This is a genomic window from Shewanella sp. SM21 (assembly GCF_025654335.1).
In the GTDB taxonomy this organism is placed as follows: domain Bacteria; phylum Pseudomonadota; class Gammaproteobacteria; order Enterobacterales; family Shewanellaceae; genus Shewanella; species Shewanella oncorhynchi.
Window position 1 is genome coordinate 288,202 of sequence record NZ_JAKKRL010000002.1, and the last position, 57,671, is coordinate 345,872.

The window sequence follows — 57,671 nt, forward strand, 5'->3', positions numbered from 1 at the left end:
CCAAAGAACATATTTAAGAACAAGGTCTCGATAATGTCATCCCTGTGATGGCCTAGGGCGATTTTAGTGGCGCCGATACGCTGAGCAAAGCCATAAAGCGTGCCGCGGCGAAGGCGAGAGCATAGGGAGCAGGTGGTTTTACCTTCAGGGATTTTGTCTTTCACTATCGAGTAAGTATCTTTCTCGAGGATGTGATATGGCACATTGAGCTTATCGAGATAGGCGGGCAATACATGTTCAGGGAAGCCAGGTTGCTTCTGATCTAAATTAACCGCAATGATTTCAAACTGAATGGGCGCGCGTTGCTGCAGATTCATCAAAATATCGAGCATGGCGTAGCTGTCTTTACCGCCACTGAGGCAGCACATGATCTTATCGCCATCTTCAATCATATTGTAATCGGCAATCGCGCTGCCCACTTCACGACGAAGCCGCTTCTGTAATTTATTCAGACGGGTAGTTTGTTTTTTTGATAATTCTTCCGGCATAGGATTTGCCGTAACTTCAGATATAGCTTCAAGCATAAAAAAGCGCCCAGTAACACAGTTTCAGGGCGCGTATTATTCCAGCTATCTTTGGCGGGGTAAAGAGCCGCGTATTGCTTAGGCTTCTTCTAACGGTGATTTATAACCGTCGGGCTTTATAGCCAATAAATCGCAGTTGATGCTATCGATAACATGTTCAGCGGTATTGCCTATCAATGCTGCTGAAAATCCGGTACGGCCGACAGTCCCTAGGATCACCAATTCAGCATCAAGTTTTTCAGCAAGCTCAGGGATCACATCCTCTGGTAAACCTTCTTTTACATGGCAATGACTTGGATTAATATCATAAGCGCTCGCAAGATAACTCACGCGCTGCTCATGCTGCATGCGAATGGTTTCGTTGTATGACTGGGCATCAAAGTCAGGAAGCTCGATGGCTAAGTTAACTGGCGTGCCGGGATAACCATTAACTAAATGTACTTCAGCAGAGAACTTTTTCGCCAAATCTTTTGCATGTTCAATAATTTTACCGTTAAGCATTTGATGATCGGTATCTTCGGTTGCCACATTCACAGCACAGAGGATTTTGCCCGCGGCTGGCCAGTCATGGGCTTTCACCATCAACACTGGCACAGGGGCTTTACGCATTAAATGCCAATCAGTTGGAGTGAAAATCACCGCTTTGAGTTTGTCATGGGCATGGGTGCCTTTAACAATCAAATCGTATTGCCCTGAAATGGCATGATTAATAATGCTTTCAAAGGGGCGGTTATGCCAAATGACTTGAGTATCGATATTGAGTTGCAGATGAGTATAAGCGGCGAGTAAGTCTTGGATCCAGGCGAGCCGTTGATCTATGACACCTTGACGCATGGCTTCGCGTTCTTGATTCGACAGAATCGAAGTCATTTCGTAAGAGAAGTCGAAGATAGAAAGAAACACAGTGACTTGAGCGTTGCATTTACTGGCCAAGGCGACCGCTCGTGCAAGGGCAACTTGATTCTCAGTGGTAGGGTCAACCACAACCAGTATTTTTTGATAATCCTTCATGGGAGGTTCCTTTAGTCATAGGCTCAATATCATCATGAGCCTTTGGCAGTGAGCTGTATTGTTCTAGATCAAACTCATTTGAAATTGATTAAAACTCGCTTAAAAATCATGCCTTAATCTGCATGACATGTCTAGCAAGCACAGCTTTCACCATTAAACTGTTATGCTATTGGCGACAATTATTTAGGCTTGACCTCTCACGGTTAATGCTCTTGCGATTGACTATCTCGCGATGCGAGAATTACCCGCTAACAGATTTAGCTCTTGCGAGTCGAGGATAGTGATGTACTTACCCTTAACCTCAATCAAGCCTGACTTTTGGAAGCGTCCAAGTAAGCGGCTGATGGTTTCAACGGTTAAACCGAGATAATTGCCAATGTCACCGCGGGTCATGGTTAAACGAAATTCTTTAGGTGAGAAACCACGACTGCCGAAACGATTTGCTAAATTGCTGATAAACGCTGCTAGACGTTCTTCGGCATTTTTCTTACTGAGCAGCAGGATCATTTCTTGATCGCTCATGATCTCATTACTCATTAGACGCATGATCTGCTGACGTAACTTAGGCATAGTGCCCGAAAGTTCATCGAGGATATTAAAGGGGATTTCACAAACCATAGAGGTTTCGAGGGCCTGTGCAAAACTCTGATGTAACTGAGCGTGAATACCATCAAAACCAATCACATCACCCGCAAGATGGAAGCCAGTTATCTGCTCATCACCTTGCTCGGTAATAGTGTAACTTTTGATGGTGCCAGAGCGGATCGCAAACAGGGATTTCAACGCATCTCCTGACTTAAAAATTTGCTCGCCTTTCTGGATTGGCTTTTTACGCTCAATAATATCATCGAGCTGATCTAGCTCACTTGCATTGAGGGTAAAAGGAATACAAAGGGTACCCATACTGCAATCGTGACAATGGATTGTGCATCCGCTAGCGGCAGGACGACGATTCTTATTTTGTTCAATTGTCATGTTGATTCTCAAGTTAATCCACTGCTGCCATGTTAAACCAATTCACGCACTTGGGCTAGTTTAGCTGCGCGAGTGCGATATATAAAGTTTGACCACCAAAGGCAATTAACAGTAAGCCGCTCAATAGTCTAACGGTTTTCTTTTGTACCCATGCAGCAAGGCGTTTTGCCGCCACGCCAGCACTTAATAGGGCGGGTAAAGTACCCAAGCCAAAGGCTAACATAATCAAGGCGCCTTGGCTGGCAGAGCCAGATGCAACCGACCAAGTTAAGGTGCTATAGACGAGGCCGCAGGGGAGCCAGCCCCAAATGAATCCCGCCATGACTGCTTGGCTCGGATTCTTGATTGGAACAAGGCGCTGCGCTAGCGGTTTTAAATATTGCCATAGCCATTGACCTACACGCTCAATTTGCACTATTCCAACCCAAATTTTAGCGATGTAAAGTCCTGTTGCGATCATCATCAGTCCGGCAATCATGCGCAGGACAATCAGATAAATATCCAGCTCAAATAAGCGACCAAGACCTGCCGACGATGCGCCCACTAAGCCGCCCGCTAAGGTATAACTTAAAATACGGCCTAAATTGTAACTCAGTAAATATTTAAGCTGATGGGCCAGCTGGTTACCTATTTTAGGATGAGGGATTTGGGCGGAAAAAGCGCCCACTAAACCGCCACACATACCAAAACAATGTGCTGCTCCCATCAAGCCGACGAGAAAGGCACCGGTGACATTGTACTCAATCACAAAAGCATGCCTTTTTGCTGATTTTTTATTGCTTGCTGCGCTACGACGTCATCTTTTTCTGCTGTTGACTGAATGGCGGGGGTAGCTAGATGGCCTGGTTTATCAGTATTTTCATCAAACAATATAGAAACACTTTGACGGTCAAGATCATCAAATTGCTCAGATTTCACTGCCCAAAAAAATACCATTACCGCGATGGCGACGAAGATCATGGCAATGGGGATAAGCACATAAATAATTTCCATAATGACCTCTTACTATCTGGTTAAACGTTTTATTGTGATCACACTTTTACCCGTAATAATCTCAGGCTATTACCGACCACAATCAAAGAACTCGCCGACATGCCAATCGCGGCAATATAAGGTGCCACATGACCAGTGACGGCTAAAGGCAAGATAAGGGCGTTGTAACCCAGCGCCCAAGCTAAATTTTGTTTAATAATTTGCGTGGTCAGTTTAGCGACCGCGACAGCTTGGGTGAAACGGGATAGATGATCGCCCAGTAAAATCAAATCGGCACTGTTTTTGGCAATCGCACTGCCACTGCCCATGGCGACCGACAAATCAGCCCCCGCAAGTACAGGCGCATCATTGATGCCATCGCCAAACATCGCCACGCGAGTATGCTGTTGTAATTTCGTTACTAGGGCAAGTTTACCCGCGGGCGTTAATCCGCTGTGCACATCTTCAATTCCCAGCTCTTTGGCCAGTTGATGCACATGTCCGGAGCTATCGCCGCTAGCGATACTGATGCGACAACCTTGTTGCTTTAATATTTCAATCGTGGCCTTACTGTCTTGACGAATATTGTCTTGGATCTCAAAGCTGGCAAGCACTTCAAGCTGCTCATTGGCTGAGCGTGCTAACCAAATCTTTTGGGTTGGGTCCTGAGTATCGATACGTGCACCAGTAAATACAGCATTACCAATTAAATAGTCAGTCCCCTCGATACGGCCTCGAACACCAAAGCCGACTTCATGGTGAACTTGCTCCGCGACCAAGGTATTATCGGCAAATAGGGCAAATGCAGCCGCAATCGGATGGCGAGAGCCCGTTTCCAGCGCCGCTGCAATGGCTAAGGCCTGCGTCTTTGTTAAATCGGCCATGCACTGCGTTTGCCCGATAGAGAGCGTACCACAGGTAAGGGTGCCAGTTTTATCAAAGACCACATGTTTAATCTGCGGCAGTTTTTCAAATACGCCGGCTTTGCGGGTAATGATCCCAAGACGGGTAAAAATGGCGGTTGCACAGGTGACGGCGGTCGGTGTCGCTAGCGCTAAGGCACAAGGACAAGTGGCGACCAGAACCGATAACGTTACCCAAAAGGCATCCTCTGGGGAAATCTGTTGCCAAACCAAATAAGTCATCGTCGCGATTGTTAGAATCGTACCCGAGAAATAGCGGGATAATTTATCGGCTAATAGGGCTATCGCAGGTTTTGTATTGGATGCCAGCTCCTGCAGTCGAATAATTTCCGCCACGAGTTGGTCTTGCCCTAACGCGGTAACTTTAACTTTTATCGGTTGATCGACGTTGATAGTGCCAGCGTACACTTGCTGATCTTGCTGCTTTTCAATGGGCATTTGCTCACCAGTGAGCATAGCTTCATTGATGTTTGTGTGGCCTTCAATCACCACACCATCGGCCGCAACCATTTCCCCTGGTTTCACAAGGATCACATCATTGAGGCGTAACTTTTTGGCCGGAATTTCTTCTTGACCATTTTCGGTGACTAAGTGTGCAGTGAGCGGCACCAATTTATGTAAATTACTGGAGCTGACCGAGGCCTTTTGTCTTGCCTTTTGCTCGAAGTAACGCCCAAGTAACAAAAAGAAAGTAAACATGGATACGGATTCAAAATACACTTCGCCTGTGCCATTCACTGTGGCAAAACAGCTTGCGGTATAGGCACCACCAATGGCAATCGAAACAGACACATCCATATTGAGTTTGCCGCTGAGCAGGGTACGAATGGCGCTAAAATAGAAGGGTTGCGCCGAATAAAGCACCACAGGCGTTGCAAAAATCATGCTAACCCAGCGGAAATAGTCCCGATACTGCACGTCTAAATCGGTGAAGTAGCCAGTATAAAGGGCGAGGGCGAACATCATGACTTGCATAGTCGCAAAGCCAGCTAAGCCTAAACGCAGTAAAAATTTGCGACTATTGAGTTTATTGTTGAGCTCTTGTTCGTCAACTTGGTAGGGCGCGGCTTGATAGCCGATACGACTAATTTGTCCGAGAATATCGCTAAGTTTTACCTTGCGTTTATCCCAACTGATCATAGCGCGTTGGGTGGTTGAGTTGACTAGCACTTGGCTCACGCCCGCGAGTTGTTTGACTTTGTGTTCAATTAACCAAGCACAGGCGGCACAGGTGATACCATCGATGGAGAGTGACACTGATTCGACATTGTCCTCAGAATGCACAAAGTCTTGCTGCACTTCGGGCAAGTCATAGGCGCTAAATTGCGTTAATGCTTCGGGGACCAGGGCATTCTGTTTACTGCCAGGCTCAGTGCGGAACTTGTAATAACTGAGTAATCCCGCATCGACAATCGCTTGAGAAACCGCCTGGCAGCCAGGGCAACACATCAGTTCATCACGGTCATTAATGCGAGTCACAAACTGCTGGCCCGTCAGAACGGGCTCTTGGCAGTGAAAACAACTTGGATACGTCATAGCGCTACTTATTTAACCACAATCAATTTAGCCAAAGTTGGACGTGATCTTTTAATTCAACGCGTTGGTGAATTCGCCATTTACCGTCGTAGCTTTCGAGGCGAACTTCCCAAGGGCCGGTTAGGGTAGAAGGGATGGTAATGCGATACACATTACTGGCATCGGCCGTCGCAGTGAGTTTCATATCTCTGTCGGCAATGGTTGGATGATAGAACTCAACTTTCAAGGCGGCTTGATATGCAGGTCCCCCTTGCTGCGTCAGTAAAATCTCATTATTGGCTTGATCGAGTGAAAAATTCATGCCTATTTGTTTGGCATACTTCACTTTACTTAAGTCCATATTAATGGCTTTGCCATCTTTGTAGTAATCCTCGGCGACTAAAGAGTCCGAGTTCGTAAGGGCAATTTTTAGTGTGGTAAAACTTGCGACGACGGCACATAAAGGAAGAATAATTAGAAACCAAGGCCAGAACTGCTTATACCAGGCTTGTTGTTCGCTCATGTCAGATACCCATTCAAAAAATTTGCGCCATTTTACCGTTAAAAGACGGTTTTAGCACTTTAAAAAAAAGGCCTCGAAGTCTTCGAGGCCTTAGTGTTACTTATACCTAATTACTTGTTTGACAAGCTATAAACATAAGCTGTAATGACGTGAACTTTCTCTTCACCGAGAACGTCTTTCCATGCTGGCATCACACCTGCGCGACCATGTTTAATGGTCTCTTCGATCATGCCACGGCTACCGCCATATAACCAAACATCGTCAGTTAAGTTAGGAGCACCCATAAACTTGTTGCCTTTAGCGTCCATACCATGACACGCAAAACAACCTTTCATGAATGAGCCTTGACCTTGGGCTGCGAGTTTCTCGTCATGCTCACGACCAGACAATTTAACAACGTATTCAGCTAAACCAGCAATCTCGCTATCTTCGATTGGCAAACCACCTTTGGGTGGCATCATGCCATGACGACCTGCCATGATAGTGGTCTTAATCGTGGCTAATTCACCACCATATAACCAGTCACCATCGGTAAGATTAGGGAAGCCTTTGCTACCACGTGCATCAGAACCATGGCACTGAGCACAGTTTTGCAGGAACAAACGGCCACCCACTTTCAACGCTTCTTGGTTTTTCACTAATTCTTCTAGTGGTGTTGCCAAGTAAGCTGCGAAGATTGGGCCATATTTTTCATCAGCGTGTTTTACTTCTTGATCATACTGAACATAAAGACCTTCTTTTGCTGCTAGCTCAATCGCTGCAGCAGAATCGGCTTTAATGCCATGCTCTGTACCGATACTCTGGTTAGAACTCGTCCAGCCTAATAAGCCTTTGTAGTTACCTAAACCAGGAAATAGTGCCAAATAGATCAAGCCAAACACGATAGTGATATAGAACATATAACTCCACCATTTTGGCAGTGGGTTATTGAGTTCTTCAATACCGTCGAAACTGTGACCCATGGATTCGCCTTCTTTTATGTCAGTGGTGTTCTTAGAACACACACGCAGTAATAGAAAACAACCCGCGATCACGACTAACGAGAGTACAGTAATCCAAACACTCCAGAAGCTACTCATCACTTATTCTCTCCTGAGTCCTTCGATACCTTGTTGACTTCCTCATCGGAAAACACAAGGTTAGCTGCTTCATCAAATGATTTTTGACGACGCGAGCTATATGCCCAAGCAAATATACCGACGAAGGTCAGCATCACAATGATGGTTAAAATGCCTTGTAATGTGCCGTAATCCATATATTGCCTCCTTATTTGAGTGCGTGACCCAAAGACTGAAGATATGCAATCAAGGCGTCCATTTCTGTCTTACCTGCAACAGCTTGCTGTGCGCCTGCGATTTCTTCATCGGTATAAAGATCATTACCTTTGTAACCGCCTTTATGCAGGTTACGTAGGATAGTCATCTTGTCACCCGTTAGTTTGCCGTCTAACTTGTTTTCGGCTAACCATGGGAACCCTGGCATATTCGATTGAGGAACTACAGCACGAGGATCGATTAAGTGAACTTCATGCCATTTATCGCTATAACGACCGCCAACACGTGCAAGATCAGGACCCGTACGCTTAGAACCCCATTGGAATGGATGATCCCAAACTGATTCGCCCGCGACAGAGTAGTGACCATAACGCTCAGTTTCTGCACGTAAAGGACGGATCATCTGGCTGTGACAGTTATAACAACCTTCACGAACATAAATGTCACGACCTTCAATTTGCAGGGCAGTGTATGGCTTTAAACCTTCAACTGGCTCAGTCGTATCTTTTTGAAAAATCAACGGTGTGATTTCAACGAGACTACCGAAGCTGATAGCGATAACGGTAAAAATCGCTAACAAACCGATGTTTTTTTCAACTATCTCATGATTAAATTTCATCGAGTTTGCTCCTTTAAGCCGCTGTTGGTTCAGCCAATGCTGGCAATGAATCTTTAGAGGCTTTCACAGTACGGATCACGTTATATGCCATGATCAGCATACCGGTCAGGAAGAAACAACCGCCAAGGAAACGTACGAAGTAGAAAGGATAAGAAGCTTCCAGACTTTCAACAAAGCTATAAGTTAAAGTACCGTCAGCATTCACTGCGCGCCACATCAGACCTTGCATTACACCTGAAATCCACATAGAGACGATGTAAAGCACAGTACCAATAGTCGCTAACCAGAAATGGACGTTAATTAACTTGATACTGTACATACGGCCGTGACCGAACAATACAGGTATCAAGTGATACAGAGAACCGATTGACACCATTGCAACCCAGCCTAGCGCGCCGGAGTGAACGTGACCGATAGTCCAGTCTGTATAGTGTGATAATGCGTTAACTGTCTTAATTGCCATCATAGGGCCTTCAAAGGTAGACATACCGTAGAAAGACAGAGAAACAACTAAGAAACGTAACACAGGGTCAGTACGCAGTTTATGCCAAGCACCAGACAAGGTCATGATACCGTTAATCATACCGCCCCAAGAAGGTGCGAATAGGATCAGTGACATCACCATACCTAAAGACTGAGTCCAGTCAGGTAAAGCTGTGTAATGTAAGTGGTGAGGACCAGCCCAGATATACAGTGCGATCAGTGCCCAGAAGTGGACAATAGAAAGACGGTAAGAGTACACAGGACGACCTGCTTGCTTAGGTACGAAGTAATACATCATCCCCAAGAAGCCTGCGGTTAATAAGAAACCTACAGCGTTATGACCATACCACCACTGCACCATAGCATCGACAGCGCCGCTATACAGAGAGTATGACTTGAACAGACTGACTGGTACTGCCATAGAGTTAACTATGTGAAGTACGGCAACGGTAATAATAAAGGCACCAAAGAACCAGTTCGCCACATAAATATGCGAAGTTGTTCGTTTGATAATAGTACCGAAGAACACGATAGCGTAGGACACCCAAACGATAGTAATTGCGATATCGATAGGCCATTCTAATTCAGCGTATTCTTTTCCTTGGGTGAAACCCATTGGTAAAGAGATAGCTGCTGACAGAATGATGGCTTGCCATCCCCAAAACGTAAATGCGGCTAACTTAGGTGCAAATAGTCGGGTTTGACAGGTGCGTTGTACGACATAATAGGATGTTGCAAAAAGGGCTGATGTACCGAACGCGAAGATCACCGCATTGGTGTGTAATGGTCGCAAGCGACTATACGTTAACCAAGGAGTGTCAAAGTTCAGCTGAGGCCAGATTAACTGAGCCGCAATTAATACGCCGACTGACATACCAACAATACCCCACAAAACTGTGGTTAAGGCAAATTGGCGGACAATGGCGTAATTGTAATCAGCGCCTGTTGGCTGGGAATGGTTCATCATAATGCTTCCACTGCTTATTACTTTTACTTTTAGTAAAGACAAGCTTTACCTGTTATAAATGACATAAAACTCAGCCTCCCTATTAAGGTTGCTGAGTGATGTCAATGCGTTACCCTGCATATTTTTGCTCAAATATGAGGTTTCGCAATGATACTTGAGCCATATCAAAAAAGATACCAAAGAAGGGGTGTGGAAAGTTGATCTAGATCAACCTACGCCATAGAATGTTAACATATTGCATCATAAGGTTAATCTTTGTGCTAACTCGTCTGAGTCCCTATTTATTTATCGCATTATTTAGCTTCAATCTCACAGCTTGTAAGGAAGATGCAAAGCAAGTCACACTTAAAAGCAGTCTTGATCCTTCACTTTGCCAATTTTCTAAGGGGGATTGTGTTAAAAAAGTTGGGGATGTTGAGCTCACTTTTCGCTTGTCACCAGGGAGTGCACCAAGCGAAAAGCCATTGACATTACAGTTGTTATCTTCCATGCCAATTTCTAATGTGCAAATCCGCTTAGAAGGAAGAGACATGTTTATGGGCGTTATTCCTGTAAATGTGAAGCAAACTGACGAAATGACTTATATCGGTCAGTTAGTCTACGGTTCTTGTAGTAGTGGCTACATGGTTTGGCGTGGCTTTGTGAGTTTTAGCGTTAATGGTGAAACTAAAACGGCTGTTTTTGATTTTCTCGCAGATGACAATGGTTAGATATATCTTTGAAAGTGCCTGATATGGATTTCTAAACATCAAGACAATCAACTATACAGATTAGTGATCCTTCCAGTTTTCTTTTACTTTGACAAAAATATCTACATTTTCAATAAAGAGCTGTAATAAGTGAGGATCAAAGTGTGTTGCCGCCCCTTTACGCATTTCAGCTAAAACCTCTTCTAAAGGCCAAGCTGTTTTATAGCAGCGGGCATGGGAAAGGGCATCAAACACATCTGCGATTGCCACAATCCGCGAGAAAATGTGAATTTCGTCTTGTTTTAGATTTGCAGGATAACCAGAACCATCATATTTTTCATGATGTTGCAGTGCAATAATTGATGCGGCCTTTAGTATTGGTCGCTCAGAATTTGCAAGAATTTGATGGCCAATCATAGGGTGCTGACGCATAACTTTCCATTCTTCGTCATCTAATTTGCCGGGTTTAAGTAGGACAGCATCGGGGATCGCAATTTTACCTATGTCATGCATTGGTGAGGCACGGCGTAGTAAATCGGCTTCGTATTCACTTAAACCGGCTAGTAATGCTAATTGAGAACAATACTCCGCCATACGTTTCACATGATTGGCAGCTTCTTTCGAGCGGCTTTCAACAACATCACCTAAACGTAAAATAAGCTCTGATTGTGTATCTTCCACCTCCTGATTGAGCAGCAAATTTTCAAAAGCTATGCCCACGTTGATGGCAAAAATATCAATGAGTTTCTTATCAAGATCATCAATTCTATCAATACCATCCATATAAAGTAGATTGATTAAACCGCCTTTGGTGGGAAAGTAACCGATAAAGCAATTGTCTTCATAAAGGCACCGCTGTTGGGTGAGCGCACTGCGCAGTAGACGATCAATATGTTCAGGTAGTTGCGTAATGTGGGATTTATTAGCAAATTGGCCAGTACCAGCAAGGATTTCTATATTGACAGGTTCAACATGACCACTAATCGCATCAATTGCATTACAAGTCAGCAGTAGCGTTTCTGAATCGAGATTAAGTAGAGTGGCCACTTGAGTCAGTAGCCCATCGGCGAATTTATGCAGGGTGCGCAGTTCAAATAATCCTGAGGTAGCTTCTAGTACTCTTTCTAAGCCCTTACGATGATTTATTTGGGTGCGCCTTGCTTGCTCGATTTCCATGATATCGCGATAAGAGCGAAGGGCTGAGTAGACGCTGGTCATCAGTTTACGGGAATCCAGTTCAGCTTTTGCTTTGTAATCATTGATATCGTAATTGACGATAACGTCTTCTTCAGGTGCTTGCCCTGGCTGGCCTGTACGTAAGATCAATCGAGTGGTTTTATTCAATAATTCTTCACGGATCCACTTTACTAGTTCTAACCCTGCATGGTCACTTTCCATGACAACATCAATAAAGGCAATGGCGATGTCATGTTCTTGATTGAGTAATTCTTTTGCTTGTTCGGCACTATAAGCATTGATAAAGGTGAGGGCACGGCCATCAAGTTTAAAGCGGGAGAGGGCAAGCTTAGTGACGGTATGAACATCAGGTTCATCATCGACCACTAATACCTTCCAAGGAATACCAGACTCTGTTGTCTCGGTAGACTTTTTACCGGAAAAAAGAGGGTTTTTCTTTGCAAGATCAATCAGCATCCGATACCTCATTCAAGTAAAAATAATGATCACATAATCAGTGTAGTAGACACATTTCAAAGCGGTGCAAAATCTTGCATAAAATAACGAGGTGAGTGGCAATCCTTAAATTACATTGTTGATAACAATTCTCATTTGTGTATTCTATTACTATCAAACAATGATAGGGAGGGAAAGGGCATGACGAATCGAATTAACTTATCAATTTCAGCGCATAAATTGGCACAGCTGATACATGATGGACACATCTGCGCATCTGACTTCACGTGCTTAGATAGCCAATCGAAACAGCAAGTGTGGCAGCTATGCTTGATCTGTTGCAAAAAGCGTATTACTTGTCAGCAATGTTCATTTTCAAGTTGCGCTAAAAATCTGATATATCTTGATGCCGATAAATAACATTATCGGCATTTGCGTTTAAGTATTATCATACAAGAAACTCTTATAATTCAGATGTAATATGCAACTTCCTCCAGTAATCCCGTTATTTGACTCATTTGAATTCATACAAGTTGGCAATAGTATTGTTAACCAATATATAACCCAAATTAGCATGAAAAAGGTGGTTGATGCGGGCTTAGTCATCGAGCATGCCAGTGATTGGCTATTTGAGCAAAAGCATAATGAAAACAACTATAAAGCTTATCGCAGTGAACTCACTACGTTTCTGCATTGGTGTTTTGATGTGGTTTCAATGTCTCCCATTCAAGTTACGCGCAAAGACATGAGTCGTTACGTTGATTATTGCCAAGCACCGCCGATAGCACTGATCGGTTATTTTAATGTGCCACAGTTTAAGTACGATAAACTGCATGATGAACGGGTTCCAAACTCGCAATGGCGACCATTTGTCGGCAAAAAACAACTCGGGCAAATCCAGCCTTATGTGTTAAGCGATAATGCGTTAAAAACAAAAATGGCCATTTTGTCTTCGTTTTATTCGTACCTGACAAGTGAAGAATATTGTGAGCGGAATCCTGCACAAATCTGGCTTAATCACAGTCGATTTGCAGCAAACAGGCAATATCAGCGTCAAAGTCATGAAGATGAAAATAGTCTCGCATTCACTGAATTACAGTGGTCATATATTATGGCGACCGTTACTGGACTAGCAGAAGAATTTCCTGAGTTACATCAAAGAAGTTTATTCCTCATTACATTGATTTATTGCTGTTATTTACGCATTTCAGATGTGTCTGCACGTGCAGGTTATTCGCCGGTGATGAACCAGTTTAAGCGTAATCAGCAAACGGGCATCTGGAGTTTTCATATTCCGTTGAGTAAAGGTGGTAAAAGACGCAGTGTTGCGATTTCAAAAGCCTTGCTCGATGCGTTAGTCAAATATCGTCAGTTTTTAGGATTAACGGATTATCCTGGACCAAACGAAAATCATCCTTTGTTTGTACGGCACAAAGCTGCTGGACGCGGTCGAGATGTTGGTATCCTCAATGCCAATCTTGGTATTCGTCATGTCCGCGATGAAATTCAAAAAATAATTAATCTGGCTGCAGAACGTATAGAAATCGATGGCTTTACACAAGATGCGGCGCAGATGCGCAAACTTACTGCCCACAATATTCGTCACACTGGCATTACGCACGATATCAACATTAACCGCAGACCGTTATCCCATGTACAAGCCGATGCTGGTCACGAAAGTATCGACACTACATCGCAATATTTGCACACAAGCCAAATTGAACGTCATGAAAGTGCATTTAACAAACCAATCGATCATTTGAAAGGTATAGAGTGATTCCATACAAAACTGCGCACAATGTATATTATGTTAAATTGGTTCTAGTACGATTAACTAAGTTTGTTGCTAGTGGCTTGTCATTCCAAATGAGTTTTGTGTCATTTCGTGAGTCTGACTTTTGTTATTATATATCAAGGCTATAATTCACTCCGCCAACAGCTTTGCTCCATTATGGTGCAAAGCTGTTCATCCAGAGCGCATTAAACTTTGTGTTTGCTGCTTTTTGACAAAGCGCATCTCACACGCAGCTATGCGAACACTTTTGAAGTATAGATGACGTGTTAGAAATGAATTTTATGAAACAATGCCCCAATCAAATTATGTCGCTCCATTAGAATGATTACTTACAATAATTCATAGGTTTACCAAGCTTAATTGAAATTGGTTCGTAGCTATATTTCCACTGCTTAATCTTACCTATTAATTTGTTGTAATGTTGATGACGTGATTTATCAACATCGGAGTCGTTCGAACACATCACCAGTTCCACTTGACTGTATCTTAAACAATTTAATCGTCGCTACGTGAATGCTTTGGTATATTGGACTCGCAAACTAGCCAGAAACACCTAGCAACGCGCTTATGCTTGTCCCAAAAGTCACAATAAAATACTAAGATGTTGCCGATTTTGAGCCGCTATGGACATAAATATGTCATTTTCAGGAGTTTTTATAGATATCGAGTGAAGCGCCCTAACCTTCTTTGGGACAAAAATCATTATGTGTACTAGCTCATATATGAACTGACAGCGTTGATTAAATTGCTAGACTTAATCGGACAATCTCAACTCGACCCCACCCAGCTCATTTCTGGACATTTTCAAGTTAGACTTTTAGCTCGAATTAGTGAATTTAGAATTAAAATTTCTATGGATAACGCCTACTTAAGCGGTTTAACCTCCATAACTTCTGAGTAGCTTAATGTTGAACAGTTACGGTTAGTTATTAATACGAATGACTTTTAAATGGGATTGATATCCATAACACTGCCCCTGATAGCGTGTTCTGGTCTAATCCCATCGGACACTTAACTTTGAGACAGTATGGTCAATAAATTAAGAGGTCAATATGAGTCTGAACAAATCACATAAGAGTTATCCGCAGGCATTTAAGGATGAAGCCGTCTTGATGGTGCTGGAGCAAGGTTATAGCGTTGCCGATGCGAAAAAGCCTCTTGGAGTTAGCACTAGTCTGCTTTACAACTGGAAGGAAAAACACGAAGCCTTGCAGCAAGGCCTTACCTTAGAATAGTCTGAACGTAATGAGTTGAAGAAATTTCGTATATAAAAAAATTATTACGCATGGAGAAAGAAATGATAAAAATACCCAAGGGGCACACCGAGGCCAGCGCCTTCTTTGCGAGAGAAATAATGAAGTAAAATTTAGTTTCATCAAACAGCAATCTAACCGGTTTCCCATAACACTGTTATCCATCGTTTCACACTGATTCTACTGACCAGCATACTTGCGAGAGCGGTACGAGAATTACCTTCGCTGAAATGGAGTAAGCCTAAATAGCGCCTACGTTTGCGTGCACTTTTCTCCGATTTACTAAGGCTACGATTTACTAAGGCTACGATGTTCGGATTATTCATATTTTTTATAATTAAAAAGCGAATATCAATTAGGCCACATAATTAATGTAAATTGTATTGCTGGCGTTGGCTTTATACCTGGGCTGAAAAACAAAAAATGATTATCGCGCTTAGCGTAATTTTATTGAACATTCATTATATAGGTCATCCTCTGGAGCTGGTTTTGATTAGTATTGGTTCTTGTACAGAACTTGATGATTGTGCTTTTTGGGCTTCTTCGATGCGTAAGTCAATAGTGGCAACTAACTTGGAAAACGCCGCCATCGAAGAAGCTCACGAGTTAGTCACCGTGGCGGACGATGGCGTGACGATGGCGTGACGAGGCGGGTGTGTCACTCCCAAATCGAGGTGTTCTATGTGGAACTTGCGAACGTTCTTTAGCTGCAGCGCTTGGCTCAGCCAAATCCGCAAGGATCGGGCAATCCGGGCGGCCATCGCCATGGCAATTTTCGGCTAGCTGCTCGAGCGTTTGCACCATAGCTTGTAGTTCAACGATCTTCGCCTTCAGTCCGTCGGCATGGGAGAGCGCCAACGCCTTAACGTCGGCGCTCGCGCGATCTCGATTGCACCACAAGAGCAGGAGCTCCGAGATTTGTTCGACAGAAAAGCCAAGGTCGCGTGCGCGACGGATGAAGCGAAAGCTTTGCGCGTCTGCCGAGCTGTAATTTCGGTAGCCAGCATCAGAACGATTAGCTTTGGGTATCAAGCCAATCTGTTCGTAGTAGCGAATCATCTTCGCCGAGATGCCGGACAACTTGGCTGCTTGACCAATATTCATCATTCTCTCCTTCTAGTAAATTAATCAAATACGCCCAAAAACTGAGGTTTACCTACGCACAGATATTTCTCTGGGCGTAAAGAACACGTCGGCATACAGGTATTAAGATTGCATTCATGTTGTCTATATTCCATCTGAAGATTGCTCAGAGCTAATGTGGTGGTCAAATGGATATCATGGTCGTAGTCCCGCAACACCTCAGGTGTGACGACTCTTGCAATGGCAAAGAGATGTTCTCGGGCGTCGCTATAATCGTCCTTGAGGTGATCCAAGGGCATATTTGGTGAAAACATGTTGTGTTACTCCTTCAACAATATTCGTCTACCAAGCGTGACTTTTGTGCTACCACCCCAAAAGCCAATGACTTGGTGTGGGTTTAAACCATCATCGGAGCCCTGAAGCGCTTGAGTCGGAGCGCGTTGCCGAGCACAAATATACTGGAAAGTGCCATTGCGGCCGCTGCGAAAATTGGCGAAAGCAAGGTGCCATTCAACGGGTAGAGCGCACCCGCCGCAACCGGGATCAACACGGCGTTGTAGGCGAAGGCCCAGAAAAGGTTCTGCTTAATGTTACGGATCGTGGCCTGACTAAGCGCGATCGCATTCGTCACGCCACGCAAGTCGCCCGACATTAGCACCACGTCAGCAGCTTCTATCGCTACATCGGTTCCCGTGCAGATAGCGAGCCCAACATCAGCTTCGGCGAGTGCTGGTGCGTCGTTGATACCGTCTCCCACGAAGGCGACTCGCGCGCCATTGTTCCGGAACTTCTTCAGCGCCTCGACTTTACCATCGGGGAGAACCTCGGCTAAGACTTCATCGATGCCAAGCTGCTCGGCAATCGCCGCAGCGGTCGCCGCATTGTCGCCAGTGATCATCGCGACTTTCAGTCCGAGCGCGTGCAGCGCCTTGATTGCTTCGGGCGTTGTTTCTTTGATTGGATCTGCGACTGCAATCACCGCTGCCAAGCGGCCGTCGATCGCGGCATAAAGTGGGCTCTTGCCTTGCTCGCCAAGACGCAGGGCGGTGGACTGCAAGCTCGACACATCCAGACCGAGCTGCGTCATAAACCGATCCGCACCGACGGCGACGGTACGACCTGCGACCTTGGCCGACACGCCGAAGCCCGGTGTTGCGTCGAAGCTCTCGATAGGTGCAAGGGTGAGGTTCAACTGCTTTGCGGCTGTGACGATCGATTCGGCAATCGGGTGCTCGGAGCGGGTCTCGACGGCCGCAACAAGAGCAAGAACTTCGTTGTATTCAAATCCCTCGGCAGGCACGAGATCGGTCAGCTCGGGGCGTCCTTTGGTCAGCGTGCCGGTTTTGTCGAGCGCGATAACGCTCACATCGCGCAACGCCTGCAAGGCTTCGCCCTTACGAAAGAGTACGCCGAGCTCGGCCGCACGGCCGGTGCCAACCATGATTGAGGTCGGCGTTGCCAGTCCCATAGCGCACGGACAAGCGATAATAAGAACCGCGACCGCATTAACGAGCGCAAAGGTCAGCGCTGGGGACGGGCCGAAGATTAGCCAGACTAGGAAGGTCATCGTGGCAGCTGCCATCACCGCTGGGACGAACCACATGGTCACTTTGTCGACCAGCGCCTGGATCGGCAGCTTTGACCCCTGCGCTTGCTCGACCAGACGAATGATCTGCGCGAGCACCGTATTCGCGCCGACCTTGGTGACGCAAAAACTGAAAGCGCCCGTCTTGTTGATAGTGCCGCCGACAACTTCGGCTCCCACCCCTTTAGATACGGGCACCGGCTCGCCGGTGATCATGCTCTCGTCAACATAAGAGGCACCTTCGACGACTTCGCCGTCGACCGGAATCTTCTCGCCCGGACGAACGAGCACTATGTCACTAGTCATCACCTGATCGAGCGGTATTTCAAACGTTTCGCCGTTGCGCTGGACGCGCGCGGTCTTAGCCTGAAGTCCGACGAGCCGCTTGATCGCTTGTGAGGTTCGCCCCTTGGCGCGCGCCTCCAGCATGCGTCCGAGTAGGATCAAGGTAACGATGACCGCAGCAGCTTCAAAATAGACGTTGGCAGTGCCTTGCGGCAGCGCTTCAGGGGCAAAGGTTGCGACGATCGAATAGCCATAAGCCGCCGCGGTGCCGACCGAGACCAGTGAGTTCATGTCAGGAGCACCGCGCAGCAACGCCGGTACCCCTTTTAGGAAGAAGCGCTGACCCGGACCGAACAGGACCAGGGTGGCGAGCACGAACTGCACATACCAGTTGGTCTGTTGCCCCAGAGCCCCCATCACCCAATGATGCATGGCGGGAATAAGGTGAGAGCCCATCTCAAGGATGAATACGGGCAAGGTGAGGATGGCTGCAGTGATGAAAGAACGTCGCAGTGCCCGCGCCTCGCTCTCACGACGCTCAGAGTCCTGATCGCCAGCATTCGCCGTTTCGGCGGACAAGCGACGGGGCTTGTAACCCGCCTGTTCGACAGCGGCTTCAAGATCTGCCGTGGAGACGCACCCTGCAAAATGGCGCACCCTCGCGCGCTCGGTCGCCAGATTTACAGTGGCTTCGAGCACGCCCGGAATTTTTACGAGCGCTTTCTCTACCCGGCCCACACACGATGCGCAGGTCATGTCCTCGATCGCCAACTCGATGGTCTCTTCGCGAATGGTGTAGCCAGCGCTCTGAATGGCGTGGACAGCCGCCTGCGGATTGGCTACGCCGGTGAAAGTCATGTCGGCGCGTTCAGTGGCGAGATTGACCACGGTTGTCTGCACTCCGGGGACCGCTTTCAACGCTCGCTCGACACGGCCGACACATGATGCACACGTCATGCCTTCGACAGGCAGGCTCAGACGAGTGCCTGCGGACACGGATTGATTGGCGTTTTGTGGCAAGGAAACAGAAGCCATTGAACTACTCCTTAAATGTTGAGTTAAAAAAAGCTTAATGCTTCCAACCATGGGAAGGTCAAGTCCTATGTGTGATTTATTTCACGACGCGTCCGTTCGAAATGCCGTCGGCGCCACTGCAGTCCTGCTCCGCCTGCGCGCAGATCTCCCAGCCGCCACCCAGCGCCTTGTAGATGCTGACAACGGCAAGCTGTTGGTGGGTGCGAGCGATTGCCAGCGCACGCCGGCTTGCAAAGTCGGACCGTTCGGCTTCGAGCACATCAAGGTAGATGCCTTCACCTGCTGAGAACCGCACACGGGCAAGACGAGCCGCCTCGCGATTTGCAGCTGACTCAAGCAGACGCAGCTCAAGCGTGCTACCCGCGGCGCCATAGGCTTTGAAGGCATCATCGGTTTCCTGCAGTGCGCGCAACACGGTCTGGTCGTAGACGATCAACGCCTCTTGGGTACGTGCCTCGCTGGCGGCGATGCGGGCACGCACGCGCCCAGTATCGAAAAGAGACCAGCGAATGACCGGGCCGAGGAAGCTGGACAACACTCCGGAGCCATTTACTTCATCGAGACTTCCAGCAACAAGCCCGATTGAACCATGCACTTGGATCTCGGGGTAGAAACCAGCCGTCTCGACCCCAATCCGAGCGGTCGCCGCAGCGAGAGTCCGTTCAGCCGCCGCAATATCAGCACGCCGAGAAAGGAGTGCTGCGGGATCGCCCACGGCGATTGTTCGAACTGCAAGCGCTTCACGCGCAGGCGTTACAGCGGGTGGTCTAAACGTCAGGGGCGTTTCGCCAAGAAGGATGGCCAGTGCATTGCTGGAGGCCGCACGGTGGCGCTCCAGTTCGGGCACGGCCACCTCGACATGGTGCAACAAGGCCTCGGCACGGAGCTGGTCGAATTCGCTGGCAGAACCGGCGTGCACGAGACGTTCGACCAGGCTCAGGCTTTCGCGCTGGCTTTGGCTGATGTCGGCGGCTACAGCTAGTTCGGCCTCGATACCGCGTAGCTCGAACCAAGTGGCAGCCACCGCAGCAGCGACCCCCGCCTGCACACCACGCAGCAGAGCCTCGCGGGAGCCTGCTTGCGCCTGAGCGGCCTCCACCGATCGCCGCACACGGCCAAAAAGATCGATTTCCCAGGAAGCGTCTACCGCGCCGCGATAGGTTTCTATCTGACGCGACTGACTATGGGGCGTCTCGACCTCACTCCGGCGACGGTTCTCATAACCAAGCTCAGCGCCACCGCTCGGCAGGAAGCCCTGACGGCTCTCACCCAACATGGCCTTTGCCTCTTCGAGCCGAACGACAGCGATACCTATGTCATGGTTCGCCGCGAGCGCCAGCTGGATCATGATGTTCAGAGCTGGATCGTCGAAGGTGCCCCACCACTTCACCTCAACGGCCCCTGTTCCAAGACCGGCGGGAGGCTCACTGAAACTGGCCGGAAACTGCGATGAAGGTAGTGAGTAGTTTGGGCCCACCGCCGCGCATCCAGTCAAGATTAGCGCACTCAGGGGTAACAGAACTGCTTGGTATGGACTTCTCATGACATGCTCTCCTCAATGTGCGGCTTAGCACTTGAACTGTGCCGCTCGAAGTGAGCCTCCAAGCCACGTATCACTACATAAAAAACCGGCGTCAAGAATAATCCGAACAATGTCACGCCGAGCATACCTGCGAAGACCGCAATCCCCATAGCCTGACGCATTTCGGCCCCAGCACCGCTTGCCAATATCAACGGTACGACGCCAGCAATAAATGCCAATGAGGTCATCACAATAGGCCGCAACCGCAATCGACAAGCCTCAACGACCGCCTCCAGCGCACTTGTTCCTGCAGCTTCGAGGCTGCGTGCAAACTCGACGATCAATATTGCGTTTTTGGCCGCCAAACCGACGAGCACGATAAGCCCAATCTGCACAAAGACGTTGTTGTCGCCCCCAGCCAGCCAGACACCGGTAATCGCGCTCAAAAGACACATCGGCACGATCAGCAGAACCGCCAGAGGCAGCAGCCAGCTGTTGTATTGCGCGGCGAGGATGAGATAAGCGAGCAGCACGCACAATGGGAAAATGAACAGCGCAGAATCGCCAGTCAGTTTTTGCTGGTAGGTAAGATCAGTCCATTCGAAGCTCATGCCTTCAGGCAAAACCTCCTTGGCTAATCGTTCCATGACCGCAACAGCCTGCCCCGAGCTGACGCCAGCCATCGCACCGCCCGAGATGTCGGCCGTAGGGTAACCATTGTAGTGCATTACGCGTTCTGGGCCGGCACTTGGCGTCACAGTGACAAAGGAGGACAACGGCAGCATATCTCCGGCCGCGTTGCGCACCTGCAGGCGGCCGATAGATTCGGCTTGCATGCGGTGGTCTGCATCGGCTTGGGCCGTCACCTTATAGGTTCGACCGAAGCGGTTGAAGTCGTTGATATATAGAGATCCGAGATAGACCTGAAGCGACTCGAAAACATCCGCCAGACGAACCCCCTGGCTCATGACCTGAGTGCGATCGATGGTGACATCTAACTGCGGCGCATTGATGTCAAGACTGGTCATAAGCCCAGCCACCTCGCCCGACTCGGTAGCTTTTGTCATCAGGATCTGGGTCTGCTGCACCAGAGCTGCTAGCCCAGCACCGCTGCGGTCCTCGACCTGCATCTTAAATCCGCCCGTCGCGCCAAGGCCTGGCACCGGTGGTGGCGGGAACACGCCGAGGAAACCATCGGGGATGCTGGCAAATTGGGCTTGCAAGCGCCCCGCAATCGCCATCGCGCTGAGATCGGGTGTAATGCGATCTTTAAACGGGTCGAGCATGATGAATATGACCGCGGCATTTGGCACGTTGACGAAACCATTGATAGAAAGGCCGGGAAACGCAACGACACTTTCGACACCTGATTCGGTCAGCGCGATCTTCGACATCTGTTTGACGACTGCGTCGGTGCGGTCCAGTGACGAGGCGTTTGGCAGCTGGGCGATTGCGACAAGATAATATTTGTCCTGCATGGGCACGAAGCCGGGCGGGACGGCCTTGAATCCGAAGAAGGTCAACGCAAGGAGTCCGGCGTAAACCAGAAGCGCCACGCCGCTAATCCGCACCACTTTGCGCACCGTGTTGCCATAAGCGTCAGGTGCATGCTGGAACGGCTGGCCTAGTGTCCGAAACAACTGTTCGGCGCGGCCACGCAGACTGTGTGGAACACGCACTATTGCCGCCTGGCGCGGACGCAACAAGAGTCCTGCGAGCGCAGGGCTGAGCGTGAGTGAATTAACTGCCGACAGAATGGTTGAAATCGCAATCGTGAGCGCAAACTGTCGATAGAACTCACCCTGCAAGCCACTTAGAAAAGCGGTCGGAATGAAAACGGCGGCGAGCACCGAGGTAATCGCGATAATAGGACCGGTGACTTCGTCCATGGCAAGCCGCGCGGCCTGTATGGGTTCCTCACCATTTTCGATGTGACGTTCGACATTCTCGACCACCACGATCGCGTCATCGACGACGATCCCGATTGAAAGCACCAGGCCAAACAACGACAACGTGTTCAGTGAGAAGCCCATCAGATGCATGACGGCAAAGGTGCCGATCAGCGACACCGGCACCGCTATAAGGGGTATGAGCGAAGCACGCCAGTTGCGCAGGAACAGCACCACCACGATAACGACAAGAAGAATCGCCTCCAACAAGGTGGTTACCACCGACTCCAGCGAGGCACGAACAAACACCGTCGGGTCATACGCGATGCGCGAGCTGAGTCCTTCCGGAAAGCTGCCTTCAAGCCACTGCATGGTTGTACGCACCGCCTGAGCAACGTCGAGTGCGTTAGCGCCCGGACTCTGGATGATTTGCAGCGCAACGGCAGGTTCACCGTCAAGCAGACTGCGCAATGCGTAGGTATCGGCCCCCATCTCAATGCGGGCAACATCGCGCAAGCGCGTCACCTGGCCGTCGCCGCCCGTACGAATGATGATGTCGCCGAACTGCTCCTCATCAGTTAACCGCCCGAGCGTGTTCACTGTCACTTGGAACGCGGCACTGGAATTGGGAGCCTGACCGACGGAACCAGCTGCCACCTGTACGTTCTGCTCGCGCACAGCGGCAATCACATCGCCCGCTGTCAGCCCTCGTGCGGCGATCAGGCTCGGATCGAGCCAGAGCCGCATACTATATTCACCAGCTCCCCAAACCAGAACGTCGCTGATTCCCGGGATACGGGACAGATCGTCGCGCACCTGGAGGTAAGCGTAGTTCGAAATATAGAGAGGGTCGTAGCGTTTGTCTGGCGATAACAGATGAACCACCATCAGGATGTCCGGCGAGGTCTTCTGCGTAATGACGCCTTGGCGCTGCACCTCCTCCGGCAAACGCGGCAGAGCGCGCGAGACGCGGTTTTGTACCTGGATCTGTGCCATATCGGCATTCGTCCCTTGCGCAAACGTGACGGTCAGGATCATTCGGCCGTCAGTGGCTGATTGCGACGACATGTATAGCATGCCCTCGACCCCGGTGATCGCCTGCTCGAGTGGCGCGGCTACCGTTTCTGCAATCACCTTGGGATTGGCGCCCGGGTAGGAAGCGGTCACCTGAACCGTCGGCGGCGTCACGGTCGGATACTCGCTGAGCGGCAATTGGAAGAAGGCAACGATGCCAGCGAGCACCATCAAAATTGAAAGGACGATGGCAACAATCGGGCGATCGATGAAAAAACGTGGGAATGTCATTGTACGGCTCCCGAGGTTTGTGACACCGCAATAGGTGTACCGTCAATCGCAGCGGACTGTGGCGTGACCTGCATGCCTGGGCCTACCAGCCCCTTGACAACGATGTGCTCGCCGGGCTGTAGACCTTGTTCGATCACGCGCAAACCCTCGACCACCGGACCCAGCTCGACGGGCCGATATTCCGTCTTGTCGTCTTTGCCGACAACGAGCACATAGTGGCTACCTTGATCGGTACTAATCGAATGATCGGAAACCAGAACCCTCGCTTGCGGCGCTCCGGTCTCTAGTTTAACCTTGGCAAAAAGACCGGGCGTCAAATGCCCATCGGGGTTGTTGACAACAGCGCGGATACGCACTGTTCCCGTCCCACGATCGCTGGTGTTGGAGAGGAAGTCGACACGGCCTGGCCTCGAATACGTCTTGTCGGTGAGCAGTGCCACCATGACCTTTTCCGCCTGTGCACCATGCGTGGTAGTGTGGTCTCGGCCTGCGGCGAGCGATCGCAAATAAGTGCGTTCGTCGACATCGAAATAGACGTGGATGGGATCGATAGAAACAATAGTCGTGAGTGGCGTCTCGCCGCTGAAGACGTAGTTGCCTTCTGTAACGAGGGCTTGGCCGACACGTCCACTGATCGGCGCCGTGACACGTGCGAAACTCAGATCCAATTGTGCGGCATCCACCGCTGCCTTTGCGGCGTCGACCTGTGCTTTGCTTGCATTCATAGAGGCGGTTGCGATGTCGAAGCGATCACGAGCAACGATCTTTTGGGCAAATAGCTGTTCGGCTCGTGCATATTCCGTTTGGGCAAGTATCGATGCCGTTTCAGCCTGGCGCAGGTGCGCCGTCGCGGCGTTCAGCGCGGCTTGGAACACCCGAGGATCAATGAGAAAGAGCTCGCTGCCCTTTTCGACGAAGCGTCCCTCGGGCAGGCTTACGTTCTGAATATAGCCAGCAACCCTCGGGCGCAGCTCAACCCGCTTGACCGCGGTCAGCGAACCTGTGAGTTCGACAAATGGCGTCACCGGACGAACGCTCACTTCGGCCACCGGAACGCTTGGTGGCTTTGCGGGACGGGCAGAGGGAATAGCCTCCTTGCATCCTGCGATAGCGAGTGCAACGCTTAGCGCCACAGTGGTTATGGTTATGCGTTTGACCTTCATCATTTTTTCCTTTCTCGATAGCAGTCGACAGTTAGTTTTGCTGAGCCGAGGTAGCTCCTACTGTATTTATCCGGCTTACTACGCTTAGAAGGTCAAGTGTTTTTTTTGATTAGTAAGGGGGGCCTTGCGAGACGCAGCGAAGTCTAACTCTGATGACGAAAAAATCATGATCAGCGACGAAAATCGCTAAGTATTAAGGCATGCACATAGAAGAAAACTTCCTCGACAAAAAAGCCAGACATACGACCTTGGCAGCTACGACCACTGCACTTACAAACGAGAGCGATTGGAAGTGTTGTTACTGCTTGCAGCTTTAGCCGACGGGTTGCATTCATGTTAGGGCTGACAGCAGAAATGGCCTGAATGCAGTTCCAAACAAACAGCATTAAACACTCGCGAGTTTTACTGTTCGACTACTTGGATATGAGACAATGTAAACTCGCAAATTTAGAGCTTAGAACTAAGCAGATACAGGCTGAAATCAGGAAATGATGTTCTGGTCTTAAGTGTCAGACTGAGCAGTAATCAAAATGAAGAGGAGCTGATACTATGATTAAATTCGGGGTGATCACTCAGGTGTTTGATCAGGGCTAGCGCATGAGTGCCATTGCCTTAATTGCATTAGATTTACTTCTGTCTGTGAGCGTTCAGTGTACTGTTCAACCCATATTAGACAATTTTAATTGAGAATTTTTGAACTCTACAGGTGACAGATCACCATTAGCAGAATGACGTCACTCCAAGTTCTAATATTTCATTGAAACAGTCACATCTAGCTTAAAAACTCCCTTGTTGGTTGAGCAATGTTAAAAATCCAATAGTGTAAAGCTACCAAAGAAACGCTCAACGAAGGCATTATCCCAACACGCACCTACCCATACTGTCTCAAAATTAAGTGCTGAAATAAAATTAGACCGGAGCAGGTGCAGTGGTATACAGAGTCTGACCATTATATTGGCGGTGATATTACATTTTTGGAAACAAATTCAATTACTCTGTCCTTAAATTATATCCATTTATAACTCGTTATGGGCGGATAAGCAGCACCTCTGTTACTAGGTGCTGCTCTCCTAAGAACCGTACATGCAACTTTCACTGCACACAGCTCAAGCCTCCACTAAGGTGCACTGTCAATTGGCGGTATTTTGCGACTTGCTGCTTCTATCTACACTGCAACAGGTTGACTCGGGTTTGGCCGGATATCCAATTTCCTCCAGAGCGTCGAGTATTTCGTCTTGCGATTGGCTGCTTTGTACATTGATACTGCGGCTGGTGAGATCTGCTGTTACGACTGCATCGGCGTCCAGTTCCTTTATTGCACGGTTGATCAAGCCAAAGCAGTGGTTGCAGGTCATATCGGTAATTTTTAACGTTAACATCGTAAATCTCCTTTACTAAGTGGGCAGCTAAAATTCTGCACCTTGCTACAGGGAGAAGGTCAAGGCTTATTTTCTGTGATGTTACCCAGTACCAGTTGTGCCAAAATGGCACAATGTGAGCAGGGGTCGCCAGTGCTGCAATCTGATAACTACTCAGTACTTGCTGGAAAAAGGCGGTCACACTGGTGGCAAACGTGCGTAAGAATATGAAAGAAAAGGCGATGTTGTTGTGGGATAGAGCGATGCTGTCGAGACTTTTCATCATAGAAACCATCAAAAAATATATCCTAAGTAGAGCACTCCAGACACCGCAGCGTGCATGGATTTATGCTCAATATGATAGCGGGACTCATCGCCTATCAATTAAAAGACAATAAGCCACAACTGAACCTCACTAACGGGGAGTTTAATGCTATTGCAGTTATGGCTAGTTAAACCGATCTCAGGTTAAATAAGGTCGAGCCAACCCCCTGCCCCGAGCTGTAAAATCAGCAATAACGTTTTTTACTACAGCAAACGGCAGCTTGCGAAACATAACATCAGATCGGTATATGGAACATCACCCACTTCAAGCAAGGTCAGTAGGCTGATTGACTCAATAACTAGACCATCCATAGTGCACCTCAATTCGTTATTTTTTAATATTATACGCATAGATGCGACAGCTTGTGTCGCAACTAAAAGGTATTTGTACAACGGACTCTTATATCATCGCTAGGCACTGAATTTGCGATAGCTTGTGGTACAGAAAGTGGTTTAAGTGGCTTGTTGGATGACGTAATTAATTTATCGCTCATCTACTACTAACATGTGAAGTGGTTCAATGCTACCGTTAAATACGACAAGCTGGTGATTGACATAGGGCGGAGGAATGAGAATAGTACGCGATAGTACGCGGCAGGTTGCAGAGAAGCCTGTCCGCAAAAGATGATATCACTCTGATAAATTAACAGCGTTGCGAATCGATTTCATATCGAACCCACAGCAATCAAATAAGTTTGGCTTAGCGGAATGCCAATAAACTTAGGAGAATTGTTTGTGAAACATGCAACCGCTAACACTTTCAAACCCGCCGGTATCAATGTTGAACCTTCTGACATTGTACCCTTGGCAGCCACCGAAACACCCTCCCACGGGAAATCTCATTCAGGATCTCAGTCAACAGAGTCCTTAGGTACGTTAGCTATCCCTACTTTGTATTTGCGTTTTGCGTTACCCATGGCATTCGCCATGATGCTCAGCGGCAGCTACAACTTAGTCGACTCATATTTTATTTTGAAATACATCGGTGCCGATGCATTGGCTGGGGTAACGATTGCCTTCCCGTTACAAATGATGATTTTCGCTTTAGCCTGCATGATAGGAAATGGGACTGCGACCTTAGTGAGCCGATTTTTAGGGGCAAACGAATTTGATAAGGCGAGTCAAATCGCGAACACCGGTTTCGCGTTAGCCCTATGTTGCGGCGTGATCGTCACTGTCGTGTCACTCGCCCAGCTCGATAATCTATTAGCGTTTATTGGGGTAAGCTCAACACTTGCCTTAGCTGCTACAGAGTATCTACAACCCATTCTCTGTTTTAGTCAGTTCACCTTTTTGTTATCCCTTAGCGGCGATTTACTCAGAGCACAAGGCAAAGTCATGGTGATGCTGCTGGTTATCTTGTTGTCGGCGGTCATGAACATCCTGTTCGATACACTCTTTATTGCCGTTTTGGAGATGGGAGTAAGTGGTGCGGCGTGGGCAACGGTAGCGGGCCAATGTGTGAGTCTATTTATCGCCGTCGTCTATTTTGTTCCCAATAACCGCTTTGCCAATAAGCAGGCGCTTCATCGGCAAGCTGCCCAGCCTATTTGTTTTAGAATAGAGCAGATAAAGCTCAACCTCACTGAGATAAAAGCGATTCTTGGCTTAGGTAGCCCAATACTATTGTCATATCTTGGGATTGCCTGCGTGATCTCATTGGTAAATCATATTTTAGTCAGTCATTTAGCCAATGCAGTGCCCAATACGCCAGCGGCGAATGAGGTCGCGTACATGATCAGCGCTTATGGTTTGATCGGACGCTTTAATATCTTTATCGCCCTGCCGCTCATGGCTCTAACCAGTGCAGCACAGACGATCAGTGCCTATAACTATGGGGCGATGGCATCTTCTCGGGTGTTAGCGTGTGCTAAATGGGGAATCGTCTTGACCTGCTGTTATCTGAGTGTAGTGACAATTATATTTATGGAGTTTCCTACCTCGGTTTTGGTATTTTCACCGATGACCTCGCACTCATTGCCGCCTGTATTAAGATTTCGAGTGTGACGTTTATCGCCTTACCTTTGGCGGGGATCACAGGTATCGCAATTGCTGTGTATCAAGGCACAAACCGCCCTAAGCTTGCATTGCTATTATCTGGGATAAAAATCTATGGTTTGTTATTGCCCCTGCTGGTCCTGTTACCTCAACTATCCTTTACAGATATTTCATTTATCACAGGTGTATTAAACATTAATATCATGCCAAACGCTTTGATTGAGTTATGGATGGCCTTTCCAATCGCGGACATTTTAGCTTGTCTCTTGAGTTTATTGATCATCAGTATTTGGCCTTTCATTCACGTGCCGCGAGCAAATCGAGTCAGTCATGGAGGTAATGCAAAATGAAGTTAGCCAATATGCAAGACTCAAGTGTTATCGCATTAAATGAAACCAAAATTCGCGCTAAAAAGCTGCTCAAGGCTTGTCAGCAGGATGAGCTGCCAGCCAAGCAAAGAGTCACAACCTTAATAGCGAAGTTGGGCATCTTATACTCAGATCTCCAGCTAAAGCATTGCCAACAAGTGATTGCTCGTGAGCTAGGCTTTATCGATTTTCATCATTGTCAGCGAGTCCTGTCGGGTCAAGCCATACTCGGGGATGATTGGGGAAACTTATTCCACACTAAGCAATGCGAGACACTACTGAATCATTGGTTTACTGGTTATTTAGCCGCGCGTGAGTTTAATACGCAAGCTGAGGACACATTGCTACTCCCCTACAAGAAGCAGTTTTTTGTGGTGGAGCGGCGGGATTACTGCAATGCACTGAATTTGCCGATAATTTTGCAACCAGTTGATAATGCTGGCGAACCGACTATCCTGCGAGATCTGGTGAGCAGCTATGCTTATGCAGATTGGCATTCCTTTGCTCTTGCCATGATCCAACACAAACTCCCCAAAGTGTAATGATGGCTGAGATTGTCAGGCATCATGTTGAATGAGGAAATCTAGAGTTAAATAATACAAGCAAAGTCATCATTGCTGATGGCTTTGCTTGTGAAATATGGCTGAAACACTGCGTTTCGGATCAGAAACGCAAGGCTAAAATAGCTAAAATGCAAAAAGCCGCTAATTGCTTAGCGGCTTTTTGACTAAATATGGCGGAGGAGCAGGGATTTGAACCCTGGGTGGGCTATAAACCCACGCCGGTTTTCAAGACCGGTGCATTAAACCACTCTGCCACCCCTCCGAACGAGGCGCATAATATAAGTAAGTCTGTTGACTGTAAAGCACTAACTCTCAATTACGCGCCAATTGTTGCTATTACACTCAATCCGCTGGATTTTGCTTCACATCGGACATTATGCCTACCCGTGCGGGATCTGGCTTAGTGAAATGTTTGGCAAAGTCGCCCCACTCTTGTTGACTCTTAAGTATATAGCCGACCACAACTAAGATAGCGCAACATAGGATACCCCAACCAATAGCCACTTCACCTAGGCTTGCCCACATAGCAACTAAGCTAGATGCACCAAAGGCAATGCTGATCTGTAAGAAGTTCTGTAATCCTGCGGCCTTAGCGGCATTCTGACTAAACTGCTGTAGCGCGCTGTTAACGACTATTGGATAAATTGCACCATTGGCCGCCGCTAAAATAGAGAACGAAATCAGCAGTGGGAAAATCGTGCTCGCGGGATAAATCAGCGTGAACATGATGATCGAAATAACGCAGGCTGCGAAAATCGACAACAAGATATTGAGTGTTTGATGCCCGCCAATGCGTTTTATCAGTAACTTACTCGCATAACCACCGACAATAAACATGATGGTTTGCGGGATAAAACTTAACCCAATTTCAGTCGCTTGATAACCGTGCATTTCCATCACAATCGGCCACACAGTTAGGTAGGCAAAGAAAGCACCGGAACAGGCACCGAAGATCACGACGTTGCCTAAATAGCGGGTGTTTTTCAAAATTTGCCCATAAGATACAGCGACATGTTCACTGTGTTTATGTTGACTCTTGCCTGGAACAAAGTACAAGGTCATCAATACCAGCAGAAAAGCGATAACACACAAGGAGATAAAGATTGCACGCCAGCCTAATTCGTTCAGAATATAAGCGCCAAGGATCGGTGCTAATGCAGGCGATAATGCAACCAATGGCATAATGTTGCTGAAAATACCTTGGGCTTTATCGGCATCATATTGTTCTACCACAATAGCTTGCCAAATAACCCCTGCGCTACAGGCGCCAATGGCTTGGAAGAAGCGCGCGGTATTGAGCATTAATATAGAATCACTGTTGGCAATAAACACGCTAGCAATGGCAAATAAAACAAGGCCAAAGATCAGTGCCCAACGTTTGCCGATTTTATTGACTAACGGGCCGTAAAGCAGCTGACCTAAGGCAAGACCCGCAAGGAAACAGGTCAGTGACATCGCCACCTGTGATGGTGTGCTGTTAAATGAGCTTTCAATTGCTTTGAAAGCAGGCAAATACATGTCAGTGGCAATAAAGCCAAGCATGCTCAACATGGCTAAATAGAATAGAAACATAAAGAACTTTATGTTTACAAAGGTGTTACTAGACGTTTTCATAAAATAATCGGGTCGGATTGACTAAAGTGTGCAGTCTAAAGACTTGTTAAATTTATTGGAAACGTTTATTTTTGACTTGTGCTATCAATTATTTTCATTGGAATGGACGTCAGTTATGCTCTCAGAACAAGCGCTAGAACTCATTGATATTGTGGCTCGTGTAGGTAGTTTCACCGCGGCGGCGAATCGGCTACATAAAGTGCCCTCTGCCGTGAGCTACGCGGTCAAGCAAATAGAAGAAGAACTCGGCGTCATTCTTTTTGAACGGCATCATCGCAGCGTAACGTTAACACCAGCGGGTGAACATTTTGTGAAGCAAGCCAGAACCTTGCTCACGCAAATGGACGAGATGAAACGTGGCACTCAGCGCGTGGCAAATGGTTGGCAACCCACCTTGTCCATAGCCCTTGATAATATCGTCCGTGCCGACAGGATCAGCGTATTAATTGCTGACTTTTATCGACACTTCCATGATATTGAATTAATTATTCGCATTGAGGTCTTTAACGGGGTTTGGGAAGCGCTCGCCACTGGTCGCAGTGATATTGCTATTGGTGCGACAACCGCAATTCCAGTCGGTGGTGTTTACCAATATAAAGACATGGGGGATATTGAGTGGGCGTTTCTTGTTAGTAAAAATCATCCCTTGGCCAGTATTGACCGCCCATTAAGTGACGATGAGCTGCGCCCTTTTCCCTCGATTTGTTTAGAAGATACTTCTCGGGAAATTCCAAAACGTATGACTTGGTTGCTCGAAAATCAACGTCGCCTCGTTGTACCCGATTGGATCCGTGCCATTAACTGTTTCCGCGAAGGTTTAGGCGTCGGTTATATGCCAGTGCATTTAGCGAGCGTGTTTATTAAGGCGGGTGCGCTGGTTGAAAAACAACTGGAAAATCCAAAGCAGACAAGCCCTTGTTGCTTGGCGTGGAATGCTGACAAGATGTCGCCTGCACTCGCTTGGGTGCTGGAATATCTTGGCGATACTGAAAAATTGCACAAAGAGTGGCTGGCTTAAGCTTGGTTTAAACTCAATATGCTGATCTAGTCATTGAAATCAGCATTGAGTGTGATTGTGTACCGTCTGCTTATGTACAGACTAAATTTTTACCTTCATAGTGGATGAAGACGCAGATACAAGAATCTTATTTTTTTGCTTTGCAGTTAAAGTTGAAATAAATAATTGAGTAAAATTTTGAAGATTAACAATTTGTTATTCATGGTTCTATGACTTTCACCCGTATCTCATGTACGGTATCATTGCACCAGTTAAGTTCATTTTAGGATTTTACGGGAACTTAGTGTGCTGTAAAAAATCAAAATGATCAGTTTGGAAATGTGTCAACGGAGATCAACATGACCCAAGAAACCTTATATTCGACGAGTGCGTCAACACTGGAAGTGAACAAACTTCTTAAAAACACTTATATGCTGTTATCGATGACATTGGCCTTCTCTGCCCTGTGTGCGGGTTTGGCAATGGCATTAAATATCAGTCCGTTAGTCTCCATTGGTTTATCGATTGGTGGCCTAGTACTGTTGTTTGTCACGTTACGTAAAGCCGAGTCTGCAGCGGGTATCTTCTGGGTGTTTGCCTTTACGGGTATGGAAGGTGCTTCACTGGGCTACATGCTCAATCACTACGCGGGTATGGCAAACGGTCCACAGCTGATCATGCAAGCACTGGGGTTAACGTCAGTGATTTTCGTTGCGTTATCAGCCTATGCCGTGACCACTAAGAAAGATTTCTCTTTCCTACGTGGATTCTTATTTGCCGGCTTGATTGTGGTGATCGCCGCCGCTGTGATTAATATTTTTATGGGTAACAGTGTTGCCTTTATGGCAATTAACGCGGGCTTGGCGTTACTGATGACAGGTTTTATCCTGTTTGATACTAGCCGTATCGTCAATGGCGGCGAAACTAATTACATTCGCGCGACTATCTCGTTATACCTAGACTTCTTAAACCTCTTCATCGCGCTGTTGCACCTGATGGGCATAGGCAACGATGACTAATCCTAGTTAGCGATTTTTAGCTTAACTTGCGTTAGAATGGCCCTACTTTTAGGGCCATTTTTATTTTAAATGAGCAAATTTATTATCCAAGTGAACGGGCCCGCTTATGGCACGTCGGCGAGTGTTAATGCCTTACGCTTCTCCCAAGCTGCACTTTTAGCTGGGCATCAGATTATCTGTGTGTTTTTTTATCAAGATGGCGTGTATAACTCCACAGATTTAAGCTTACCCGCCTCCGATGAAAACGATGTGATCAGTGACTGGAAACAGCTGGCGCAATCCCATCAGGTCCCGTTAGTCAATTGCGTTTCTGCAGCGCTACGTCGTGGCATTGTGAGTCAGCAAGATGCCAGCGAGAATGGCCTTAGCCACTGGAATGTGGGCGAGTCATTTATCATGGGCGGTTTAGGTGAGCTAATCACAGGTATTGAATCGGCCGATCGTTTGATCAGTTTTTAACTCTCAGGGCTACTATGAAAAAATTGTGTATCCTATTTCGCTGCTCGCCACATGGTACTGTTCGTGGCCGCGAAGGTTTAGATCTTGCCCTGCTTAGCGCTAGCTTCGAACAAGAAGTGAGTTTAGTGTTTGTTGATGAAGGTGTGTTGCATTTGATTAAAGAGCAACAGCCTGAGCTTATCGGTGCTAAAGATTACATATCCACCTTTAAAGCACTGCCGCTGTATGATATTGGCTCTGTGTTAGTCTGTAAGCAATCCTTAGCCGATTACGGCTTAAGCCATGGCTTACTGTCGATCCCAGTCACAGTAATCAACGATGAAGCCATCGCAGCCCATTTAAACCAAGTGGATGAGGTCTTAGTATTCTAATGATTTTACATCATATTCAAACATCTCCCAGTCGAGATAGCGCGCTGAAACTTTGTTTACGTTACGCCTGTAAGGAAGATGCGATTTTATTATCGAGCGATGGCGTTAACGCGTTACTGCTGCGCCAGTGGGCAATGGCATTATCGCCCTTCAAGTTGATGGTCTTAAAAGACGATGTTATCGCACGTGGCCTATCCGAACGTTTAAAGAACGTGATGCTTATCGATTACAATGAGTTTGTGGCTCAATCATTACTCCATGACAAGGTGATAACGTGGTAAATCCATTGCAATTTAATGGCGCAGAAATCGCCCGTGACCATCAAGGTTATTTAAAAAATCTTAACGATTGGCAACCCGATATGGCCCTGTTGTTAGCAGCAGAAGAGCAAATTTTACTTACGCCAGCCCATTGGGAAGTGATTAACTTTGTTCGAGATTTCTATCTCGAATATAAAACGAGCCCTGCTATCCGTGTATTAGTTAAAGCCATTGGCCAAGCCTTAGGACCAGACAAAGGCAATTCAAAATACTTATATACCCTATTCCCGATTGGACCTGCGAAACAAGCAACGAAAATCGCGGGCCTGCCCAAACCAGCTAAGTGTATTTAATGGCAAAGGGTTAAGTCATCACGTAAACATGATACAAACAAAAAGGCATGTTCCCTTGGGAAACATGCCTTTCTTTTTACTTGAACAAAGTTGATAGGGTTATTTGACGTTTTCTAACACAACCCAGATGGCTTTGCCTACGGTGGCAAGCATTACAGCAAAAAATACTGCAATCACAGCGGTATAGGAAAGCCAACGGAGATAGCGCTGGCCTTTATCCATAGTATTATTTTGTGTTCCATTAGCCTATTTGAGTCAAACCGCCCATGTAAGGACGCAGAACTTCAGGGACTGTGATACTGCCATCAGCATTTTGATAGTTTTCTAAAATAGCCACTAAAGTACGACCTACAGCTAAACCTGAGCCGTTTAACGTATGCAATAGCGCAGGCTTATTGTCTGCTTTCACACGGTAACGCGCTTGCATACGACGGGCTTGGAAATCCTTCATGTTTGAGCAAGAAGAAATCTCACGATAGGTATTTTGTGCTGGTAACCAGACTTCGATATCGTAGGTTTTGCTTGAGCCAAAGCCCATATCGCCAGTACATAAAATCACTGTTCGATACGGTAAACCTAAACGTTGCAACACAGTTTCAGCATGACCTGTCAGCGCTTCAAGTGCCGCCATTGAATCTTCAGGCTTAACAATTTGCACCATTTCAACTTTATCGAATTGGTGCTGACGGATCAGACCACGGGTATCTTTGCCGTATGAGCCGGCTTCGCTGCGGAAACATGCAGTATGCGCTGTTAACTTTATTGGCAGCTCGTCTTCATCAACAATGCTATCGCGAACTAAGTTCGTTAATGGCACTTCTGCGGTTGGGATAAGGCTCAAGCCTTGGCCTTCTTCAGTCGCAGGTTTAGTGTGGAATAAGTCTTCACCAAACTTAGGTAGCTGGCCTGTGCCGAGTAAGCTTGCCTCGTTAACCAGTAATGGCACATAGGCTTCGGTATAACCGTGCTCTGTGGTATGTAAGTCCAACATGAACTGACCAATGGCGCGGTTTAAGCGGGCGACTTGGCCTTTCATCACGATGAAACGTGAGCCAGTGATTTTAACGGCATTTTTAAAATCTAAGCCGTTTAGGCCTTCACCTAAATCGATATGATCTTTAATTGGGAAATCAAAAGTGCGTGGCGTACCCCAACGTCTCACTTCAACGTTCTCTGTTTCATCGGCACCCATTGGTACTGATTCATCAGGCAGGTTAGGCATAGACATGGCAATGGCATTGACTTCTTCAAGTATAGCGGCCAGTTCAATCTTTTTGGCATCCAACTGTGAACCTAAATCGCCCACTTGCGCCATGATCGCGTCAACATCTTCACCACGGGCTTTAGCTTGGCCAATGGATTTGGAGATAGCATTACGCGACGCTTGTAATTCTTCGGTAGCCACTTGCAGTGACTTACGTTTTTCTTCTAATTGAATGAGATGAGCTATGTCTAAAATAAAGCCACGGGTAGCCAGTCGCTCAGCGGTAACTTCTAATTCGTTGCGCAAAAATTTAGGATCTAACATGTGATATATTCTTAATAGTTAAATGCGAGAAAAAACCAGTTGTTGACCTAAGTACACCATGAATAAACATAGACTTAGATTCAACACCACATTCAAAATCGCCTTCAGCCAATCCCCTTCTTGCATCAGCAACAAGGTTTCATTAGAGAAAGTCGAAAACGTTGTCAAAGCACCTAATAGACCGATACCTATAAGCGCTTTGAGTTCAGGGCTGATATGACTCATTTGCCCCAGAGCGTAAATTACGCCCATAAAAAATGAACCTATAACATTAACCAACAGTGTACCAAAAGGAAAACTGCTGCCAAATACTTGGATCATGAATATTGAAATAAGATAGCGTAAAACTGCTCCAATTGACCCGCCGAAAGCCACTAATAAGATGTTAGTCATATCTTTTGTTCTCACTGGCTTGATCTAACTGGGCTAATTGCGCCAATTTATCTTTGATCCGCTTCTCAAACCCTCGCTCAGTCGGAAAATAAAACTGTGCTGTTTGCAGGGATTCGGGGAAATAATTTTCACCACTGGCATAGGCATTGGCTTCATCGTGGGCATATCGATACCCAGCTCCCATGCCGATGTCTTTCATTAACTGAGTCGGTGCATTGCGTAAATGGTGCGGCACTTCGACTTGCCCTGTTTCGCGAGCTAACGCACGCGCCGCCTTAAATGCGGTATACACAGCGTTGCTCTTCGGCGCACTGGCAAGATAAACAATGGCTTGTGCTATTGCTCTCTCACCTTCGGCGGGGCCAACACGGTGAAAACAATCCCAGGCATTCAGTGCGATTGTCATCGCCGCAGGATCGGCATTGCCCACATCTTCAGAGGCAATCGCCAGTAAGCGCCTTGCCACGTAAAGCGGATCGCCACCGCCTTCTAATATTCGACAAAACCAATACAACGCGGCATCGGGTGCTGATCCGCGAATGGATTTATGTACAGCCGAGATTAAATCGTAAAACTGATCACCGTTCTTATCAAAACCAGCAACTTGGTGCCCCGCCACTTGAATTAACATTTCAGTGGTAAAGGTGCCACCGTCGATGAGCATATCACTCATCAACTCAATAAGATTTAACGCTTTACGGGCATCACCATCACAAAGTTGTGCCAATGTGGTGAGCACATCGGTTGGCATTACAAATCGTCGTAGGCCTAAACCGCGCTCGTTATCGTTTAAGGCTTGAGTCACTATATGGGCGATTTCATCATGGCTTAAGCGCTTGATAAGATAGACCCTTGCCCGCGAGAGTAAGGCATTATTGATTTCAAAAGACGGATTTTCTGTGGTCGCGCCGATAAAGATCACTGTGCCATCTTCAATAAATGGCAGAAAGGCATCCTGCTGACTCTTATTAAATCGGTGGACTTCATCGACAAACAATAGAGTACGTTGGCCACGGGATTCTGCAACGGCTTTTGCTTGCTCAATCGCGGCGCGAATGTCCTTAACGCCAGAGGTGACCGCGGAAATGCGCTCAACGTGAGCATTTGAATAATGTGCGATTAATTCAGCTAAGGTTGTTTTACCTGTGCCCGGCGGTCCCCACAACATCATGGAATGGGCGCGCCCAGCTTCCAATGCTTTGCGTAGTGGTTGGCCCTCACCCAGTAAATGGGCTTGACCTATGTACTCGCCAATCGTTCTTGGCCGCATGCGCGCGGCCAAGGGACGAAAATCGGGTGCAAAATTAAACGATAAACTGCTCACGCGATAGCCTAATGCGCTGCTTTACGACGTTGATCATCAACATCGACGCTGTCTGGGATCACAAAGGTGAACAAGGCTTTGTCTTTATTTGTGATGGCTTGCTGATTGCTTAAATCAAACAGGCTTAAATTACCTTTATCATCGGCAACATTAAAGTTGACTAACTGGGTATTTTTGAAACACACATTGACGGACAATATGCCCGAATCAATCGCCTTAGGTTTGATCTCATAGCAATCTTGTTTCTTGGACACTGAATACTGTGACCAAGTCGCATCGTCGCGGTGGACGAGCAATGCGATGGGAGATGCATTGATTGCTTCAGCAAAATCCATGATGACCACCTCTTCGGCGAAAGGATTGTAGATCCACAAATCTTTACCATCAGCGACAATCTGCGATTCATCGGGCTGGGTTAAATGCCAATAAAATTGATTCGGATACGCTAAGGCAAAAATGCCAGACCCTGTTTGAATAACCTTTTTATTGACATCTGTTACGGTTTGTTTGAAATCGGCTTTTAGTGACGCGGTACCAATCAATTTTTCCCTGAGCTGCTGCGCATCATCGGCAAACACAGCCGCGCTAAATAGCAAAGGTGAAGCTAACAACACAGCGCATAATCGTTTTTTCATTTTATTCCTTACCCTGTAAACCCTTGGGTGTATCAAAGCTACGCCTTAGCGCGGCTTAATAATGTTTTGGTGCTGGCGGCGCTAAGACTTCACGGTTACCGTTGTGGCCTTGAGCAGAAACAATACCTTGCGCTTCCATCTGTTCAATAATCCGTGCTGCACGGTTATAACCAATCTTAAATTTACGCTGTACGCTTGAAATCGAGCCGCGACGAGTTTCAGTCACAAAGGCAACTGCTTCATCGTATAACGGATCGTATTCTTCGTCTGATTCAGCGGTTTCACCAGGCAATAATACTTGTTCACCATCACTGGCACCGTTGAGGATTTCTTCGATATATTGCGGTTTGCCACGGGCGCACCAGTCGGCAACGACACGGTGAACTTCATGATCATCAACGAACGCACCATGAACACGATTCGGTACCGCAGTACCCGGTGGCAAAAATAACATGTCACCCATACCAAGCAAGGTTTCGGCACCCTGTTGATCTAAAATGGTGCGCGAATCGATACGCGATGACACTTGGAACGCCATACGTGTGGGAATGTTGGCTTTAATCAAGCCGGTAATCACATCCACTGACGGTCTTTGGGTTGCAAGAATTAAATGTATGCCTGCGGCACGCGCTTTTTGGGCAATACGGGCAATCAACTCTTCAACTTTTTTACCAACAATCATCATCATGTCAGCAAATTCATCGACCACGACAACAATCGATGGCAGCTTATCTAACGCAGGCGCTTCAGGCTCCATGCTGTCGGATGACTTCCACATAGGATCTAAAATCACTTCGCCATTGGCTTTCGCTTCGGCAATTTTAGCGTTATAGCCCTTGATGTTACGCACGCCCATCATAGACATCAGCTTGTAGCGACGTTCCATCTCGCCGACACACCAACGCAGCGCATTGGCAGCTTCTTTCATGTCGGTCACGACTTCACATAGCAAATGCGGAATGCCTTCATAGACAGACAATTCCAACATTTTGGGGTCGATCATGATAAAGCGTACATCTTCTGGGCCAGACTTATACAGTAAGCTGGTGATCATCACGTTTACACCCACAGACTTACCAGAGCCTGTAGTACCGGCTACCAATAAATGTGGCATTTTACCAAGATCAACAACAACTGGGTCACCGGCAATATCTTGACCTAACACCATAGTTAAGTTGGATTTACTCTCAGTAAAGGCAGCACAATCTAACACATCGCGCATAAACACGGTTTCGCGGAATTTATTGGGCAATTCAAGTCCGACATAAGCCTTACCCGGAATAACTTCAACCACGCGCACACTTTCAGCCAGTAATGAACGAGCTAAATCCTTTGATAGATTAGAGATTTTTGACGCTTTAACGCCCGGCGCTAATTCTAATTCAAAGCGTGTGATCACAGGACCTGGATACACACCCACTACATTGGCGATGATGTTGAAATCGGCCAATTTAAGCTCAACAAGGCGAGCGACTTGATCCAATTCCTCTGGGCTGATCGGATTCTTCTTACGGTCAGGTATGTCGAGCAAGTTAATACTCGGCAGAGGATCCATCGGTTTTTTCGGTGCGGGTTTGTCTTCTTGTCCTGGCAATACCACAATGCCATCGACAATTTTAGCTTTTTGATCTTGCTTATTACGCTGCGCTTGATTCACTGCACCTGTTGACACTTTAGTATCAAAATCAATGACATCATCATCGCTAAAACCTAGACTTTCATCGTCTTCATCTTCTGTAAATGCTTGACTGCTAAACACAGGCTCATTGTCATCATGATCGAATGAATGCGAATTTAAATCGGCATTGTCTTGCTCATCGGCATTTGAATGTTGAGGTTCAGCTAACCAAGGTGGCGCTTCAAAATTGCCATGGGCGGCCAAATCATCATTATCGATTTGTGGCTCAACCCGTTGTGCACTCTTACTTTTACTGCCATTCAAGCTCAGAATTTTTGCAAGCGCCGATAGTTTATTTTTTGGCGACGAATTATTCTCAGTTTCGGTAATAATACCTTCTGGTTCAATGACCATATCATCAGTGGCAGCATATAGCGTTGGGGTTATCTCAGCTCTACGACCAATATGACGCTCACGCACCTTAGGCTTTTCAACTATGGGGGGCTTTTCTAGCACATATTGGGATTCACGGCGCTGTTTAAACTTATCCACCACGGACATAAAACCACGGGTATCCTCGGTTTCATGCTCACGCTTCATCGCTTGCGGCAATAATTTTAACTTTTTATAAATCCAAATAGAGACTAAGCCGATTTTCTCGACCACAGTCAGCCAGCTAATCCCAGTCAACAGCGTAAAGCCTGAGCCCAAGAAACACAGCAGTAATAAGGTAGTGCCGAGTTTATTAAAATACGGCAACATAGCTTGACCGATCACATCACCCGCCACTCCGCCTGCCGAAAACTCGTAGATGTTGTTGGCATTCATACTCGCCAAAGCAGAAAATCCTAGAATGATCAGTAAAAATCCAATCAATCTCAGGGCCACTGAAAAGTAATCAATTTCAAGTAAATGATGGGCGCGCTTGAACAATAACCAACCCGTCGATGCGACAATGATTGGCATGATATAAGCCGTAACGCCGAAGAAATATAACAGAATATCGGCAATCCAAGCCCCTACTGCTCCGGTCCAGTTTTTAATATCGCCTTGAAAATGCGACTGACTCCAACCAGGATCAGACGGACTAAAACTCGTCAATGCGAGCAAAATATAAGTGGCGAGAACACAACAAATGATGAGTCCGCCTTCCAGCAGACGTTGCAGGCCAGTGAGCGTGCGTACACTATTTCCTTGAGACAAACGACGTAATCCATAAAAGTGAAAACAGGTGGGCTAACGATACCAGAATCCCACTAAATGTGGAGCACATTAGCCTGTTTTTCTATACAGAATTGGTCATGATTGGCAAAATTTAGTCTATTGAGGTGTTTTAGTGTGCTTTTGGGGAGGAATGAGTTATTACACAAACACTTCCGTTAACAAATTTGTTTAAAAATGCCACAAAAAGAAGCCCCTAAGTTAGCAAACTTAAGGGCAATACAAGGCTAATAGCAATAGGCGTTAAATGAGATGAACATATCGACGTTACTGATAAATAAGGGGCCTAAGCCCCTTATTGTAAAACCAAACAATCAGGGTAATTTAGATATCTGAGAGTAGATGATTTATCGCTACACGACTGGTGTGCTTAACTTCTTCCATCACAACATAAGTACGCGTGTCGGAAACAGAAGGTAATTTCAATAAAGTTTCACCTAACAAGCGACGATAAGCCGACATATCTGAAACACGAGTTTTCAGTAAGTAGTCAAAATCGCCTGAAACCAGATGACATTCTTGAATATCATCGAGTAGTTGCACTGCACGGTTAAACTTATCAAACACTTCGGGAGTATCACGGCTTAATGTGATTTCCACGAATACCAGTAGGGATGCACCCAAGAAATGAGGATTCACCAATGCGGTATAGCCATTGATGTAACCTTGCTTTTCGAGACGTTTTACTCTTTCTAAACACGGAGTTGGACTTAGTCCGACTCTTTTTGACAATTCCACATTTGAAATGCGGCCATCAAGTTGTAGTTCATTAAGAATGTTGCGATCGATGCGATCCAAGTCTTTTACAGGACTCTTTTTATTATATGCCATTTATTTAACCTTGCTTTATCACTAAAACAACATTTTATTCTACGTATGCCGAAAGTTCAGCAGCATAAACTGCGTCGCCGATACTATACTAGATATCCCTGAATTAATCACGTTCAGGTCACGATAAAATAACAATTATGCCCATTAAAAGTGGGATTTCAGGCAATTGAGGCTCAAAGATGATTATTGGTGTTCCCAAGGAAATTAAAAACCACGAATATCGTGTCGGTATGGTTCCTTCTAGTGTTCGCGAGTTGGCGATCAAAGGTCACGACGTTTTTGTTGAAACAAATGCAGGCATAGGTATTGGTTTTTCAGATCAAGATTATATTGATGCTGGCGCCACAATTTTAGCGACTGCTGCTGAAGTTTTTGCTAAAGCGCAGATGATTGTAAAAGTAAAAGAGCCTCAAGCAGTTGAACGCGCTATGTTGCGTCACGATCAGATTTTATTTACTTATCTGCATCTTGCTCCAGATTTACCGCAAACTGAAGATTTAATCAAAAGTGGTGCCGTATGTATCGCTTACGAAACTGTGACAGACGATCGTGGTGGCCTGCCTTTGCTTGCTCCTATGTCTGAAGTCGCTGGTCGTATGTCAATCCAAGCTGGCGCTATGGCGTTAGAGAAATCTTCTGGTGGCCGCGGTATGTTATTGGGCGGCGTACCGGGGGTTGAGCCTGCTAAAGTCGTCATTATCGGCGGCGGTATGGTTGGTACTAATGCAGCACAAGTGGCAGTTGGTATGGGTGCTGATGTTGTTGTGCTTGATCGCAGTATTGATGCTCTACGTCGTTTAAATGTGCAATTCGGTTCTGCTGTAAAAGCCATTTACTCAACTGCGGATGCAATTGAACGTCATGTTATTGAGGCCGATCTTGTGATCGGTGGTGTACTAATTCCTGGTGCTGCGGCGCCAAAATTGGTTACTCGTAGCATGATTTCACGTATGAAACCTGGCAGCGCTATCGTTGACGTGGCGATTGATCAAGGCGGTTGTGTTGAAACTTCACATGCCACTACTCACCAAGATCCGACCTACATCGTTGATGATGTTGTGCATTACTGTGTTGCAAATATGCCTGGTGCGGTCGCTCGCACTTCCACATTTGCGCTTAACAATGCAACCTTACCGTACATTCTCAAGTTAGCAAATTTAGGCTATAAAGAAGCGCTGTTGCAAGACAAGCATTTTCTTAATGGCTTAAACGTCATGCACGGTAAAGTGGTGTGTAAGGAAGTGGCTCACGCCCTAAACTTAGCGTTCACATCTCCTGCTACACTATTAGTATAAGTTTTTAATTAAATTAACTTTTTATGTGGATTTGAGCTAGCTTTACTTAGTATGTAATTCAAATCGGTCTCGATACAATTGAGGCCGATTTTTTATTGGGTAGAAATAGGCTCCACTGCGATCGCACCATCATATTTATACAAGTTCATCCCGTGCTTCATTTCGTGGTTCACACTTAAGCTATTTATTCACAGTAAAGTAAAACTGACACTCTCCATACTAAAACGGATGGACTCGATTAGTGCAATCTAAAAGAATCGCCCTCCAACACTTTACCCCCACAGGTAAATTCCCTACAATCCTTGCAATTTGCTAAAGGCACGGAGATAAAAATGAGCCAGGTCAGACATTGTAACTTATTGATTTTGGGTTCAGGCCCAGCAGGATATACCGCAGCCGTTTATGCTGCGCGTGCGAATTTAAAACCTGTGATGATCACAGGTATGCAACAAGGTGGTCAATTAACCACGACGACTGAAGTTGAAAACTGGCCAGGCGATGCGGACGACTTAACAGGTCCAGCCTTGATGGAACGTATGCAGAAGCATGCTGAAAAGTTCGATACTGAAATCTTGTTCGATCATATCAACGAAGTGACCCTTACCGAGCGCCCTTTCCGTTTGAAAGGCGATAACGGCGAGTACACCTGTGATGCGCTGATCATCGCAACTGGCGCTTCAGCCCGTTACTTAGGGTTAGAGTCAGAAGAAGCTTTCAAAGGTCGCGGTGTATCAGCCTGTGCAACCTGTGATGGCTTCTTCTATCGCAATCAAAAAGTCGCAGTGATCGGTGGCGGCAACACCGCCGTTGAAGAAGCACTGTACTTAAGCAATATTGCTGCTGAAGTTCACCTCATCCATCGCCGTGACACCTTCCGTTCAGAAAAAATCTTGATCGACCGTCTGATGGACAAAGTCGCCAATGGCAACATAATCCTTCACTTAGATCAAACCATGGATGAAGTTGTTGGTGATGCCATGGGTGTGACAGGTCTGAAGATGAAGAGCACTAAAGATAGCTCGATCACTGACTTAGCCGTTGCTGGTGTGTTCGTCGCTATTGGTCACAGCCCTAATACCGGTATTTTTGAAGGCCAGTTGGAAATGAACCACGGTTATTTAAAAGTTCAGAGTGGCTTGCAAGGTAACGCCACGCAAACCAGTATCGAAGGTGTTTATGCCTGTGGTGATGTGATGGACCAACATTATCGTCAAGCCATTACTTCTGCCGGCACAGGCTGTATGGCCGCACTCGATGCAGAGCGTTATTTAGACGCTAAAAAGTAACTAGACTCGATTTTTCAACGAATAGCAGGCTTAGCCTGCTATTTTTTTAGGTCAAAATTGTTAAGCAATAGCAAAAATTTTTGCGGGCTGTGCCAATCGACATTGTTCACGCACTCACATGTCTTTCCTTTGCGATTATTAATTCCGCACCACTTAGATAGTACTTATATAAGTTCTTAGGTAAGTAAAATCATTTCGTTAAGCCAAAAATGGCGCACAAAAAAAGGGACCAAATGGTCCCTTCTCTACAGCAACAAACTAATTTCTTAGTTTAACGCTTCTTTTGCTTTTTCAACTAAAGTTGCAAATACAACTTTGTCGAATACAGCGATGTCAGCCAAAATCTTACGATCGATTTCGATAGACGCCTTTTTCAGACCGTTGATGAAACGGCTGTAAGACAGACCATTTTGACGAGCAGCAGCATTAATACGTGCAATCCAAAGTTGACGGAATTGACGTTTTTTCTGACGACGGTCACGGTAAGCATATTGACCAGCTTTAGTTACTGCTTGAACAGCAACACGGTAAGTACGGCTACGAGCGCCATAATAACCTTTAGCTAGTTTTAAAACTTTCTTGTGACGAGCACGAGCGGTTACACCACGCTTAACTCTTGGCATTTTCTAATCTCCTAAATTAAGCGTAAGGTAATTGACGCGCGATTGCTGGAACGTCAGCTTTTGATACTAAACATTTTGCACGTAAGTGACGTTTACGTTTAGTGCTTTTTTTCGTCAAAATGTGACGTAAGTGTGCTTGCTTGCGCTTGAAACCATTAGCGGTTTTCTTAAAACGCTTCGCTACACCCTTGTCTGTTTTCATTTTAGGCATTTCTAAAACTCCGCATTGGGATGTTTAATAAAAAGCAAGGCGAGCAAAGGCCATAGACCTTTGCTACTTTAAGTTTTGCCCTACTTATTTCTTTTTAGGCGCTAGCACCATAATTGCTTGTCGGCCTTCCATTTTCGGGAAAGATTCAACAACCGCATACTCGTCCAAATCAGCCTTGATACGGTTCAATAGATCCATACCCAGGTTTTGGTGTGCCATTTCGCGACCTCGGAAACGAAGCGTAATCTTCGCTTTGTCCCCGTCTTCCAGAAAACGTATCAGGTTGCGTAGTTTTACCTGATAGTCGTTTTCGTCAGTTCCAGGACGGAATTTAATTTCCTTGACCTGAACCTGCTTTTGCTTCTTCTTTTGTTCCTTGGCTGACTTAGCCTTATCAAAAAGGAACTTACCGTAGTCCATAATGCGACATACTGGAGGTTCAGCATTTGGGCTGATTTCTACTAGGTCTACACCTGCTTCATCTGCCAAATTCTGAGCATCTCTGATGCTTACCACACCAATAGCTTCACCATCAATGCCTGTTAAGCGTACTTCTGGTACACCTGTGATTTCTTCATTGATTCTATTAGGGGCCGGCTGACGCCCTGCTGTTTTTTTGATCTTTATGACCTATTCCTCCAACAATTTGAGACTACGGAGCGAAATCTGTTGATGGATTTTAGTGGCGAAATCTTCAAGTCGCATCTTACCTAAATCGATACCATCACGGGTACGCACCGCTACTTCCTTATTTTCCATTTCTTGATCGCCAACGACCAACAAATAAGGGACACGCCTTAAGGTGTGCTCGCGTATTTTAAAGCCTATTTTCTCATTCCTCAAGTCAAAAGACGCTCGAATACCTTGTTCTTTGAAGAATTTTACGACTTCTTCAACATAATCAGCCTGTTTATCGGTGATATTCATCACGACAACTTGCATTGGGGCTAACCAAGTTGGGAAACGTCCTGCATATTCTTCTATCAAGATACCCAAGAATCGTTCCAAAGAGCCTAAAATAGCACGATGGATCATCACTGGGGTCTGACGGCTGTTATCTTCGGCAACGTAAGTTGCACCAAGACGGCTTGGCAACGCATAATCGAGCTGCACAGTACCACATTGCCACGCTCGGTCCAAACAATCGTGTAAAGTAAATTCGATTTTGGGTCCGTAGAACGCACCTTCGCCAGGCAAAATAGTGAATTCAATATTATTGGCACGCAGAGCTTGCTTAAGTGCTTCTTCCGCTCTGTCCCACATCGCATCGTCACCGATACGTTTCTCTGGGCGAGTCGACAGTTTTACTACGATATTTTCAAAGCCGAAGGTAGCGTAAGTATCGTAAACCATCTGGATACAGGCACTCACTTCCTCTTGAACTTGGCTGTCAGTACAGAAAATATGGGCGTCATCTTGCGTAAAGCCACGTACACGCATTAATCCGTGTAACGAGCCTGAAGGTTCATTACGGTGACAGCAACCAAATTCAGCCATACGCAATGGCAGATCGCGGTAAGATTTTAACCCTTGGTTGAAGATCTGCACGTGGCCTGGGCAGTTCATTGGCTTGATGGCGTATTCGCGATTTTCGCTGCTGGTCGTGAACATGGCTTCTGAGTATTTATCCCAGTGACCAGAACGTTCCCACAACACGCGGTCCATCATTAATGGGCCTTTTACTTCTTGGTAAGTGTATTGGTTTAGCTTACGGCGAATGAATCTTTCTAATTCGAGGAAGATGCTCCAACCGTCATTATGCCAAAACACCATACCCGGTGCTTCTTCTTGCATGTGATACAAGTCGAGCTGCTTACCGATTTTACGGTGGTCACGCTTAGCCGCTTCTTCAAGACGGGTTAAGTGTGTGCTCAGGGCTTTTTTGTCGGCCCAAGCGGTACCATAGATACGTTGCAACATCTTGTTTTCTGAGTTGCCACGCCAGTAAGCGCCGGCAATGCTCATTAATTTAAAATGCTGGCAGAAACGCATGTTAGGTACGTGCGGTCCACGACACATGTCAGTGTATTCTTCGTGATGATACAGCGCAGGCGTCGCATCTTTGCTGATGTTCTCATCCAGAATGGCAATCTTATAATCTTCACCGCGCGCAGCGAATGTATCACGGGCTTCTTGCCAGCTAACGACACGTTTTACTACGTCATAGTTGGTTTTTGCCAGTTGAAGCATGCGCTTTTCTAATGCGTCGATGTCATCTTGAGTCAACTTGTGCTCAAGGTCGATATCATAGTAGAAGCCATTATCGATAACAGGACCAATCGCCATCTTGGTTTCTGGCCACATTTGCTTAATCGCGTGACCTAATAAATGCGCACAAGAATGGCGAAGAATTTCAACACCTTCTTCGTCTTTGGCGGTAATGATTGATAGCTCAGCATCGGTTTCAATGAGATCGCAAGCATCTTTTAATTCGCCATTAACGCGGCCAGCGATACAAGCTTTCGCTAAACCAGGGCCAATATCGGCGGCAACATCGAGGGTCGATACAGCATGAGCAAACTCGCGTTTGCTACCATCGGGAAGTGTAATTACAGGCATGAAATGTCCTTTCCAGTGGTGACCCACACGTAGGGCCACTTGGTTTTAGTTAATGTAAGAGAAATGCTCGCTAGGTTAAGACAGTACAGGAGTCTTAGCCGCCTTGCGTAGCAGGGCGTTTATTCTAAGGGATTGTAGCTAAAAGGCGCAAGCATATTGACCAGAATTGGGATTGGAAACAAAAAGCAAATTCATGATTTTGCAGTGTCTTGGTAACTTCTTGGTCATCTAACTCCCCTATTCTAGCGCCAGTTTATTGGGCATCACTGAAAACATGACAAGGGAGTTGATATGTTGAACTGCATTCTACTGGCTGTAACACTCACGCACACTGCAACCGCTTTACCTGAGCCGCAGGTGAAAATTACAAGCAAATCTTTGATTGATACTCAAGTGTTACTCGTTGATATTAAAAGTGAACTTGAGCAACAGATGCAGCGTTTAACGCTGGATATTACCCAAGATGCCCGCGATGGCGTGTTACACAGCAGTGAAATGGAGGGGTTAGTGACGGTAAAGGACTAGTTTTTAGAAGAGATAATGATCCAACAAGAAAATATTTAACCAGAAGGTCTATCATGCTGCGTTTTGAGACCGACTTCATCTAAGTCAGTGCACTGCACTCTGCTGTATACTCAAATAGGAAGCACATAAAGCGCACTCAGGTTTCGAATATCGACAAAGCGCAGACAATATAAGCGATAAGCGTACGAAGTATGAGATGCGTTGATTGAGCAGAGCGATTCGCTCTATTGGCGATAAGGAGTTGCACCATGAGAGTCATGAACAAAGTTATTGCTTGTCCCCACTGCGGGCACCATCAAGATATCAGTATCGATGCCAGCTGTGGAGACCAAGATTATTACGATGACTGCCGAATTTGTTGTAATCCGATTCACTTACGCTTACACATCGATGAATCGAGACGGACGGTTGAGCTGTATATCGATTCAGACGACGAGCAAATCTATTAAACGAGATTGCACTACACGCTGCGATGTCACAAAACTAACGTGCTTGTTCGTTAAAACGCCTGGCCAGCACGCGCTCGACTGTGTCGACGATAATTTGTGTTTGGCTGTCGATCTCAATATTGAGTTCATCACCCACTTTATACTGACTTAAATTGGTCAGTTTTAGAGTTTCAGGAATTAAGTGCAACTTAAAACCGGAGTCACTCACCTCGCCAACCGTTAAACTACAGCCATTAACACCAACAAAACCTTTATAAAAAATGTAATCCATCCATTTAGGCTCAATGCCCAGTGTCAGATCATAATGCTGTTCTGTATGGCTAATATCGATGACTTTGGCCTTAGTATGGATATGGCCAGAGAGAATGTGCCCACCAATTTCACTACCAAAAGTTAACGAACGCTCAACATTAACGCTTTGACCTATAGACAAATTAGTCAGATTCGTCAGTCGCAAGGTCTCTTCCACTACGTCGAAAAATACCCTATCATCAACGACCTGAGTCACAGTAAGACATACCCCGTTATTTGCCACACTTGCACCTATCGCAAGTCCCTCATGCAAATCAGGTTCGAACGCTACCTCAAGGGTATTTAGGCCATCTTTCTTATGTATTGCAACCACCTCGCAGGTGGCTTGAACTATACCTGTAAACATTTTCTGCTCGCTTAATCGTTAAAGGCTGTATTTATGAATCATTCAGGCTATCAAGCCAAACGTTTAATCCAACTGGCGCTGCCGGTACTGATAGCTCAGGTCACTCAGACCATGATGGGCTTTATTGATACCGTTATGGCGGGCCGTGTTAGCGCGGTTGATATGGCCGCTGTTGCGGTCGGCACTAGCCTTTGGTTACCCGCTATTCTTTTCGTCCAAGGTTTACTGATGGCTTTTACGCCTTTGTTTGCCCACTACAATGGAGCGAATAATCAAAAAGCCATCCAACCTTTGGCCTTTCAAGGTGCCTATCTTGCCATCATTGGCGGCATTGGCGTGATGGTTTTCCTCGCATCTGCGCCCTTTGTGCTTAGCCATATGGATTTAGAACCCGAATTATACCGCTTAACCATAGGATATCTCGACGGTATTTTATGGGGCGCACCCGCATTTGTGCTTTATCAAGTGCTACGTGGCTGCAGTGAAGGTATATCCTATACCTTACCGACCATGGTCATTGGTTTTGTCGGTCTAGCCGTAAATATCCCCGCTAACTATATTTTTATTTATGGACACTTTGGCGTACCGGCCATGGGCGGCGCAGGCTGTGGTATCGCCACTGCTCTCGTATTCTGGGCCATGCTAGTTGCCATGACCATTTACATGCAGTTGCATAAAAAATTCGCGGCTTTAGCTCCCTTCAGTAAATTTCATCGCCCAGATTTTGAAACGATGAAGAAAATGACCAAACTCGGCATGCCGATAGCAATGGCGCTGTTTTTTGAAGTGAGTTTATTTGCCATCATAGCGCTATTACTCGCGCCACTTGGCGCAACAGTGGTCGCAAGTCACCAGATTGCGCTCAACTTTTCTGCCATCGTATTTATGCTGCCGTTATCTATCGGTATCGCGGTATCGATTCGGATTGGTTATTACTTAGGCCGTGATCGCGCTGATATTTCCGCGGTGGTCACTAAAGTGGGCTTATGGCTGGCACTATCCCTTGCTCTAACGACAGCGGTTTTGACCGTCTTATTTAGATTCCAAATTGCGAAACTTTATAATGGTGATCCTGAAGTGGTTGCCTTAGCCGGCAGCTTGATGTTGATGGCAGCCCTGTATCAATTATCTGATTCAGTTCAAGTGGTCGCAGCGGGTGCTCTTCGCGGTTATAAAGATACACGCAGCGCTTTTTATATCACGCTGTTTTCCTACTGGGGCATTGGTATGTCACTCGGTTATACCTTAGCTTATACGGACCATATCGTTCCCGCGATGGGTGCCCATGGATTCTGGGCAGGATTGATTGCGGGCTTGACCTCAGCAGCGCTGTTATTTTTCATTCGTCTGCGTTACATCCAAAAGCATGGCGTGCATTTGAGCCTTATTGAAGGTGACAGTGTTCACCATTGATTGCATTAATGGCGAGCGACAGTGCTCGCCTTTTGGTTTATCAGTTTGATTTCGATGCATTCTCTGAAGTAAAACGAATAAAAAATTGCGGTTTTATCGGCGGCATTGTTGAAACACTGGGCAAGTTGCACAGCAATTCACCATTTGACGACAAATTTGTTTTTTTTGCTTGCCAGCCCTGCGCTATGCCCCTAATATAGCGCTCGTTCCAAGGCGCAACGCTTTTGAATAGCTTGTTAAATTTTGCGATGCACCCGTAGCTCAGTTGGTTAGAGCACTACCTTGACATGGTAGGGGTCGGTGGTTCGAGTCCACTCGGGTGTACCACTCTCTTCACAGAGTATAAAAAGTGAAATTCAAACAGTGCACCCGTAGCTCAGTTGGTTAGAGCACTACCTTGACATGGTAGGGGTCGGTGGTTCGAGTCCACTCGGGTGTACCATTTCTTATTATGTATTTCATTAATCCCCCTCTGCTTATCAAGCTAAATACAATTAATCTACCTTTGTTTTTTATTTAAAATTCATTCCCAAATATCTCAAAGTTCAAGATCCAAAGTAATATCTTGTGCTAAATCAAATATTCGCAGTGGTATTTCTACGCCCTCTCCAATCCTTTTAAACGAGCTGCCTAAAAATTTCTGACTAAGTACGGCATCGAACAGACACTCGAAGGTTAAGGTCGCAGAATAATGCATTCAAAGTCTGTTCGTTGAAAATAGCGTTAAGACAATCATCTGCAATTATCATCACCGCTCAATAGTGAGCGATCCTATCTGCATTTAGCGAGGAAATCCCAATGTCGAATGAAGGTTATCATGAACCCATTACTGAACTCACAGATAAAACCAAGGACATGCACCGTGCACTTACATCACTGATGGAAGAGCTTGAAGCAATAGACTGGTATAACCAAAGAGTTGATGCGTGCAAAAAGAATGAGTTGAGAGAGATACTCATACATAATCGAGATGAAGAAAAAGAACATGCTGCAATGCTACAAGAATGGATAAGGAGACAAGATCCGAGCTTTGATAAACAGCTAAAACATTACCTTTTTACAGATACGCCTGTTGCTCACACAGCTATTGTTCACAAATAAGTATTCAATCTGGCTGTTTGAGTAAGCCATTTTCGTGAGCAAACGCCTTTAGTCACTAAGCTGCCGTTCTTATAATACAAACCTCTGTATGTGTTATTGCACCATTTAGCTCATCTCATACAACCTTGCTGAATACTAGCGTGCAAACTGTAATGCTTCGGACTTAGTGACTTTCATTTTTAGCGTGAAGGACTTCACCTAATGCTACCTTAACGAAATATCTTGCGTGTAAACCATATCTCGCGTGTAAATCTTAGGCGTACAGGACCTTTCAATCTCAGTATGGCGAGCACTGCCGTGCAAGAAAAACGAGCGATGTCAGCCATTTTTGAACGACTAAAAACATCACTCACTATTTTTAGCTACCTACGGCAATTAGAAATGACGACTCAATATTGAGGTCATACATGACTTAGGCTTTATCACTCAAATTTTACCGAGTAGAAGGAGTATAACGAGGATCAATACTACCAAACCTAATCCACCGCTCGGGCCGTACCCCCAGCTCTTACTGTGTGGCCAAGTCGGAGCCACACCGATCAGCATCAGAATCAAAACCACTAATAATATTGTTCCTATACTCATGAGAGTCTCCTAGACATTATGGATATAACTCGAACTAGAAATCTTAATCAATATGACTAAGATCCTTTTAAATACCCACATTAAGCTGCCAAACTTTATGCTTAAGGTGCTTACTTAATTGTAAAAGCCGCTGACATCAACTGTGTTTGTCGGCATCCTTAGCAGCTTCTTTTACATTACCAATTGCTTTTTGAGTTTTACCTTTTATCTGTTTCTGAACCCCTTTCATCTGCTGTTTCGGGTTGCCAACGATCTCACCAATTTTTTGCTGCACTTTGCCTGCTGCGTCTTTTATTGAACCTTCTATCTGGTCTTTGTTCATGGTCAATTTCCTTTTGTTGTTGATATAACATCTAAATAATAATGAGCGCTAACAATCAGCTATGAGCTATTGTTCATTTTTAGTAAATAGCGTTTAGTAAACATCTAAATATTTTTAGTAAAAATCTTAGTTGGTAAAATATCAGTAAAGCGACATAGAAATTAGGCTAAAATTAATTCCGCGGTGTTTTCATAAAATTGTGTGACTGGCTCCACATCAATCATACCGTGTCAACTTAGGTATTAATGCTACAATATGACATTGGTTTAAATAGGAAAATATTTTGTAGCAATCTTGAATTTTATCTTAAGTATAAATTGTGGCGATCATTTTATTTACTGAAATCTAGTATTAACCATGACTGAATTCCATTATTTAATTACCTAGTGATTTTCCAACTAAACGACATCATAATGATGAGCCACAACATCAATATAAATAACATAAAATATCTTATTAAGATAAAGCTTACCCATTAAAGGCATATCAATCTAAACTCTGTATCCAATTTATAATTTATCTAAAAGTGTGTCTGTGCGATAGCGTACACATTATAAATATTTTAATACATAATTTAACTTAAAACATCATCTGATACCTAATATAGCTACATTTGCGTATGTCATAGATGCCATTAAAAATATGAATATGAGTATTCAGTGGCTAAACTAAGAAGGAACTAAGAGGTATAACTCTAAAAACGTTAAAATGGTCTAGAGGTGTTCATAGCATCTTGTAGAACTTAGAGAACCACAGTTGGTAGTCTAAGGTTTTTAGCACCAACTAGCCTCGACTGCTGATTTTTACAATAATGCTTCTATATTCGCAAGAAGAACACGATAACCTACGTTACCATAAAATATTTGTCTACCTTCGTCGATAATATAGCTTGGACTGCCTTGTAGGTTTTGTTGTGCTGACTTTTGGTAGTTGCTCATTAATGCGGCTATAGCAGAACCATCATGAACGCTTGAGGTGATTTTTTTCTGTTCCAGCCCATAGAAATCAACCAGATCATAAAGTATTTCAAGCTTACCAATATCCAATGCGTCGATAAAAAATGCACTCCGAAATTTCAATGCCATATTGATACTGGTGTTTTTGTCATAGATAAGTTCAATGGCTTTAAGCACTAAATGAGCATTGGCCGACGTTGTCGGTCTGACTTCTGTCCATATTTTTGAGTTTGTGGGAACGTCATCACGGATAGATGCAGATTTATGTACATGCTCTGCAAAACCATTATATTGACCTTTCTGTTTCCATTGCGTCTCAATTTTTGTTTGAACATCACCAAATACATCAAGATAATGATATTTAAAATAAATTTTATTTTCTAACTTTTGATTTAACTCATCAATACGTTGTTGTGCAACCCAAGCCCACACACAAAGAATATCAGAATAGTAATCAATGATCAGGGGTTGATTCATGTTAATCCTTAATAAGGTGGCAGTTTAAGTCATTCACTCTAGTTTCAAGGCTAATCAATAATTATTGTGATGGCAGATCTACTTGTTACCCACATGAAGTCAAGGTTTCAATATCTAAACTACAGAATAAATACCGAAGCTACACTGAGCAATAGGTACAAGGATGTGATTTTTAGCAGACATACTAGAAGTCATCAATTTGTTTCATATTACGTGCCAGTAATCGCTTTTCAGCTTCTTCAAGGGACAGTATATTGCTAAGAAATTCTGTTACGGAAGGTGCAGAACTGCAGTTTTGTAGATATTCAAACAGCCCTACAATATTTTTATGATACTCAAGTGTGGCCATCGCTATTTCATCCGTATCCATCCTCTTAAACGGATGTTCACCTATGGTGTTAAAAGGAATAGCGGTTTTTTCATAATAATGCCGACAATAAGTGTTAAGTGCATTGCTATTGCCATTATCTTCGAACTGCCTGATAACCAGTGCCATTTTTTGCTCGTGGGCTGAAATATACTCCAACAGTAATCCGCTTCTTTCGCTATCATTTGTAAGTGCGCAATGTGCCGCAAATGCATGCAGCCGTTGGTGTATATTTCTAGTCCATTGCATAACATCATAAAGCGTTTCTATTTGCATATTATTCTCCTCAAAACGGGAGTCCTTGGTCTTTACTGTGAAAAGTGAATCACTTTTCTATGCATTGATGAAAGTAAACTTACTAAACAAGCCCATATTTACTATGACATTATGTCTCATTAAAAGTGCAGTTTTGAAATGATTATTAACTAAATAGTCAAACGCTGATGTCTATTATTAATGATATGAATTATTGACAACTTGTCATCAACATAAAATACTTTATAGGTCCAACAACGGCTTAATCTATATAACACCTGGTCTTTAGCTTAAAAAGCTGGCGATAAGCCACAACCTTGTAATAAGGCTAATGGCATGAGTATACCTATATTTTTCTATTGACTCTGTTCGTTGCCGCACTGATTGTTGACAATACAATGCGCACAAGAAAAAGGGTAAACTACCAACACAATACGTTGCCATTCCATAACTAGATTGAAGGGCATCATCTTCCCGCTTTCAGTTAATAACAGTATTATATTTTTGAACGAACCATAGGTGAGTTAGCCCAATATTTACCGATATCAGTACTGAGTCGTTAATACGCACGAAACAAGCCATCAAAATATTGGGAATAACAATAATAGAAGATAAAAAAGGAGTCGCCGATAACGCGGCTACTCCTTTTATTTAGCGGAAAATTTAAAAGCGGTAATTAAAGCTCAGGGTCACATTACGTGGGGTTCCGTAATGATACACGCTATATGCTTCGGACATTGAGGCAGAGGCAGACATATAAGCATAATATTTTTCATCTAATAGGTTCTCTACGTTAAGTTGCAGATCCATATTGTCAGTAAGGTTATAACGAGCCATCAGGTTGACTAAAGAGTAAGCATCCTGATCGATTTTTACTGTCCCCCCTTCAGAGTAACTATCACTCTGCCAGTTAATACCACCACCCACGGTCAATTCAGGCAGGTAATCAACAAACTGATAAGTTGTGAATAGTTTAAACTGTTTGCGAGGGCTAGTAGCCGCCACTTTTTTTCCGTCAGCATCTTCCGCTGTAAACTGCGAGTAGCCAGCCGTGATATTCCACCCATCGATAAACTCCCCCACCACTTCTAACTCAAAGCCTGTACTCTCAGTACCTTGAGCAGCTTTGTAATAAGTGGTTGGAGTACCGTCAACAATGATAGTCCCAGCGGCTGTTGCCAGATTATCCTGTTCAATCTTAAACAGTGCCACAGCAGTGTGCAGACGATCATCTAGATAAGCGCTCTTTAAACCAATTTCATAGGCTTTACCTTCGAGTGGATCTAAATAATCACCGTTAATATCCTTACTGTTCTGCGGATTAAATATTTCGGTATAACTGGCGTAAACACGATGCTCTTCGTTTATGTCATACAAGGCGCCAACATAAGGAACGAACACGCCATCATCACCAAAGTTAGTATCAGTACCATAACTGATCCCTTCGCGGTTCCAACTAGAAATACGGCCACCGGCAATCACTTTTAAATCATCGGTAATTGTCAGCCGCGTTGCTGCGTAGAAACCTTTCTGCTCGGTATCCATATTTAACTGGCGATTGGCATTTGTTGACCATTCAGGCTCTTCAAAGGCGTTGCTTTGCCAATCATAAAAGTTTTCAACTGCCTTTGAGTCCCAGCCCGTCATATTCTCACGGATGGGTTCATAGGTATCTGCATAGGATTTCTGTTTGCTGTATAAGGCACCAGTCACAAATTGATGCTCACGGTTAAAGAGTTGGTAATCGCCTTTCAACTGAAAATCGAAATTATCAGAGTTACTTTCACCATGGCTGTGATAACGCTGGCCGCTCAATCCTGCACCGGTTTCTTTATTCAGCAAGCCAGACATATAGATCATTTTGGTGGTGGTTTCATATTCCATGCGATTATAGTTCGCCACCAACTGCCAACCATTGCTGAAATAATGGTTCAAGTTAGCAAAATAGTTGATGTTAGTCGTTTCCCAACGGCTCCAATCTGCCGCTGTTGTAGTAGAAACATCCCAATCAGTAACTGAACCATCGCTGAATACTGCTGGTAATGCACCCCACATCGCTCCTTTGGGGTTATTGTTATTGTAACTACCGCCGACGCGCAGCATAGTGTTGTCAGTAATGTCTGAATCAATTACGCCGTAAAGAATGGTCTTACGGTCTTGATAAAGATCCTGATAAGAATCGCTATTGACATATTTCGCGACCATGCGACCACGTACACTGCCACTGTCGTTGAGGCCATTAGAAACATCTGCGGTAACTTGTTTTTTATCCCAGCTACCCGTAGCAACATCAACATAGCCCTTAAGTTCGTCACTGTCGGCATGTTTGCGCA

Annotated in this window: 55 protein-coding genes, 3 tRNA genes and 4 pseudogenes (2 of these 62 only partly in view); 22 read left to right on the top strand and 40 right to left on the bottom strand. The window is 45.7% G+C overall.

Annotated features, from left to right (window positions below; all coding sequences use genetic code 11):
• From ttcA to ccoN, 11 genes are all read right to left on the bottom strand, one after another.
• Window positions 1–524, bottom strand: partial view of a tRNA 2-thiocytidine(32) synthetase TtcA gene (ttcA, locus tag L5L94_RS03365; protein WP_181800873.1) — the 5' portion only. It extends 445 nt beyond the left edge of the window; the window shows 524 of its 969 coding nt (coding positions 1–524); its start codon is at window positions 522–524; its stop codon lies beyond the left edge, outside the window.
• 78 nt (window positions 525–602) lie between these two features.
• Window positions 603–1,535: a universal stress protein UspE gene (gene uspE, locus L5L94_RS03370; RefSeq protein WP_028759972.1), complete on the bottom strand. Its 933-nt coding sequence runs from the start codon at window positions 1,533–1,535 to the stop codon at window positions 603–605.
• A 222-nt stretch (window positions 1,536–1,757) separates the two neighbouring features.
• Window positions 1,758–2,510: an electron transport transcriptional regulator EtrA gene (etrA, locus tag L5L94_RS03375; protein ID WP_006081599.1), complete on the bottom strand. Its 753-nt coding sequence runs from the start codon at window positions 2,508–2,510 to the stop codon at window positions 1,758–1,760.
• 55 nt (window positions 2,511–2,565) lie between these two features.
• Complete coding sequence (locus L5L94_RS03380; RefSeq protein ID WP_168827705.1) at window positions 2,566–3,258, bottom strand: sulfite exporter TauE/SafE family protein; 693 nt, start codon at window positions 3,256–3,258, stop codon at window positions 2,566–2,568.
• Window positions 3,255–3,503, bottom strand: coding sequence for a cbb3-type cytochrome oxidase assembly protein CcoS (gene ccoS / locus L5L94_RS03385; RefSeq protein WP_263161149.1), 249 nt, complete (start codon window positions 3,501–3,503; stop codon window positions 3,255–3,257). The genes L5L94_RS03380 and ccoS overlap by 4 nt, the downstream gene beginning before the upstream one ends.
• A 38-nt stretch (window positions 3,504–3,541) precedes the next feature.
• Window positions 3,542–5,941: a heavy metal translocating P-type ATPase gene (locus L5L94_RS03390; RefSeq protein ID WP_263161152.1), complete on the bottom strand. Its 2,400-nt coding sequence runs from the start codon at window positions 5,939–5,941 to the stop codon at window positions 3,542–3,544.
• Window positions 5,942–5,963: 22 nt separating this feature from the next.
• Complete coding sequence (locus L5L94_RS03395; protein WP_028759968.1) at window positions 5,964–6,443, bottom strand: FixH family protein; 480 nt, start codon at window positions 6,441–6,443, stop codon at window positions 5,964–5,966.
• A gap of 110 nt (window positions 6,444–6,553) precedes the next feature.
• Window positions 6,554–7,522, bottom strand: coding sequence for a cytochrome-c oxidase, cbb3-type subunit III (gene ccoP, locus L5L94_RS03400; protein WP_263161156.1), 969 nt, complete (start codon window positions 7,520–7,522; stop codon window positions 6,554–6,556).
• Window positions 7,522–7,698 (bottom strand): CcoQ/FixQ family Cbb3-type cytochrome c oxidase assembly chaperone, encoded by a 177-nt coding sequence (locus L5L94_RS03405; protein WP_028759966.1) that lies wholly within the window; start codon window positions 7,696–7,698, stop codon window positions 7,522–7,524. The genes ccoP and L5L94_RS03405 overlap by 1 nt, the downstream gene beginning before the upstream one ends.
• An 11-nt stretch (window positions 7,699–7,709) precedes the next feature.
• Window positions 7,710–8,336: a cytochrome-c oxidase, cbb3-type subunit II gene (gene ccoO, locus L5L94_RS03410; RefSeq protein WP_028759965.1), complete on the bottom strand. Its 627-nt coding sequence runs from the start codon at window positions 8,334–8,336 to the stop codon at window positions 7,710–7,712.
• Window positions 8,337–8,349: 13 nt separating this feature from the next.
• Window positions 8,350–9,786: a cytochrome-c oxidase, cbb3-type subunit I gene (gene ccoN / locus L5L94_RS03415; protein ID WP_028759964.1), complete on the bottom strand. Its 1,437-nt coding sequence runs from the start codon at window positions 9,784–9,786 to the stop codon at window positions 8,350–8,352.
• A 224-nt stretch (window positions 9,787–10,010) separates the two neighbouring features.
• Between ccoN and L5L94_RS03420 the strand changes: the two genes are divergently transcribed.
• Window positions 10,011–10,496 carry a hypothetical protein gene (locus tag L5L94_RS03420; protein ID WP_206766122.1) on the top strand — a complete coding sequence of 162 codons (486 nt, stop codon included), beginning with the start codon at window positions 10,011–10,013 and terminating at the stop codon, window positions 10,494–10,496.
• A gap of 60 nt (window positions 10,497–10,556) precedes the next feature.
• Here the strand turns inward: L5L94_RS03420 and L5L94_RS03425 are convergent, their stop codons facing one another.
• Window positions 10,557–12,128 carry a DUF3369 domain-containing protein gene (locus L5L94_RS03425; RefSeq protein ID WP_113940482.1) on the bottom strand — a complete coding sequence of 524 codons (1,572 nt, stop codon included), beginning with the start codon at window positions 12,126–12,128 and terminating at the stop codon, window positions 10,557–10,559.
• A gap of 180 nt (window positions 12,129–12,308) precedes the next feature.
• On the opposite strand from L5L94_RS03425, the gene L5L94_RS03430 reads away from it, so the two are divergent.
• The 3 genes and pseudogenes from L5L94_RS03430 to L5L94_RS03440 form a co-directional block, all read left to right on the top strand.
• Window positions 12,309–12,527, top strand: coding sequence for a hypothetical protein (locus L5L94_RS03430; RefSeq protein ID WP_263161160.1), 219 nt, complete (start codon window positions 12,309–12,311; stop codon window positions 12,525–12,527).
• Window positions 12,528–12,588: 61 nt separating this feature from the next.
• Window positions 12,589–13,884 (top strand): tyrosine-type recombinase/integrase, encoded by a 1,296-nt coding sequence (locus L5L94_RS03435; protein WP_198573454.1) that lies wholly within the window; start codon window positions 12,589–12,591, stop codon window positions 13,882–13,884.
• Window positions 13,885–14,954: 1,070 nt separating this feature from the next.
• Window positions 14,955–15,315 (top strand): annotated as a pseudogene (locus L5L94_RS03440) (transposase); the annotation flags it as partial.
• Here the strand turns inward: L5L94_RS03440 and L5L94_RS03445 are convergent.
• The 9 genes and pseudogenes from L5L94_RS03445 to L5L94_RS03485 form a co-directional block, all read right to left on the bottom strand.
• Window positions 15,311–15,481: pseudogene (locus tag L5L94_RS03445) on the bottom strand (IS630 family transposase); the annotation flags it as partial. The pseudogenes L5L94_RS03440 and L5L94_RS03445 overlap by 5 nt on opposite strands.
• Window positions 15,482–15,761: 280 nt before the next feature.
• The gene (gene cueR, locus L5L94_RS03450; protein WP_263161164.1) at window positions 15,762–16,259 is read right to left on the bottom strand and encodes a Cu(I)-responsive transcriptional regulator; all 498 of its coding nucleotides are present in this window, start codon (window positions 16,257–16,259) and stop codon (window positions 15,762–15,764) included.
• Between the two features lie 20 nt (window positions 16,260–16,279).
• A complete protein-coding gene (locus L5L94_RS03455; protein ID WP_219250782.1) occupies window positions 16,280–16,552 on the bottom strand; it encodes a hypothetical protein in 273 nt (90 codons plus the stop codon).
• An 83-nt stretch (window positions 16,553–16,635) separates the two neighbouring features.
• Complete coding sequence (locus L5L94_RS03460) at window positions 16,636–19,143, bottom strand: heavy metal translocating P-type ATPase (protein WP_263161169.1); 2,508 nt, start codon at window positions 19,141–19,143, stop codon at window positions 16,636–16,638.
• Window positions 19,144–19,219: 76 nt separating this feature from the next.
• Window positions 19,220–20,686: an efflux transporter outer membrane subunit gene (locus tag L5L94_RS03465; RefSeq protein ID WP_263161172.1), complete on the bottom strand. Its 1,467-nt coding sequence runs from the start codon at window positions 20,684–20,686 to the stop codon at window positions 19,220–19,222.
• Window positions 20,683–23,859, bottom strand: a complete 3,177-nt coding sequence (locus L5L94_RS03470; RefSeq protein ID WP_263161175.1) for an efflux RND transporter permease subunit — start codon at window positions 23,857–23,859, stop codon at window positions 20,683–20,685. Before L5L94_RS03470 ends, L5L94_RS03465 begins: the two co-directional genes overlap by 4 nt.
• A complete protein-coding gene (locus tag L5L94_RS03475) occupies window positions 23,856–25,025 on the bottom strand; it encodes an efflux RND transporter periplasmic adaptor subunit (protein WP_317629624.1) in 1,170 nt (389 codons plus the stop codon). The genes L5L94_RS03470 and L5L94_RS03475 overlap by 4 nt, the downstream gene beginning before the upstream one ends.
• Window positions 25,026–25,681: 656 nt before the next feature.
• Window positions 25,682–25,897, bottom strand: a pseudogene (locus tag L5L94_RS03480) (IS3 family transposase); the annotation flags it as partial.
• A gap of 255 nt (window positions 25,898–26,152) precedes the next feature.
• The gene (locus L5L94_RS03485; RefSeq protein ID WP_105252492.1) at window positions 26,153–26,401 is read right to left on the bottom strand and encodes a heavy-metal-associated domain-containing protein; all 249 of its coding nucleotides are present in this window, start codon (window positions 26,399–26,401) and stop codon (window positions 26,153–26,155) included.
• 170 nt (window positions 26,402–26,571) lie between these two features.
• On the opposite strand from L5L94_RS03485, the pseudogene L5L94_RS03490 reads away from it, so the two are divergent.
• The 4 genes and pseudogenes from L5L94_RS03490 to L5L94_RS03505 form a co-directional block, all read left to right on the top strand.
• Window positions 26,572–26,836 (top strand): annotated as a pseudogene (locus L5L94_RS03490) (transposase); the annotation flags it as partial.
• 603 nt (window positions 26,837–27,439) lie between these two features.
• Window positions 27,440–28,711, top strand: a complete 1,272-nt coding sequence (locus L5L94_RS03495; RefSeq protein WP_263161179.1) for an MATE family efflux transporter — start codon at window positions 27,440–27,442, stop codon at window positions 28,709–28,711.
• The gene (locus L5L94_RS03500) at window positions 28,708–29,052 is read left to right on the top strand and encodes a hypothetical protein (RefSeq protein ID WP_263161182.1); all 345 of its coding nucleotides are present in this window, start codon (window positions 28,708–28,710) and stop codon (window positions 29,050–29,052) included. Before L5L94_RS03495 ends, L5L94_RS03500 begins: the two co-directional genes overlap by 4 nt.
• The gene (locus tag L5L94_RS03505; RefSeq protein ID WP_263161184.1) at window positions 29,049–29,612 is read left to right on the top strand and encodes a hypothetical protein; all 564 of its coding nucleotides are present in this window, start codon (window positions 29,049–29,051) and stop codon (window positions 29,610–29,612) included. Before L5L94_RS03500 ends, L5L94_RS03505 begins: the two co-directional genes overlap by 4 nt.
• A 192-nt stretch (window positions 29,613–29,804) precedes the next feature.
• On the opposite strand, the gene L5L94_RS03510 is transcribed toward L5L94_RS03505, so the two are convergent.
• Both L5L94_RS03510 and punC read right to left on the bottom strand, forming a co-directional pair.
• Window positions 29,805–29,895 (bottom strand) — tRNA-Ser (locus L5L94_RS03510).
• A gap of 80 nt (window positions 29,896–29,975) precedes the next feature.
• Window positions 29,976–31,247, bottom strand: a complete 1,272-nt coding sequence (punC, locus tag L5L94_RS03515) for a purine nucleoside transporter PunC (protein WP_263161187.1) — start codon at window positions 31,245–31,247, stop codon at window positions 29,976–29,978.
• Window positions 31,248–31,362: 115 nt separating this feature from the next.
• Between punC and punR the strand changes: the two genes are divergently transcribed.
• The 6 genes from punR (at window position 31,363) to L5L94_RS03545 (ending at window position 34,706) form a co-directional block, all read left to right on the top strand.
• Complete coding sequence (punR, locus tag L5L94_RS03520; RefSeq protein WP_028759950.1) at window positions 31,363–32,265, top strand: DNA-binding transcriptional activator PunR; 903 nt, start codon at window positions 31,363–31,365, stop codon at window positions 32,263–32,265.
• A 338-nt stretch (window positions 32,266–32,603) separates the two neighbouring features.
• Complete coding sequence (locus L5L94_RS03525) at window positions 32,604–33,263, top strand: Bax inhibitor-1/YccA family protein (protein WP_028759949.1); 660 nt, start codon at window positions 32,604–32,606, stop codon at window positions 33,261–33,263.
• Between the two features lie 69 nt (window positions 33,264–33,332).
• Complete coding sequence (gene tusD, locus L5L94_RS03530) at window positions 33,333–33,722, top strand: sulfurtransferase complex subunit TusD (RefSeq protein ID WP_028759948.1); 390 nt, start codon at window positions 33,333–33,335, stop codon at window positions 33,720–33,722.
• 14 nt (window positions 33,723–33,736) lie between these two features.
• A complete protein-coding gene (tusC, locus tag L5L94_RS03535) occupies window positions 33,737–34,093 on the top strand; it encodes a sulfurtransferase complex subunit TusC (RefSeq protein ID WP_168827718.1) in 357 nt (118 codons plus the stop codon).
• Entirely contained in the window at window positions 34,093–34,374 is a 282-nt protein-coding gene (tusB, locus tag L5L94_RS03540; protein WP_168827719.1) for a sulfurtransferase complex subunit TusB, read from the top strand. Before tusC ends, tusB begins: the two co-directional genes overlap by 1 nt.
• Window positions 34,368–34,706, top strand: coding sequence for a TusE/DsrC/DsvC family sulfur relay protein (locus L5L94_RS03545; protein ID WP_028759945.1), 339 nt, complete (start codon window positions 34,368–34,370; stop codon window positions 34,704–34,706). The genes tusB and L5L94_RS03545 overlap by 7 nt, the downstream gene beginning before the upstream one ends.
• A 99-nt stretch (window positions 34,707–34,805) precedes the next feature.
• On the opposite strand, the gene L5L94_RS03550 is transcribed toward L5L94_RS03545, so the two are convergent.
• From L5L94_RS03550 to lrp, 7 genes are all read right to left on the bottom strand, one after another.
• On the bottom strand, window positions 34,806–34,928 hold the full coding sequence (locus L5L94_RS03550; RefSeq protein ID WP_028759944.1) for a hypothetical protein: 123 nt from the start codon (window positions 34,926–34,928) through the stop codon (window positions 34,806–34,808).
• A 19-nt stretch (window positions 34,929–34,947) separates the two neighbouring features.
• Window positions 34,948–36,234, bottom strand: coding sequence for a serine--tRNA ligase (gene serS, locus L5L94_RS03555; protein ID WP_263161193.1), 1,287 nt, complete (start codon window positions 36,232–36,234; stop codon window positions 34,948–34,950).
• A gap of 18 nt (window positions 36,235–36,252) precedes the next feature.
• Entirely contained in the window at window positions 36,253–36,627 is a 375-nt protein-coding gene (gene crcB, locus L5L94_RS03560) for a fluoride efflux transporter CrcB (protein ID WP_028759942.1), read from the bottom strand.
• Entirely contained in the window at window positions 36,620–37,951 is a 1,332-nt protein-coding gene (locus L5L94_RS03565; RefSeq protein ID WP_131525570.1) for a replication-associated recombination protein A, read from the bottom strand. The genes crcB and L5L94_RS03565 overlap by 8 nt, the downstream gene beginning before the upstream one ends.
• An 8-nt stretch (window positions 37,952–37,959) precedes the next feature.
• A complete protein-coding gene (lolA, locus tag L5L94_RS03570; protein ID WP_131525571.1) occupies window positions 37,960–38,586 on the bottom strand; it encodes an outer membrane lipoprotein chaperone LolA in 627 nt (208 codons plus the stop codon).
• Between the two features lie 55 nt (window positions 38,587–38,641).
• Window positions 38,642–41,407, bottom strand: coding sequence for a DNA translocase FtsK (locus tag L5L94_RS03575; protein WP_263161195.1), 2,766 nt, complete (start codon window positions 41,405–41,407; stop codon window positions 38,642–38,644).
• A 342-nt stretch (window positions 41,408–41,749) separates the two neighbouring features.
• Complete coding sequence (gene lrp / locus L5L94_RS03580) at window positions 41,750–42,256, bottom strand: leucine-responsive transcriptional regulator Lrp (RefSeq protein ID WP_006081649.1); 507 nt, start codon at window positions 42,254–42,256, stop codon at window positions 41,750–41,752.
• 179 nt (window positions 42,257–42,435) lie between these two features.
• Here lrp and ald point away from each other — a divergent pair, with 179 nt between their 5' ends.
• Both ald and trxB read left to right on the top strand, forming a co-directional pair.
• Window positions 42,436–43,551 carry an alanine dehydrogenase gene (gene ald / locus L5L94_RS03585; protein ID WP_028759938.1) on the top strand — a complete coding sequence of 372 codons (1,116 nt, stop codon included), beginning with the start codon at window positions 42,436–42,438 and terminating at the stop codon, window positions 43,549–43,551.
• Between the two features lie 332 nt (window positions 43,552–43,883).
• The gene (trxB, locus tag L5L94_RS03590) at window positions 43,884–44,837 is read left to right on the top strand and encodes a thioredoxin-disulfide reductase (protein WP_105252502.1); all 954 of its coding nucleotides are present in this window, start codon (window positions 43,884–43,886) and stop codon (window positions 44,835–44,837) included.
• A 266-nt stretch (window positions 44,838–45,103) separates the two neighbouring features.
• Here the strand turns inward: trxB and rplT are convergent, their stop codons facing one another.
• From rplT to thrS, 4 genes are all read right to left on the bottom strand, one after another.
• The gene (gene rplT / locus L5L94_RS03595) at window positions 45,104–45,460 is read right to left on the bottom strand and encodes a 50S ribosomal protein L20 (protein ID WP_006081652.1); all 357 of its coding nucleotides are present in this window, start codon (window positions 45,458–45,460) and stop codon (window positions 45,104–45,106) included.
• Between the two features lie 16 nt (window positions 45,461–45,476).
• Window positions 45,477–45,671, bottom strand: a complete 195-nt coding sequence (gene rpmI, locus L5L94_RS03600; protein WP_006081653.1) for a 50S ribosomal protein L35 — start codon at window positions 45,669–45,671, stop codon at window positions 45,477–45,479.
• 84 nt (window positions 45,672–45,755) lie between these two features.
• Complete coding sequence (gene infC, locus L5L94_RS03605; protein ID WP_012089240.1) at window positions 45,756–46,298, bottom strand: translation initiation factor IF-3; 543 nt, start codon at window positions 46,296–46,298, stop codon at window positions 45,756–45,758.
• Window positions 46,299–46,301: 3 nt separating this feature from the next.
• On the bottom strand, window positions 46,302–48,230 hold the full coding sequence (gene thrS, locus L5L94_RS03610; protein WP_028759936.1) for a threonine--tRNA ligase: 1,929 nt from the start codon (window positions 48,228–48,230) through the stop codon (window positions 46,302–46,304).
• A 291-nt stretch (window positions 48,231–48,521) separates the two neighbouring features.
• On the opposite strand from thrS, the gene L5L94_RS03615 reads away from it, so the two are divergent.
• Window positions 48,522–48,755 carry a hypothetical protein gene (locus L5L94_RS03615; RefSeq protein WP_028759935.1) on the top strand — a complete coding sequence of 78 codons (234 nt, stop codon included), beginning with the start codon at window positions 48,522–48,524 and terminating at the stop codon, window positions 48,753–48,755.
• A 248-nt stretch (window positions 48,756–49,003) separates the two neighbouring features.
• Complete coding sequence (locus L5L94_RS03620; protein ID WP_028759934.1) at window positions 49,004–49,204, top strand: CPXCG motif-containing cysteine-rich protein; 201 nt, start codon at window positions 49,004–49,006, stop codon at window positions 49,202–49,204.
• A gap of 34 nt (window positions 49,205–49,238) precedes the next feature.
• On the opposite strand, the gene L5L94_RS03625 is transcribed toward L5L94_RS03620, so the two are convergent.
• Window positions 49,239–49,862 carry a riboflavin synthase subunit alpha gene (locus L5L94_RS03625; protein WP_263161199.1) on the bottom strand — a complete coding sequence of 208 codons (624 nt, stop codon included), beginning with the start codon at window positions 49,860–49,862 and terminating at the stop codon, window positions 49,239–49,241.
• Window positions 49,863–49,895: 33 nt separating this feature from the next.
• Here L5L94_RS03625 and L5L94_RS03630 point away from each other — a divergent pair, with 33 nt between their 5' ends.
• The 4 genes from L5L94_RS03630 (at window position 49,896) to L5L94_RS03645 (ending at window position 52,376) form a co-directional block, all read left to right on the top strand.
• The gene (locus tag L5L94_RS03630) at window positions 49,896–51,275 is read left to right on the top strand and encodes an MATE family efflux transporter (RefSeq protein ID WP_028759932.1); all 1,380 of its coding nucleotides are present in this window, start codon (window positions 49,896–49,898) and stop codon (window positions 51,273–51,275) included.
• Between the two features lie 250 nt (window positions 51,276–51,525).
• Window positions 51,526–51,602 (top strand) — tRNA-Val (locus tag L5L94_RS03635).
• Between the two features lie 38 nt (window positions 51,603–51,640).
• Window positions 51,641–51,717: transfer RNA gene (locus tag L5L94_RS03640), tRNA-Val, on the top strand.
• 356 nt (window positions 51,718–52,073) lie between these two features.
• On the top strand, window positions 52,074–52,376 hold the full coding sequence (locus L5L94_RS03645; protein ID WP_263161202.1) for an encapsulin-associated ferritin-like protein: 303 nt from the start codon (window positions 52,074–52,076) through the stop codon (window positions 52,374–52,376).
• 426 nt (window positions 52,377–52,802) lie between these two features.
• On the opposite strand, the gene L5L94_RS03650 is transcribed toward L5L94_RS03645, so the two are convergent.
• The 5 genes from L5L94_RS03650 to L5L94_RS03670 all read right to left on the bottom strand — a co-directional run.
• Window positions 52,803–52,955, bottom strand: coding sequence for a DUF3309 family protein (locus L5L94_RS03650; RefSeq protein ID WP_301553935.1), 153 nt, complete (start codon window positions 52,953–52,955; stop codon window positions 52,803–52,805).
• A 142-nt stretch (window positions 52,956–53,097) separates the two neighbouring features.
• A complete protein-coding gene (locus tag L5L94_RS03655; RefSeq protein ID WP_131524760.1) occupies window positions 53,098–53,283 on the bottom strand; it encodes a CsbD family protein in 186 nt (61 codons plus the stop codon).
• 803 nt (window positions 53,284–54,086) lie between these two features.
• Complete coding sequence (locus tag L5L94_RS03660) at window positions 54,087–54,716, bottom strand: DsbA family protein (RefSeq protein ID WP_263161206.1); 630 nt, start codon at window positions 54,714–54,716, stop codon at window positions 54,087–54,089.
• Between the two features lie 184 nt (window positions 54,717–54,900).
• Complete coding sequence (locus L5L94_RS03665; protein WP_263161209.1) at window positions 54,901–55,359, bottom strand: hypothetical protein; 459 nt, start codon at window positions 55,357–55,359, stop codon at window positions 54,901–54,903.
• A 642-nt stretch (window positions 55,360–56,001) separates the two neighbouring features.
• Window positions 56,002–57,671, bottom strand: the 3' portion of a protein-coding gene (locus L5L94_RS03670) for a TonB-dependent siderophore receptor (protein WP_263161212.1). Its footprint extends 502 nt past the window's final position; 1,670 of the gene's 2,172 nt are visible here — the last part of the coding sequence; its start codon lies beyond the right edge, outside the window; the stop codon is at window positions 56,002–56,004.

What these genes read in the sequence shown, in the direction of transcription:
- uspE (WP_028759972.1), bottom strand. Translation starts at nt 1,535, where the DNA reads ATGAAGGATTATCAAAAAATACTGGTTGTGGTTGACCCTACCACTGAG.
- etrA (WP_006081599.1), bottom strand. Translation starts at nt 2,510, where the DNA reads ATGACAATTGAACAAAATAAGAATCGTCGTCCTGCCGCTAGCGGATGC.
- ccoS (WP_263161149.1), bottom strand. Translation starts at nt 3,503, where the DNA reads ATGGAAATTATTTATGTGCTTATCCCCATTGCCATGATCTTCGTCGCC.
- L5L94_RS03390 (WP_263161152.1), bottom strand. Translation starts at nt 5,941, where the DNA reads ATGACGTATCCAAGTTGTTTTCACTGCCAAGAGCCCGTTCTGACGGGC.
- L5L94_RS03395 (WP_028759968.1), bottom strand. Translation starts at nt 6,443, where the DNA reads ATGAGCGAACAACAAGCCTGGTATAAGCAGTTCTGGCCTTGGTTTCTA.
- ccoP (WP_263161156.1), bottom strand. Translation starts at nt 7,522, where the DNA reads ATGAGTAGCTTCTGGAGTGTTTGGATTACTGTACTCTCGTTAGTCGTG.
- L5L94_RS03405 (WP_028759966.1), bottom strand. Translation starts at nt 7,698, where the DNA reads ATGGATTACGGCACATTACAAGGCATTTTAACCATCATTGTGATGCTG.
- ccoO (WP_028759965.1), bottom strand. Translation starts at nt 8,336, where the DNA reads ATGAAATTTAATCATGAGATAGTTGAAAAAAACATCGGTTTGTTAGCG.
- ccoN (WP_028759964.1), bottom strand. Translation starts at nt 9,786, where the DNA reads ATGATGAACCATTCCCAGCCAACAGGCGCTGATTACAATTACGCCATT.
- L5L94_RS03420 (WP_206766122.1), top strand. Translation starts at nt 10,011, where the DNA reads ATGTTAACATATTGCATCATAAGGTTAATCTTTGTGCTAACTCGTCTG.
- L5L94_RS03425 (WP_113940482.1), bottom strand. Translation starts at nt 12,128, where the DNA reads ATGCTGATTGATCTTGCAAAGAAAAACCCTCTTTTTTCCGGTAAAAAG.
- L5L94_RS03430 (WP_263161160.1), top strand. Translation starts at nt 12,309, where the DNA reads ATGACGAATCGAATTAACTTATCAATTTCAGCGCATAAATTGGCACAG.
- L5L94_RS03435 (WP_198573454.1), top strand. Translation starts at nt 12,589, where the DNA reads ATGCAACTTCCTCCAGTAATCCCGTTATTTGACTCATTTGAATTCATA.
- cueR (WP_263161164.1), bottom strand. Translation starts at nt 16,259, where the DNA reads ATGAATATTGGTCAAGCAGCCAAGTTGTCCGGCATCTCGGCGAAGATG.
- L5L94_RS03455 (WP_219250782.1), bottom strand. Translation starts at nt 16,552, where the DNA reads ATGTTTTCACCAAATATGCCCTTGGATCACCTCAAGGACGATTATAGC.
- L5L94_RS03460 (WP_263161169.1), bottom strand. Translation starts at nt 19,143, where the DNA reads ATGGCTTCTGTTTCCTTGCCACAAAACGCCAATCAATCCGTGTCCGCA.
- L5L94_RS03465 (WP_263161172.1), bottom strand. Translation starts at nt 20,686, where the DNA reads ATGAGAAGTCCATACCAAGCAGTTCTGTTACCCCTGAGTGCGCTAATC.
- L5L94_RS03470 (WP_263161175.1), bottom strand. Translation starts at nt 23,859, where the DNA reads ATGACATTCCCACGTTTTTTCATCGATCGCCCGATTGTTGCCATCGTC.
- L5L94_RS03475 (WP_317629624.1), bottom strand. Translation starts at nt 25,025, where the DNA reads ATGATGAAGGTCAAACGCATAACCATAACCACTGTGGCGCTAAGCGTT.
- L5L94_RS03485 (WP_105252492.1), bottom strand. Translation starts at nt 26,401, where the DNA reads ATGTTAACGTTAAAAATTACCGATATGACCTGCAACCACTGCTTTGGC.
- L5L94_RS03505 (WP_263161184.1), top strand. Translation starts at nt 29,049, where the DNA reads ATGAAGTTAGCCAATATGCAAGACTCAAGTGTTATCGCATTAAATGAA.
- punC (WP_263161187.1), bottom strand. Translation starts at nt 31,247, where the DNA reads ATGAAAACGTCTAGTAACACCTTTGTAAACATAAAGTTCTTTATGTTT.
- punR (WP_028759950.1), top strand. Translation starts at nt 31,363, where the DNA reads ATGCTCTCAGAACAAGCGCTAGAACTCATTGATATTGTGGCTCGTGTA.
- L5L94_RS03525 (WP_028759949.1), top strand. Translation starts at nt 32,604, where the DNA reads ATGACCCAAGAAACCTTATATTCGACGAGTGCGTCAACACTGGAAGTG.
- tusD (WP_028759948.1), top strand. Translation starts at nt 33,333, where the DNA reads ATGAGCAAATTTATTATCCAAGTGAACGGGCCCGCTTATGGCACGTCG.
- tusC (WP_168827718.1), top strand. Translation starts at nt 33,737, where the DNA reads ATGAAAAAATTGTGTATCCTATTTCGCTGCTCGCCACATGGTACTGTT.
- tusB (WP_168827719.1), top strand. Translation starts at nt 34,093, where the DNA reads ATGATTTTACATCATATTCAAACATCTCCCAGTCGAGATAGCGCGCTG.
- L5L94_RS03550 (WP_028759944.1), bottom strand. Translation starts at nt 34,928, where the DNA reads ATGGATAAAGGCCAGCGCTATCTCCGTTGGCTTTCCTATACCGCTGTG.
- serS (WP_263161193.1), bottom strand. Translation starts at nt 36,234, where the DNA reads ATGTTAGATCCTAAATTTTTGCGCAACGAATTAGAAGTTACCGCTGAG.
- crcB (WP_028759942.1), bottom strand. Translation starts at nt 36,627, where the DNA reads ATGACTAACATCTTATTAGTGGCTTTCGGCGGGTCAATTGGAGCAGTT.
- lolA (WP_131525571.1), bottom strand. Translation starts at nt 38,586, where the DNA reads ATGAAAAAACGATTATGCGCTGTGTTGTTAGCTTCACCTTTGCTATTT.
- lrp (WP_006081649.1), bottom strand. Translation starts at nt 42,256, where the DNA reads ATGGCATATAATAAAAAGAGTCCTGTAAAAGACTTGGATCGCATCGAT.
- ald (WP_028759938.1), top strand. Translation starts at nt 42,436, where the DNA reads ATGATTATTGGTGTTCCCAAGGAAATTAAAAACCACGAATATCGTGTC.
- trxB (WP_105252502.1), top strand. Translation starts at nt 43,884, where the DNA reads ATGAGCCAGGTCAGACATTGTAACTTATTGATTTTGGGTTCAGGCCCA.
- rplT (WP_006081652.1), bottom strand. Translation starts at nt 45,460, where the DNA reads ATGCCAAGAGTTAAGCGTGGTGTAACCGCTCGTGCTCGTCACAAGAAA.
- rpmI (WP_006081653.1), bottom strand. Translation starts at nt 45,671, where the DNA reads ATGCCTAAAATGAAAACAGACAAGGGTGTAGCGAAGCGTTTTAAGAAA.
- thrS (WP_028759936.1), bottom strand. Translation starts at nt 48,230, where the DNA reads ATGCCTGTAATTACACTTCCCGATGGTAGCAAACGCGAGTTTGCTCAT.
- L5L94_RS03615 (WP_028759935.1), top strand. Translation starts at nt 48,522, where the DNA reads ATGTTGAACTGCATTCTACTGGCTGTAACACTCACGCACACTGCAACC.
- L5L94_RS03620 (WP_028759934.1), top strand. Translation starts at nt 49,004, where the DNA reads ATGAGAGTCATGAACAAAGTTATTGCTTGTCCCCACTGCGGGCACCAT.
- L5L94_RS03625 (WP_263161199.1), bottom strand. Translation starts at nt 49,862, where the DNA reads ATGTTTACAGGTATAGTTCAAGCCACCTGCGAGGTGGTTGCAATACAT.
- L5L94_RS03630 (WP_028759932.1), top strand. Translation starts at nt 49,896, where the DNA reads ATGAATCATTCAGGCTATCAAGCCAAACGTTTAATCCAACTGGCGCTG.
- L5L94_RS03645 (WP_263161202.1), top strand. Translation starts at nt 52,074, where the DNA reads ATGTCGAATGAAGGTTATCATGAACCCATTACTGAACTCACAGATAAA.
- L5L94_RS03655 (WP_131524760.1), bottom strand. Translation starts at nt 53,283, where the DNA reads ATGAACAAAGACCAGATAGAAGGTTCAATAAAAGACGCAGCAGGCAAA.
- L5L94_RS03660 (WP_263161206.1), bottom strand. Translation starts at nt 54,716, where the DNA reads ATGAATCAACCCCTGATCATTGATTACTATTCTGATATTCTTTGTGTG.
- L5L94_RS03665 (WP_263161209.1), bottom strand. Translation starts at nt 55,359, where the DNA reads ATGCAAATAGAAACGCTTTATGATGTTATGCAATGGACTAGAAATATA.